Source organism: Lentzea terrae (assembly GCF_003265345.1).
In the GTDB taxonomy this organism is placed as follows: domain Bacteria; phylum Actinomycetota; class Actinomycetes; order Mycobacteriales; family Pseudonocardiaceae; genus Lentzea; species Lentzea terrae.
This window is the reverse complement of sequence record NZ_QFWW01000019.1, coordinates 293-54,429: the sequence shown is the minus strand read 5'-3', so window position 1 is coordinate 54,429 and position 54,137 is coordinate 293. Positions and strand designations below refer to the sequence as shown.

General features: G+C 68.0%; 56 protein-coding genes, 3 tRNA genes, 1 other RNA gene and 1 pseudogene. 21 read left to right on the top strand and 40 right to left on the bottom strand.

What is annotated here, in order from left to right; genetic code table 11:
* Together DI276_RS52255 and DI276_RS50135 are read left to right on the top strand one after the other, a co-directional pair.
* A pseudogene (locus DI276_RS52255) lies at window positions 1–556 on the top strand (hypothetical protein); the annotation flags it as partial.
* Entirely contained in the window at window positions 442–990 is a 549-nt protein-coding gene (locus DI276_RS50135; protein ID WP_232836821.1) for a tyrosine-type recombinase/integrase, read from the top strand. The pseudogene DI276_RS52255 and the gene DI276_RS50135, both read left to right, overlap by 115 nt.
* Window positions 991–1,195: 205 nt before the next feature.
* On the opposite strand, the gene DI276_RS22130 is transcribed toward DI276_RS50135, so the two are convergent.
* A tRNA-Ala gene (locus DI276_RS22130) sits at window positions 1,196–1,268 on the bottom strand.
* 123 nt (window positions 1,269–1,391) lie between these two features.
* Here DI276_RS22130 and DI276_RS22125 point away from each other — a divergent pair.
* Window positions 1,392–2,630 carry a phenylacetate--CoA ligase family protein gene (locus DI276_RS22125; protein ID WP_232836820.1) on the top strand — a complete coding sequence of 413 codons (1,239 nt, stop codon included), beginning with the start codon at window positions 1,392–1,394 and terminating at the stop codon, window positions 2,628–2,630.
* Here DI276_RS22125 and DI276_RS22120 read toward each other — a convergent pair.
* The 5 genes from DI276_RS22120 to DI276_RS22100 are packed head-to-tail and all read right to left on the bottom strand — an operon-like array spanning window position 2,623 to window position 6,297.
* The gene (locus tag DI276_RS22120; protein WP_112266316.1) at window positions 2,623–3,408 is read right to left on the bottom strand and encodes a DsbA family protein; all 786 of its coding nucleotides are present in this window, start codon (window positions 3,406–3,408) and stop codon (window positions 2,623–2,625) included. The two genes, DI276_RS22125 and DI276_RS22120, sit on opposite strands and share 8 nt — an antisense overlap.
* Window positions 3,409–3,454: 46 nt before the next feature.
* Window positions 3,455–4,741 carry an MFS transporter gene (locus tag DI276_RS22115; RefSeq protein ID WP_112266314.1) on the bottom strand — a complete coding sequence of 429 codons (1,287 nt, stop codon included), beginning with the start codon at window positions 4,739–4,741 and terminating at the stop codon, window positions 3,455–3,457.
* Between the two features lie 53 nt (window positions 4,742–4,794).
* A complete protein-coding gene (locus DI276_RS22110) occupies window positions 4,795–5,592 on the bottom strand; it encodes a GNAT family N-acetyltransferase (RefSeq protein WP_232836819.1) in 798 nt (265 codons plus the stop codon).
* Window positions 5,593–5,596: 4 nt separating this feature from the next.
* A complete protein-coding gene (locus tag DI276_RS22105; protein WP_112266310.1) occupies window positions 5,597–5,974 on the bottom strand; it encodes a hypothetical protein in 378 nt (125 codons plus the stop codon).
* On the bottom strand, window positions 5,971–6,297 hold the full coding sequence (locus DI276_RS22100; protein WP_157984865.1) for a glycosyltransferase family 2 protein: 327 nt from the start codon (window positions 6,295–6,297) through the stop codon (window positions 5,971–5,973). Before DI276_RS22100 ends, DI276_RS22105 begins: the two co-directional genes overlap by 4 nt.
* 101 nt (window positions 6,298–6,398) lie before the next feature.
* On the opposite strand from DI276_RS22100, the gene hrpB reads away from it, so the two are divergent.
* Genes hrpB through DI276_RS22085 form a run of 3 tightly spaced genes read left to right on the top strand, consistent with a single transcriptional unit; the run spans window position 6,399 to window position 10,431 of the window.
* Window positions 6,399–8,678, top strand: coding sequence for an ATP-dependent helicase HrpB (gene hrpB / locus DI276_RS22095; RefSeq protein ID WP_112266306.1), 2,280 nt, complete (start codon window positions 6,399–6,401; stop codon window positions 8,676–8,678).
* A 57-nt stretch (window positions 8,679–8,735) separates the two neighbouring features.
* Window positions 8,736–9,818, top strand: a complete 1,083-nt coding sequence (locus tag DI276_RS22090) for a macrolide family glycosyltransferase (protein WP_112266304.1) — start codon at window positions 8,736–8,738, stop codon at window positions 9,816–9,818.
* Between the two features lie 10 nt (window positions 9,819–9,828).
* Window positions 9,829–10,431 (top strand): HD domain-containing protein, encoded by a 603-nt coding sequence (locus DI276_RS22085; RefSeq protein ID WP_112266302.1) that lies wholly within the window; start codon window positions 9,829–9,831, stop codon window positions 10,429–10,431.
* On the opposite strand, the gene menC is transcribed toward DI276_RS22085, so the two are convergent.
* Genes menC through DI276_RS22065 form a run of 4 tightly spaced genes read right to left on the bottom strand, consistent with a single transcriptional unit; the run spans window position 10,416 to window position 14,598 of the window.
* The gene (menC, locus tag DI276_RS22080; protein WP_112266300.1) at window positions 10,416–11,519 is read right to left on the bottom strand and encodes an o-succinylbenzoate synthase; all 1,104 of its coding nucleotides are present in this window, start codon (window positions 11,517–11,519) and stop codon (window positions 10,416–10,418) included. The two genes, DI276_RS22085 and menC, sit on opposite strands and share 16 nt — an antisense overlap.
* Window positions 11,516–12,223: a hypothetical protein gene (locus DI276_RS22075; RefSeq protein ID WP_198680815.1), complete on the bottom strand. Its 708-nt coding sequence runs from the start codon at window positions 12,221–12,223 to the stop codon at window positions 11,516–11,518. The genes menC and DI276_RS22075 overlap by 4 nt, the downstream gene beginning before the upstream one ends.
* Window positions 12,213–13,625 carry an amino acid permease gene (locus DI276_RS22070; protein ID WP_112266298.1) on the bottom strand — a complete coding sequence of 471 codons (1,413 nt, stop codon included), beginning with the start codon at window positions 13,623–13,625 and terminating at the stop codon, window positions 12,213–12,215. Before DI276_RS22070 ends, DI276_RS22075 begins: the two co-directional genes overlap by 11 nt.
* A gap of 25 nt (window positions 13,626–13,650) precedes the next feature.
* Window positions 13,651–14,598 carry a GlxA family transcriptional regulator gene (locus DI276_RS22065; protein ID WP_112266296.1) on the bottom strand — a complete coding sequence of 316 codons (948 nt, stop codon included), beginning with the start codon at window positions 14,596–14,598 and terminating at the stop codon, window positions 13,651–13,653.
* 53 nt (window positions 14,599–14,651) lie between these two features.
* On the opposite strand from DI276_RS22065, the gene DI276_RS22060 reads away from it, so the two are divergent.
* Window positions 14,652–15,569 carry a saccharopine dehydrogenase family protein gene (locus DI276_RS22060; RefSeq protein WP_112266294.1) on the top strand — a complete coding sequence of 306 codons (918 nt, stop codon included), beginning with the start codon at window positions 14,652–14,654 and terminating at the stop codon, window positions 15,567–15,569.
* Here DI276_RS22060 and DI276_RS22055 read toward each other — a convergent pair.
* Both DI276_RS22055 and ssrA read right to left on the bottom strand, forming a co-directional pair.
* Entirely contained in the window at window positions 15,553–16,359 is an 807-nt protein-coding gene (locus tag DI276_RS22055; RefSeq protein ID WP_112266292.1) for an NADP-dependent oxidoreductase, read from the bottom strand. The two genes, DI276_RS22060 and DI276_RS22055, sit on opposite strands and share 17 nt — an antisense overlap.
* 195 nt (window positions 16,360–16,554) lie before the next feature.
* Window positions 16,555–16,927: a transfer-messenger RNA gene (gene ssrA, locus DI276_RS22050) on the bottom strand.
* A 121-nt stretch (window positions 16,928–17,048) separates the two neighbouring features.
* Here ssrA and DI276_RS22045 point away from each other — a divergent pair.
* Window positions 17,049–18,287, top strand: a complete 1,239-nt coding sequence (locus DI276_RS22045) for a sensor histidine kinase (protein ID WP_408610568.1) — start codon at window positions 17,049–17,051, stop codon at window positions 18,285–18,287.
* Window positions 18,275–18,916: a response regulator transcription factor gene (locus DI276_RS22040; protein ID WP_030470389.1), complete on the top strand. Its 642-nt coding sequence runs from the start codon at window positions 18,275–18,277 to the stop codon at window positions 18,914–18,916. The genes DI276_RS22045 and DI276_RS22040 overlap by 13 nt, the downstream gene beginning before the upstream one ends.
* Here DI276_RS22040 and DI276_RS22035 read toward each other — a convergent pair.
* The 6 genes from DI276_RS22035 to DI276_RS22010 all read right to left on the bottom strand — a co-directional run bounded on the left by DI276_RS22035 (window position 18,901) and on the right by DI276_RS22010 (window position 23,790).
* Entirely contained in the window at window positions 18,901–19,728 is an 828-nt protein-coding gene (locus tag DI276_RS22035; RefSeq protein WP_112266290.1) for an amidohydrolase family protein, read from the bottom strand. The genes DI276_RS22040 and DI276_RS22035 overlap by 16 nt on opposite strands.
* Window positions 19,728–20,204, bottom strand: a complete 477-nt coding sequence (gene smpB / locus DI276_RS22030; protein ID WP_112266288.1) for an SsrA-binding protein SmpB — start codon at window positions 20,202–20,204, stop codon at window positions 19,728–19,730. Before smpB ends, DI276_RS22035 begins: the two co-directional genes overlap by 1 nt.
* Before the next feature lie 30 nt (window positions 20,205–20,234).
* A complete protein-coding gene (gene ftsX / locus DI276_RS22025; protein WP_112266285.1) occupies window positions 20,235–21,137 on the bottom strand; it encodes a permease-like cell division protein FtsX in 903 nt (300 codons plus the stop codon).
* 39 nt (window positions 21,138–21,176) lie between these two features.
* Window positions 21,177–21,866 (bottom strand): cell division ATP-binding protein FtsE, encoded by a 690-nt coding sequence (gene ftsE, locus DI276_RS22020; RefSeq protein ID WP_030470385.1) that lies wholly within the window; start codon window positions 21,864–21,866, stop codon window positions 21,177–21,179.
* 262 nt (window positions 21,867–22,128) lie between these two features.
* Window positions 22,129–23,229, bottom strand: coding sequence for a peptide chain release factor 2 (gene prfB / locus DI276_RS22015; protein WP_112266283.1), 1,101 nt, complete (start codon window positions 23,227–23,229; stop codon window positions 22,129–22,131).
* Window positions 23,230–23,289: 60 nt separating this feature from the next.
* Window positions 23,290–23,790, bottom strand: a complete 501-nt coding sequence (locus DI276_RS22010; protein WP_030470382.1) for a PadR family transcriptional regulator — start codon at window positions 23,788–23,790, stop codon at window positions 23,290–23,292.
* A 389-nt stretch (window positions 23,791–24,179) separates the two neighbouring features.
* Here DI276_RS22010 and DI276_RS22005 point away from each other — a divergent pair, with 389 nt between their 5' ends.
* On the top strand, window positions 24,180–24,380 hold the full coding sequence (locus tag DI276_RS22005) for a hypothetical protein (protein ID WP_112266281.1): 201 nt from the start codon (window positions 24,180–24,182) through the stop codon (window positions 24,378–24,380).
* A 78-nt stretch (window positions 24,381–24,458) separates the two neighbouring features.
* Here the strand turns inward: DI276_RS22005 and DI276_RS22000 are convergent.
* The 3 genes from DI276_RS22000 to DI276_RS21990 all read right to left on the bottom strand — a co-directional run bounded on the left by DI276_RS22000 (window position 24,459) and on the right by DI276_RS21990 (window position 27,927).
* A tRNA-Met gene (locus DI276_RS22000) sits at window positions 24,459–24,532 on the bottom strand.
* A gap of 268 nt (window positions 24,533–24,800) precedes the next feature.
* A tRNA-Met gene (locus tag DI276_RS21995) sits at window positions 24,801–24,874 on the bottom strand.
* Window positions 24,875–24,927: 53 nt separating this feature from the next.
* Window positions 24,928–27,927, bottom strand: a complete 3,000-nt coding sequence (locus DI276_RS21990; RefSeq protein WP_269814287.1) for a UPF0182 family protein — start codon at window positions 27,925–27,927, stop codon at window positions 24,928–24,930.
* Between the two features lie 94 nt (window positions 27,928–28,021).
* Between DI276_RS21990 and DI276_RS21985 the strand changes: the two genes are divergently transcribed.
* Window positions 28,022–28,561 (top strand): PPA1309 family protein, encoded by a 540-nt coding sequence (locus DI276_RS21985; protein WP_112266279.1) that lies wholly within the window; start codon window positions 28,022–28,024, stop codon window positions 28,559–28,561.
* A gap of 87 nt (window positions 28,562–28,648) precedes the next feature.
* On the opposite strand, the gene DI276_RS21980 is transcribed toward DI276_RS21985, so the two are convergent.
* A complete protein-coding gene (locus DI276_RS21980; protein WP_232836818.1) occupies window positions 28,649–29,728 on the bottom strand; it encodes a YlbL family protein in 1,080 nt (359 codons plus the stop codon).
* Window positions 29,729–29,772: 44 nt separating this feature from the next.
* On the opposite strand from DI276_RS21980, the gene DI276_RS21975 reads away from it, so the two are divergent.
* A complete protein-coding gene (locus tag DI276_RS21975; RefSeq protein WP_112266275.1) occupies window positions 29,773–31,080 on the top strand; it encodes a zinc-dependent metalloprotease in 1,308 nt (435 codons plus the stop codon).
* Window positions 31,081–31,224: 144 nt separating this feature from the next.
* Here the strand turns inward: DI276_RS21975 and DI276_RS21970 are convergent, their stop codons facing one another.
* Window positions 31,225–31,752 (bottom strand): M48 family metallopeptidase, encoded by a 528-nt coding sequence (locus DI276_RS21970; protein ID WP_112266273.1) that lies wholly within the window; start codon window positions 31,750–31,752, stop codon window positions 31,225–31,227.
* Between the two features lie 194 nt (window positions 31,753–31,946).
* Here DI276_RS21970 and DI276_RS51145 point away from each other — a divergent pair, with 194 nt between their 5' ends.
* The 4 genes from DI276_RS51145 to DI276_RS21955 all read left to right on the top strand — a co-directional run bounded on the left by DI276_RS51145 (window position 31,947) and on the right by DI276_RS21955 (window position 34,908).
* Window positions 31,947–32,102 (top strand): DUF5679 domain-containing protein, encoded by a 156-nt coding sequence (locus tag DI276_RS51145; protein WP_167979751.1) that lies wholly within the window; start codon window positions 31,947–31,949, stop codon window positions 32,100–32,102.
* A gap of 63 nt (window positions 32,103–32,165) precedes the next feature.
* Complete coding sequence (locus DI276_RS21965; protein ID WP_232836817.1) at window positions 32,166–32,948, top strand: hypothetical protein; 783 nt, start codon at window positions 32,166–32,168, stop codon at window positions 32,946–32,948.
* Window positions 32,945–34,255 carry an ABC1 kinase family protein gene (locus DI276_RS21960; RefSeq protein WP_112266269.1) on the top strand — a complete coding sequence of 437 codons (1,311 nt, stop codon included), beginning with the start codon at window positions 32,945–32,947 and terminating at the stop codon, window positions 34,253–34,255. Before DI276_RS21965 ends, DI276_RS21960 begins: the two co-directional genes overlap by 4 nt.
* 86 nt (window positions 34,256–34,341) lie before the next feature.
* Complete coding sequence (locus DI276_RS21955; protein ID WP_157984864.1) at window positions 34,342–34,908, top strand: hypothetical protein; 567 nt, start codon at window positions 34,342–34,344, stop codon at window positions 34,906–34,908.
* Window positions 34,909–35,714: 806 nt separating this feature from the next.
* On the opposite strand, the gene DI276_RS21950 is transcribed toward DI276_RS21955, so the two are convergent.
* The 4 genes from DI276_RS21950 to DI276_RS21935 form a co-directional block, all read right to left on the bottom strand.
* Window positions 35,715–36,587: a class I SAM-dependent methyltransferase gene (locus tag DI276_RS21950; RefSeq protein WP_112266265.1), complete on the bottom strand. Its 873-nt coding sequence runs from the start codon at window positions 36,585–36,587 to the stop codon at window positions 35,715–35,717.
* Window positions 36,588–36,870: 283 nt separating this feature from the next.
* Window positions 36,871–37,194, bottom strand: a complete 324-nt coding sequence (locus DI276_RS21945) for a WhiB family transcriptional regulator (RefSeq protein ID WP_112266263.1) — start codon at window positions 37,192–37,194, stop codon at window positions 36,871–36,873.
* A 99-nt stretch (window positions 37,195–37,293) separates the two neighbouring features.
* Window positions 37,294–37,539 carry a hypothetical protein gene (locus DI276_RS21940; protein WP_112266261.1) on the bottom strand — a complete coding sequence of 82 codons (246 nt, stop codon included), beginning with the start codon at window positions 37,537–37,539 and terminating at the stop codon, window positions 37,294–37,296.
* Window positions 37,540–37,676: 137 nt separating this feature from the next.
* On the bottom strand, window positions 37,677–39,746 hold the full coding sequence (locus DI276_RS21935; RefSeq protein ID WP_112266259.1) for an ATP-dependent DNA helicase UvrD2: 2,070 nt from the start codon (window positions 39,744–39,746) through the stop codon (window positions 37,677–37,679).
* A gap of 62 nt (window positions 39,747–39,808) precedes the next feature.
* On the opposite strand from DI276_RS21935, the gene DI276_RS21930 reads away from it, so the two are divergent.
* Window positions 39,809–40,540 carry a DUF4191 domain-containing protein gene (locus tag DI276_RS21930; protein WP_112266257.1) on the top strand — a complete coding sequence of 244 codons (732 nt, stop codon included), beginning with the start codon at window positions 39,809–39,811 and terminating at the stop codon, window positions 40,538–40,540.
* 66 nt (window positions 40,541–40,606) lie between these two features.
* On the opposite strand, the gene DI276_RS21925 is transcribed toward DI276_RS21930, so the two are convergent.
* Window positions 40,607–41,038: an RDD family protein gene (locus DI276_RS21925; RefSeq protein ID WP_332874705.1), complete on the bottom strand. Its 432-nt coding sequence runs from the start codon at window positions 41,036–41,038 to the stop codon at window positions 40,607–40,609.
* A 211-nt stretch (window positions 41,039–41,249) separates the two neighbouring features.
* Here DI276_RS21925 and glnA point away from each other — a divergent pair, with 211 nt between their 5' ends.
* On the top strand, window positions 41,250–42,674 hold the full coding sequence (glnA, locus tag DI276_RS21920) for a type I glutamate--ammonia ligase (protein ID WP_112266253.1): 1,425 nt from the start codon (window positions 41,250–41,252) through the stop codon (window positions 42,672–42,674).
* Between the two features lie 42 nt (window positions 42,675–42,716).
* Here the strand turns inward: glnA and DI276_RS21915 are convergent, their stop codons facing one another.
* Window positions 42,717–43,037: a hypothetical protein gene (locus tag DI276_RS21915; RefSeq protein WP_157984863.1), complete on the bottom strand. Its 321-nt coding sequence runs from the start codon at window positions 43,035–43,037 to the stop codon at window positions 42,717–42,719.
* Window positions 43,038–43,054: 17 nt separating this feature from the next.
* On the opposite strand from DI276_RS21915, the gene DI276_RS21910 reads away from it, so the two are divergent.
* The gene (locus DI276_RS21910) at window positions 43,055–43,582 is read left to right on the top strand and encodes an NUDIX hydrolase (protein ID WP_112266249.1); all 528 of its coding nucleotides are present in this window, start codon (window positions 43,055–43,057) and stop codon (window positions 43,580–43,582) included.
* Here the strand turns inward: DI276_RS21910 and DI276_RS21905 are convergent.
* Genes DI276_RS21905 through DI276_RS21900 form a run of 3 tightly spaced genes read right to left on the bottom strand, consistent with a single transcriptional unit; the run spans window position 43,563 to window position 44,814 of the window.
* Window positions 43,563–44,063 carry an NADAR family protein gene (locus DI276_RS21905; RefSeq protein WP_112266246.1) on the bottom strand — a complete coding sequence of 167 codons (501 nt, stop codon included), beginning with the start codon at window positions 44,061–44,063 and terminating at the stop codon, window positions 43,563–43,565. The genes DI276_RS21910 and DI276_RS21905 overlap by 20 nt on opposite strands.
* 18 nt (window positions 44,064–44,081) lie before the next feature.
* A complete protein-coding gene (locus tag DI276_RS51140; protein ID WP_198680814.1) occupies window positions 44,082–44,243 on the bottom strand; it encodes a hypothetical protein in 162 nt (53 codons plus the stop codon).
* A gap of 31 nt (window positions 44,244–44,274) precedes the next feature.
* On the bottom strand, window positions 44,275–44,814 hold the full coding sequence (locus tag DI276_RS21900) for a hypothetical protein (RefSeq protein ID WP_157984862.1): 540 nt from the start codon (window positions 44,812–44,814) through the stop codon (window positions 44,275–44,277).
* Between the two features lie 134 nt (window positions 44,815–44,948).
* Between DI276_RS21900 and DI276_RS21895 the strand changes: the two genes are divergently transcribed.
* Window positions 44,949–45,182, top strand: coding sequence for a hypothetical protein (locus DI276_RS21895; protein WP_112266242.1), 234 nt, complete (start codon window positions 44,949–44,951; stop codon window positions 45,180–45,182).
* 66 nt (window positions 45,183–45,248) lie between these two features.
* On the opposite strand, the gene DI276_RS21890 is transcribed toward DI276_RS21895, so the two are convergent.
* From DI276_RS21890 to DI276_RS21865, 6 genes are all read right to left on the bottom strand, one after another.
* Window positions 45,249–46,181, bottom strand: coding sequence for an NADP-dependent oxidoreductase (locus DI276_RS21890; RefSeq protein WP_112266240.1), 933 nt, complete (start codon window positions 46,179–46,181; stop codon window positions 45,249–45,251).
* Entirely contained in the window at window positions 46,178–49,078 is a 2,901-nt protein-coding gene (locus tag DI276_RS21885) for a bifunctional [glutamine synthetase] adenylyltransferase/[glutamine synthetase]-adenylyl-L-tyrosine phosphorylase (protein WP_112266238.1), read from the bottom strand. The genes DI276_RS21890 and DI276_RS21885 overlap by 4 nt, the downstream gene beginning before the upstream one ends.
* A 173-nt stretch (window positions 49,079–49,251) precedes the next feature.
* Window positions 49,252–49,437 (bottom strand): hypothetical protein, encoded by a 186-nt coding sequence (locus DI276_RS21880; RefSeq protein WP_112266236.1) that lies wholly within the window; start codon window positions 49,435–49,437, stop codon window positions 49,252–49,254.
* The gene (locus DI276_RS21875; protein WP_112266234.1) at window positions 49,434–50,567 is read right to left on the bottom strand and encodes an inorganic phosphate transporter; all 1,134 of its coding nucleotides are present in this window, start codon (window positions 50,565–50,567) and stop codon (window positions 49,434–49,436) included. The genes DI276_RS21880 and DI276_RS21875 overlap by 4 nt, the downstream gene beginning before the upstream one ends.
* An 86-nt stretch (window positions 50,568–50,653) precedes the next feature.
* Window positions 50,654–51,409 (bottom strand): type 1 glutamine amidotransferase, encoded by a 756-nt coding sequence (locus tag DI276_RS21870; protein ID WP_112266232.1) that lies wholly within the window; start codon window positions 51,407–51,409, stop codon window positions 50,654–50,656.
* 25 nt (window positions 51,410–51,434) lie between these two features.
* Complete coding sequence (locus DI276_RS21865; protein ID WP_112266230.1) at window positions 51,435–51,866, bottom strand: rhodanese-like domain-containing protein; 432 nt, start codon at window positions 51,864–51,866, stop codon at window positions 51,435–51,437.
* Between the two features lie 80 nt (window positions 51,867–51,946).
* On the opposite strand from DI276_RS21865, the gene DI276_RS21860 reads away from it, so the two are divergent.
* Window positions 51,947–52,396, top strand: coding sequence for an Lrp/AsnC family transcriptional regulator (locus DI276_RS21860; protein ID WP_112266228.1), 450 nt, complete (start codon window positions 51,947–51,949; stop codon window positions 52,394–52,396).
* Here DI276_RS21860 and DI276_RS21855 read toward each other — a convergent pair.
* Window positions 52,393–53,205 carry a GNAT family N-acetyltransferase gene (locus DI276_RS21855; RefSeq protein WP_112266226.1) on the bottom strand — a complete coding sequence of 271 codons (813 nt, stop codon included), beginning with the start codon at window positions 53,203–53,205 and terminating at the stop codon, window positions 52,393–52,395. The two genes, DI276_RS21860 and DI276_RS21855, sit on opposite strands and share 4 nt — an antisense overlap.
* Entirely contained in the window at window positions 53,193–54,017 is an 825-nt protein-coding gene (locus DI276_RS21850; RefSeq protein WP_112266224.1) for a GNAT family N-acetyltransferase, read from the bottom strand. Before DI276_RS21850 ends, DI276_RS21855 begins: the two co-directional genes overlap by 13 nt.
* Window positions 54,018–54,137: the final 120 nt, after the last annotated feature.

Sequence of the window (54,137 nt, the reverse complement as noted above, 5' to 3'; positions counted from 1 at the left end):
AATCGACAACTACCGCAGCATGCTCCGCCGCCACATCCTCCTGCGCTGGGGCAGCACACCCGTCAACGCGATCACCGCGCTCGGCGTCAACAAGTGGATCGCCGACCTCCACGCGCTCGGCTACGCCAACTCCACCATCGCCGGCATCGTCAAACTCCTGTCAATGATCCTCACCGACGCCGCCGACGAAGGCCTCATCCCAGCCAACCCCGTCCACCGACGCAGACGCCGCGGACGACGCAGCCACCGCGGACGACGCAGCCACCGCATCCAACGCGAACGCGTCTGGGCCACACCAGACGAAGTACTCCGCATCGCCGACCAAGCCCAAGCACTCGGCGGCGACACCGCCAAACTGCTGATCATCACCGCCGCCTGGACCGGGTGCCGCTGGGGCGAGCTCACGGACTACACCGCGACAACCTCGACCTCAACCGCGGCATCCTCGTCATCGACCCACGCGTCGGCGCCCTGCACGAGAGCGCCCACAAACAATGGCTTGGCAACCCCAAGACCACATCCTCAGCCCGCGTCATCACGCTGCCACCCTTCCTGATCAAGCTGTTGCGCGACTACCTCAAACAGCACGACAACGAGTTCGTGTTCACCGCGGACGGCGGAAACTGGTTGTGGCGCAGCACCTTCACCCAACGGATCCTCAAACCAGCCGTCAACGGCAACGAAGACCGGCCTCATAAGGGAATCCGCACCGTGCCTGTCCGACCCGGCCTGACATTCCACGGGCTACGGCACAGCCACAAGACCTGGCTCATCGCCGATGGCGCACCCGAGATCGCCCAAGCACGACGCCTCGGACACCATCTACCCAACCGTGTCACCGAGGTCTACTCCCACGTCGCACCCGAAGTCGAACAACGACTCCTCAACAACCTGCAACGGCGCTGGCACAGAGCCAAAGCAGCCGTCAAAGCACACCCCATAGCGCCAGAACCGGCCACACGGCGACTCTCCGGCCCCGTTGCCGCATAACCAACACGGCGACCCTCACCCCGTTAGCAAGAGGGACACCACATCTACGCAGGCCACCGCCCCAGAAACCGATCTTCCTGGAGAAAACTGCTCCAGAACCTCTCCACCAGAGCAGCACAAAACGATCAAGAGGTGCTCACCCGTGAACAGCAAAGAACCCGCCTGAACTGCGGTAACCGCTAGATCAGACGGGTTCTACAACTTGTGGAGCTGAGGGGACTCGAACCCCTGACCCTCACACTGCCAGTGTGATGCGCTACCAGCTGCGCCACAGCCCCTTGAAGGTCCACGTTCCCGGCAGGTTTCCCTGTCGTTCTCGTGTGGCAATACCGTACATCAAGAGGTCCAGGAGATAAAAATCGGGGGTATCCAAACCGCATTCGGGCTGGTAGGACCGGGTAATGACCGCCGGAGCGCCGTTCGACCCCAAGATCGAGTGCATGGACCCCGAGGCCCGTCGCGAGCTGCAGGAACAGCGGCTGCGGGGCCTTGTCGACAGGCTGCTCAGCACCGACAACTTCCAGGGCGAGAGGCTCAGGGAAGTTGGAGTGACGCGCGGCACAGATGTCACGCTCGACGAGATCCACTTGTTGCCGACGATCAGCAAGCAGGACCTGTGGGACCACTACCCGTTCGGGCTGCAGATCGCCCCACAGGAAGACGTCGTGTGCGTGCACGGGAGTTCGGGGACCGGTGGCCGGCCGACGCTCGTTCCGTACACCGCCAACGACGTCGAGATCTGGGCCGAGGTCATGGCCAGGGCGCTCAAGGGTGCTGGGGCCACGGAGCGGTCGGTCATCCACAACGCTTACGGCTACGGGCTTTTCACGGGTGGGCTCGGGGTGCACCACGGCGGGCTGAGGTTGAAGGCCACGGTCGTTCCCATGTCCGGTGGTATGACCGAGCGGCAGATCAGGCTCATCGAGGACCTGAAGCCGGACGTCCTGTGCTGCACGCCGTCGTATGCGCTGCGGCTTGCGGAAGACCTCGGAGAGAACAGCATCGAGGTCGGCATCTTCGGCGCCGAGCCGTGGACCGAGGAGATGCGCGAGGAGATCCAGCAGCGGCTTCAGATCAAGGCATTGGACATCTACGGACTGTCCGAAGTGATCGGTCCCGGTGTGGCGTGTGAATCCCTTGACTCGGAAGGGCTTCTCAACATCGCCGAGGACCACTTCTACCCGGAGACCGAAGACCAAGAGCTGATCTTCACCACGCTCACCAAGACGGGTATGCCGCTGTTGAGGTACCGCACGGGCGACGTGGCGAGCCTGCACGGACCAGCAGGCCGGCGGACGCTCACACGGATGAGCAAGCTCAAGGGCCGCAAGGACGACATGCTCGTCATCCGCGGGGTGAACGTGTTCCCGACGGAGATCGAGGCGGTCGTGCTGGAGCTCGCGAGCCCGCACTACCTGATCGTCGAAGACCGCCGGGCCTCCACCGCACAGCTGCACGTGGCCGTTGAGTCCACACAGGACATCAAGGACACGCTGACCAACAAGCTCAAGGAACGACTCGGCATCACGTGCCAGGTCCACGTCCTGGAGCCCGGAAAGCTGCCGCGCACGGAACAAGGAAAAGCACAGCGCCTGGCCCGATGGACTCAGGGCCAGGCGCCGATCGACGGACTCACTTAGTCAGGTCGGAGAGCCAGTTCTTGTTGTCCAGGTCGACGAGCTTGCCACCGGAGGCGACGCTGGGCGTGCCGCGGAAACGGCCCGTTTCGGGGTCGCGCACCACCGGGTCGTTGCTGGTCTTGGACATCAGCTCGTCCAGCTGCGTCTTGTAGGTCTGGTTCTGCACGCAGGACTCGAAAGTCGACGACGTGACGCCGACGTCCTTGCCCAGCTTGATGAGCTGGTCCTTGGTGTAGCCCGCGTCGCCTTCTTCCGGCTGCTTGGCGAACAGCGCCGCGTGGAAGGCGTTGAACTTGCCGTCGTCGGCGACGCACAGGGCCGCGTTGGCCGAGTCGGTCGAGTAGCCCGGCGGGTCCGACTTGCTGTTCAGCATCGGCAGGATGTGGTAGCGGACCTTGACCTTGCCGTCGTCCACGGCCTGCTTGATCGAAGCACCGTAGGTCTTCTCGAACGTGCCGCAGATCGGGCACAGGAAGTCCTCGTACACGTCCACGGTCACCGAGGCGGTGTCCTTGCCCACCAGCACGGTGTTGCCGTCGCGGACCGCGGGCGCCGAGATCGTGTGGTCGGCCGGGGCCAGCGGAATCGCCTCGTTGCCGGACGACGAAGGCTTCATCTGCTGGAACACGACGTAGCCGATGACCGCGACGGCCAAAACCGCTACGACGGCGATACCGGCGAGCACCTTCGTTCGATCGGAACCCGACGACGTACGAGCCTGGGCCACCGCACGCGCGGCCTGCTTCTTCTTCCGCGCACTGCGCTCTGCACCACCCACGGCGACGAGGGTAGCGACACAAACTAAAAGAAAGCTGAGCGGACGATCACGCTTCCGGGTGGCGCGGCTTGCCGCCCACGCGCTCGCCGGTCGGGATCTCGGCGCTCTCGTCGAGACAGCCGCACTCCGGCGCAACAGAAGAAGCAGTGTGCTCTTCCTCATGTGTGGGCAGGGTCTCGGGGGCGACGAACCAGAAGCCGACGGCCAGCAACAGCGAGGCGCCGGTGATCGCGAACGAGGCTTCGAAGCCGAACGAGTCGGCCAGCAGGCCCGCGCACATCGGGCCGATGATCGCGCCCAGGTCGGTCACCATCTGGAAACCCGCGAGCACCGGGCCACCCTTGCCCTTGGCCCCGATCACGTCGGCCACGACGGCGTTCTGCGGCGGGTTCAGCAGACCGGCGCCCATGCCCGCGACCAGCGACGCGGCCATGAACGTCCACATGTCACCGGTGAAGCCCATCCAGATCGTCGCGAGACCGCTCACGATCAGGCCGGCCACGGCGACGGGCTTGCGGCCGCGGGTGTCTGCGATCTTGCCGGACAGGAACAGCAACGCCGCGTTGCCGGCCGCGAACACCGACATCGAGATGCCCGCCACGGCCGCGCTGTGGTTCAACGCCTCGATGACGAACACCGGCACCAACGAGATCCGCACGCCGAACACGGCCCAGCCGTTCGCGAACCCGGACGCCAGCGCAGCCCGGTAGGCACGGTGCCGAAAGGCCTCACGAACCGTCATCGGCACGTCGGTGTTGGTCCTGTCCAACGCAGCGAGAGTCGAGCGACGCAGGAAGAACCAGACCACGAACGCCGCGATGCACAGCAGCACGCCGTACGACACGAACGGCACCCACACGCCGAACGGCACGAGGCCGGCACCGACGATCGGTCCGCACACGTTGCCGACGAGGAAGCCCGCCGCCCACATCCCGGACGCCCGCCCGCGCATCGGCGCCGGGGTGATGCGGATCAACAGGCCCAGCGCGGCCACCGTGAACATCGTCGACCCGATGCCGGCCAACGCGCGCCACCCCAGCATCTCGGGGTAGCTCGACGAGAAGCCGGACATCGCGGTGCCGGCGGCCACGATGAGGATGCCGACGATGTAGACGTGCGGCTCGCCGAACTTGTTGACGAGCTTGCCGCTCATCGGCGCGAACGCCAGCCGCACGAACGCAAAGGTGCTGATCAGAGCCGCGACAGCGGTGTGGCCGACACCGAACGACGCCGCGTACACCGGCAGCACCGGCGCCACGATCCCGAACCCGATGGCGATGATGAAGCTCGCCGCGACCAGAACCCAAACCTCGACCGGTAACCGCTCGCGCACCCCGAAGCCTCCCTTAGCCCTGCTAAGGATATGTCACGCGGCAACTAAATAACTCAGTCGAGTAGCTCATCAACTCTGCGTACATATGCCGTCACCGGATATGCGGCAGAGAACCCGCACGCCTCGGCGAACCGCTCCCCCGGACCCTCGTCCACCTGCGAAGCGACCAACATCGCCCCGGCAGATCGCAGGGCCGCAGCAGCAGACACCACCAACGACCGCCCAACGCCCCGACGACGCCGCGCCGGACGTACGACGCACTGCTCGACCAATCCCACACCGCGCTCGGCGAACCCCGACACGAATCCGCCGATCCGGTCGCCGTCGTCCACCACCATCAACAAACAACGCGGATCGTCCAGTCGATGCCCGAGCCACCGAGCCAACCGCGCCCGGTTGCCGACCAACTCGTCGGACAGCAGGTCGACGATGCCCTCCAAATCAAGATCGCCGGCCCGCCGGACACCCTCCGACACAACAGCAGACTCGCGATGAACCACGGTCAACAGCTCCTCGACCGCGTACCAGCCGGAGTCGTCGGCGATCCCCTCGATCTCGTCCACGGTCGTCGGCGACGCGTACACCACGGCCTCGGCCCGCCCGACGTCCGCGAACGTCTGCTCGAGCTGCAGCAACGTCGACGCGACCTCGACCGACGACCCGTCCAGCGCACAGCCGAAGTTCCCGGACGGCAGCGGGTTCTCGCGGTTGATCACCACCGCCGCACAGCCGACCCGCCCGACCTTGCCGTACCGCACCGCCCCGGACGCGAGCCGCGCGCCCTCGACCAGAATGGCCAGGTCACGCGCCTGGTACGGGTCCAGCAACTCCGGGTCGTCCGGATCGCGCAACGGGTCAACCAACTCGACGGCCCTTCCACGAGGCACCTGGACGCAGCGCGCAGTCCAGCAGGAACACCCCGATCGTCGCCCACGACAGCGGCGCCAGCACAGCCGAGATCTCCGGCTGCCCGACTCGGCGCACGAACTCGCGATGCGAAACGGCCTGCGCGAACCACGCCAGCCACGACCACGGCGACCGCCACCGCAGCACCGGAATCAGCCCGTACGCGAGATGCAGCAGCCCCGCGACCACCAACAACACGCGCCCCCACGGCCCGAACATCTCCCGCATCGACGGTTGGATGCTCTTGCGCAACGACCGCCACGTATCACCAAACGAATCCAGTCCCGAGGTGGTCAGCAGCGCCGAAGCGTCGACGAACCGCGTCACCCCGCCAGGTCGGGCGTGCAGGTCACGTCCGCGTCCATGAACAGCAGCCACTCCTCGTCCTGAGCGGCATGCACCCCCAGGTGCATCGCGTGCGTCTTCCCGGCCCACCCAAAATCGGGACCGGACGACTCGATCACCTCGGCTCCACCGGAACGGGCGACAAGAGCAGTCGCGTCCGCAGAACTGTCGTCCACCACCACGACACGAACACCGGGCTGACCGACCAACCCGGACAGCAACGACGGCAAGGTCGCTTCCTCGTTCCGCGCAGGCACGACAGCCAGCACGGAAGCCGTCTTCGACGAAGCAGACAAGTCAGCCACGTGCTGCCACTGCGTCACGGTCCGTGCGGATCGCAACACCGACACGGCCCCAGATAGCACGCCAAGCATCCCCATATCTCCACCCTGACACACTCAACGGTGTGCACCTGCCCGATCTCCCGGTGAAGTCCGTTCTCCCGGAACTTCTCAAGACCCTCGACGACCACGGATCAGCCGTGCTCGTCGCCCCGCCGGGCACCGGCAAGACGACCCTCGTCCCGCTGGCCCTCAACGGCAAACTCAACGGCACAGTCGTCGTCGCCGAGCCACGCAGGATCGCCGCCAGAGCAGCCGCCGCACGCATGGCGAGCCTCCTCGGCGAACCCGTGGGCCACACGGTCGGCTACTCGGTCCGCGGCGACCGCAAGACGAGCAGGCACACCCGCATCGAGGTCGTGACCAGCGGCCTCCTGGTGCGCAGGCTCCAGCACGACCAGGAGCTGAAGGGCGTCGGCACGGTGCTGCTCGACGAGTGCCACGAACGCCACCTCGACGCCGACCTGCTGCTCACGCTCCTGCTGGACGCCAAAGCAGGCCTGCGCCCGGACCTCAAACTCCTCGCAACTAGTGCAACCGTTGCCGCACAACGACTCTCCGACCTGCTCAACGCCCCGGTCCTGCACACCGAGTCGCGCATGTACCCGACGGAGATCACCTACGTCCCACCCGTGCGCAACGAGCACATCGAGAACACCGTCGCCAGGGCGATCAACAGGGCGTTGTCCGAAGTGGACGGCGACGTGCTCGCGTTCCTGCCCGGCGTCAAGGAGATCAACCGCACCGCGAGCCTCCTCAACGCGGAAACCGTGATCCTGCACGGCCAGCTGAACGCCCAGACCCAGGACGCGGCCCTCAAACCCGGTCAGCACCAACGCGTCGTGCTCGCCACCAGCATCGCCGAGTCCAGCCTGACCGTGCCGGGCGTCCGCGCGGTCGTCGACGCAGGCCTGGCCCGAGTACCGCGCGTGGACCACAGAAGAGGACTCGCCGGTCTCACGACGATCCGCGTCTCCCAGGCCGTGGCGGAGCAACGCGCCGGACGAGCCGGCCGCGAAGCCCCCGGCCGCGTCTACCGCTGCTGGCCGGAACACGAGCACTCGACGCTCCCCCGCTACCCGGAACCCGAGATCAGAACGGCCGACCTGACCAGGCTCGCCCTCGAGCTCGCGGTCTGGGGCACCCCGGACGGCAGCGGCCTGAACTGGTGGGACGCCCCGCCGGAGGGCGCGCTCAAAGCCGCCAGGGAAACCCTCAACGCCATCGGCGCGCTCGACGAGGACCGCCGCGACCGCATCGCGAACGTCGGCCTGCACCCCAGGCTCGGCCGCGCCCTCATCGACGGCAGCGAACGAGCAGGCAACCGCACGGCAGCCGAAGTCGTGGCACTGCTCGACGACAGCTCACACCCCGCCACCAACGACCTCGCGACCGCGCTGAAGTCGCCAGGCAAGTGGCGCAAGGAAGCCAAGAAGCTGGAGAAGCTCGGCAGCAACCCGGACGGCAACGGCGACGCGGCGCTCGTCGTCGCGCTCGCCTATCCGGAACGGCTGGCGAAACGCCGGTCCAAGAACAGCAACGTCTACCTGATGGCCAACGGCACGGCCGTCGAGCACACCGACTCGCAGGCCAAGTGGCTGGCGGTCGCGATCGCCGACCGCGAGCCGGGCAGCAAGCACGGCCGCATCCGCCTCGCCGCCCCTGCCGACGAAGAGCTCGCCGTCACCGCCGCCGCGGCCCTCGTGCACACCGAAGACGACATCCGCTGGAACGGCGACGTCATCGCGAACAGCGTCCGCAAGCTCGGCGCGATCACGCTCGACGAACGCCCGCTCAACGACCTCGCCAAGTCGCAGCAGGCACTCCGGATGGGCCTGGAAGCCGAAGGCCTCGGTCTGCTCAAGTGGACCGACGCTGCCAAACGCTTGCGCGAACGCATGGCGTTCCTGCACCGGACCCGCGACTGGCCGAGCGTCGACGACGAGAACCTGATCCGATCAATCGACCTCGGCAAAGCCAAGAAGCGCTCCGACCTGGCCAAGATCGACACAACGACACTGCTGCGAAACCTGCTGCCGTGGCCAGAGGCAGCGGAGTTCGACAAGCTCGCTCCGGAACGCATCGGCCAGGGCAAGGTCGACTACACCCAGGACCAGCCGGCCCTCTACGTCCGCATCCAGGACGCCATGAAGTGGGCCGACACGCCGCAGATCGCCGGAGTTCCGGTGGTGGTGCACCTGCTCTCCCCCGCGGGCCGTCCCACCGCCGTGACCAGCGATCTCCGGTCCTTCTGGCGCAACGGGTACCTGCGCGTGCGCAGTGAGCTGAAGGGCAGGTACCCCAAGCACCACTGGCCCGAACGGCCGTACAGCAAGGGAACTTGAGTCCATTCGTTGCCGCCGGCTTGAACCATTAGGAATCGAACAACGTTAATCTCAGCTATGGCGCACATCGCGATCTTCCTCATGCCCGAGCGCGGACACGTCCTGCCGGCGCTCGGGCTGATCGCTGAGCTCGTGCGCCGCGGCCACCGGGTGACCTGCCCGGTGCCCGCCCCGTTCACCGCGGCCGTGACCGACTGCGGCGCGACCGCGATCCGGTACCGGACAACGCTTCCCGCCCGGCTGCCGGAGTCGCTCTACGAGGCGGCGCAGCTCGCGCTCACCGAGGCCGAGTCGACGTTGCCGCAGGTCGAGGACGCGTTTCGGCAGGACCCGCCGGACCTCGTGCTGTGGGACATCGCGGCCTGGGCCGGCGGGGTGATCGCACGCCGGCTCGACGTGCCGAACCTGCTGCTGGATAGCCTGTTGACCAGCAACTCGCACTGGTCGCTCGGCGCGGCCGTCGTGCCCGCGCGGACGTTCGACGTCGAGGCCATCCGGTTCTTCACCAGGGTGCAGGGGTTCGTCGGCTGCTCGCTGCCGGAGTTCGTCGCGGGTGCGCGGCGCAGGATCGCCCTGTTCGCCAGGGAGTTCCAGCCGGAGGGCGACACGTTCGACGAGCGGTTCGCCTTCACCGGCCCGTGCCTGACCGACCGCGAGTTCCAGGGCACGTGGACGCCGCCGGGTGACAAACCCGTGGTGCTCGCGACGATCGACGCGCAAACGTGCGCCGACGCGGCCCGCGGAATGCCCTGGCACCTTGTCACAACGGGCAAAGTCAAAAAGCCGGCACCGAACGTCGAGGTGCACGACAACGTCCCCCAGCTCGCCGTTCTCCAGCACGCCGGCGTTTTCATCACGCACGGCGGCCTGGCCGGCGTGATGGAGGCGCTGCACCACGGCGTTCCCATGATCGTCGTGCCGCGCATGACCGACCAGCGCCTCAACGGCCAGCGCGTCGAGGAGCTCGGGCTCGGCGTCCTGCTCGACACCGTGACCGAGGAGGGTGTGCGCTCGTTGGTCAGTCAGCTGATGTCGGATTCCGCGATCTCCGCGCGGGTCAAGGACATGCAGCGGATGATTCACCGGGCGGGCGGCAGCGCGTTCGCCGCGGACGTCGTCGAGGAGGAGCTGGCCCGATGAATGAGACACGGTGAGACGGATCTGGGACGACGCGGTCCGCACACTGGGCGGCGCTCCGGACGCGGGTGATCTCGTCGAGCGCTACGCCGAGCCCCACCGCACCTATCACAACACCTTCCACGTGGCGTCCGTCGTCCGCGACTCGTGGGCACTCGCCGACGAGTTCGCCTTCACACCGGAGGAACGCGCGATTCTCACGTTGGCCGCCTGCGCGCACGACGTGATCTACGACGGCAACCCCGGCGACGACGAACGCGCATCGGCCGCCTGGGCGCGGGAACGCCTGGCCGGGCTGGACGAAGAGCACATCGCACGGGTGGAGTCGTTGGTGCTGGCCACGATCAAGCACTCGTCCGACGACCCGCTCGCGCACGTGCTGCTCGACGCCGACCTCGCCATCCTCGGCGCGGAACCGGCGCACTACGACCGCTACAGCCAGGCCGTGCGCCAGGAGTACGCGCGCTACGACGACGAACTCTGGCGGGCCGGCCGGGCCGGGGTGCTGAAGACCCTGCTCGACCGCGAGGACCTGTTCGTGACCGAACCCGCGCGGCAGCGGTGGGACGCCGCCGCGCGGATCAACCTCGCGCGCGAGCTTCAGTCGTTGGTGTAGAGAACGCGGGTCGCGGTCGTGAAGCGCTTGAGCGTCTCCGGGATCGGCTCGACCCCGATGCCGGGCCCGGTCGGCACGGCGATGGAGCCGTTGTCGAGCTCGAACGGCTCGGTGATGTCCTCCGCGAACCACCGCCGCGACGCCGAGGTGTCGCCGGGCAGCACGAAACCGGGCAGCGCCGCGAGCGCCAGGTTCGGCCCGCGGCCGATCCCGGTCTCGAGCATTCCCCCGCACCACACCGGAATCCCGTGCGCGACGGCGACGTCGTGGATCCGGCGCGCCTCCAGGTAGCCGCCGACGCGGGCGGGCTTGATGTTGATCACCCGGCACGCGTCCATCGCGATGGCCGTCGCCGCGTCCCTGGCCGACTCGATCGACTCGTCGAGGCAGATCGGCGTGCGGACCCGCTGGGCGAGCAACGCGTGCCCGCGCAGGTCGTCCTCCTCGAGCGGCTGTTCGATCAGCAGCAGCTCGAACTCGTCGAGCTTGCGCAGCTGGTCGGCGTCGGCCAGCGTGTACGCGGTGTTGGCGTCCACCTGCAGCGGGATGTCGCCGAAGCGGTCCCGCACCGCCCGCACCGGTTCGACGTCCCAACCCGGCTCGATCTTGAGCTTGATCCGGACGTAGCCGTCGGCGAGGTGCTGCTCGACGTCGTGCAGCAACTGCGGGATCGAGTCCTTGATCCCGACCGAGATCCCGGACGGCACGCGCTCGGCCGTGGCGCCCAGGAACGTCCCGATGGGCATCCCGTACGACCGCAGCTCGGCGTCCAGGACCGCGGTCTCCAGCGCGGCCTTGGCGAGCCGGTGCCCCTTGATCGCGTGCGTCCTCGGCCGCACCTCGGCGGCGGTGACCTCCGGCGTCACCCGCGGCACCAGGTGGTCGGCCAGCACGAGCTCCGCGGCGGCGACGAACTCCGAGCAGTACTGCGGGTCCGGGTCGGCCGCGAACTCCGACCAGCCCTCCGCCACGTCCGTCACGACCCGCAGCAGGAACGTGTCCTTCGTCGTCATCGTCCCGAACGACGTGCGGAACGACTGCACCAGCGGAATGGCGACGTGCAACAGCTCTACGCGTTCGATCTTCACTTGTGCTCCAACTCGTACCAGCCCTCACGGGACATCGACGTCGCCACGTAACCCTGCTCGAACGCGTCGACGAACACACCCCGCACGGCCTCTCGCCACTGCTTCGCGACCGCAGCGGACTCCTTGCGCACCTGCACGATGTCGCGCGGCACCCGGCACCAGATCCGCTCGCCGTCGGTGCGCGCCAACGGTTCCCCGTCCGGCGCGGTCCGGGTGACGTCACCCGCGGGCACCGACTCGTGCGGTTCGCGAGCCTGTGTGAGGTCCCACTGCACGGTCAGCCGATCGCTCTCATCGCCATCGTTCACGCCGTCGCGCATCGGCCCGTAGAAGTCCACCGTGTACTCGGTGACCACCGCGCCGAGCTTGACCAGGTTGAACCGGGCGTTGCGCGACACCAGCGGGTCGTAGGTCCAGCGCATCGACTTGGCACCGAGGCCGACCGCCCAGTTCTTCTGCGCGAGCTTCAACGGATGTCCCACGCCGGGCCGCGCCGCCGCGATCATCGAGTACACCGAGCCGTCCGGGCAGAACAGGCCGGTCGTGGCACCGACCAGCTCGTCGCCGTCGTACGCCCCGATGGTCGCGCCGCCCGCGTGCCGGATGCAGTGCAACGTCTCCGTGGACAGCACGTCCACGGTCGTCTCCCAGACCTCGGCGTAGTACTCGGCGACGCGGGCGATGCCGGGAACGTCAGAGATCACTTGGAACCGCAAGGCGGGCCTTCCGGACGCTGTAACCGAAGTAGACGACGAACCCGAGCACCATCCAGGCGAGGAACGCGATCCACGTGTCGAGTCCGAGGCTGAACATCATGTAGACGCAGAACGCCAGCCCCAGCAACGGCGTGACCGGCGAGAACGGCACCCGGAAGCTGCGCCGGCGGTCGGGTTCGGTGCGCCGCAGGATGATCACCGCGATGTTGACCAGCGCGAACGCGAAGAGCGTGCCGATGCTGGTCGCGTCGGCCAGCGACCCCAACGGCACCAGCGCGGCGAGCACCGCGATGAACAGGCCGACGACGATCGTGTTCACGAACGGCACACCGGTCTTCGGGCTGAGCTTCGCGAAGATCGACGGCACCAGCCCGTCGCGCGACATGGCGTACAGGATGCGCGTCTGTCCGTAGAGGACGGTCAGCACGACGGACGTGGTGGCCACGACCGCGCCGATCGACAGCAGGATCGGCCAGATCGAGCCGCTGACGTTGTCGGTGAGCACCCGGCTCAGCGCGGCTTCCGTGCCCGCGAACGACTGCCACGGCATCGCACCCACCGCGGCCAGCGCGACCGCGCAGTACAGCGCGGTGATCACCACCAGCGACAGGATGATCGCGCGCGGCAGGTCGCGCTGCGGGTTCTTGGCCTCCTCGCCGGCGGTCGACGCGGCGTCGAAGCCGATGTAGGAGAAGAACAACGTGGCCGCACCGGCGCTCATGCCCGCAAGGCCCAACGGGAACAACGGCGCCAGGTTGCCCGCCTTGAACGCGGTGAACGCAACCGCGCAGAACATCAGCAACGCGCCGACCTTCACCCACACCAGGATCGTGTTCGTGCGCGCACTGCCCCTGGCACCGCCCAGCAACACCAGCATCGAGATGACCACGACCAGCACGGCCGGGATGTTGACGATCCCACCCGCACCCGGCGGCTGGCTCAGCACGTCCGGAATCCGCAAGCCGGTGACCAGGTGCAGCAGCTCGTTGACGTACTGCCCCCACCCGACCGCGACCGCCGCGACCGAGACCCCGTACTCCAGCACGAGACACCAGCCGCACACCCACGCGACGATCTCGCCGAGCGTGGCGTAGGTGTAGGAGTACGACGAGCCGGACGCGGGGATGAGGCCGGCGAGCTCGGCGTACGACAGCGCGGAGAACAACGCGGTGATGCCGGCGAGCACGAACGACACCACGATGGCGGGACCGGCGAGCGGCACCGCCTCGCCCAGCACGACGAAGATGCCGGTGCCGAGCGTGGCACCGATGCTGATCATCGTGAGGTGGCCGACGCCCAGGGTGCGTTTCATCTCGCTGCCAGGGTGAGTCAGCTGGTCGATCGGCTTGCGCCGCAACACCCGCGCCCCGATGCGCTGTTCGTTGCTCATCGGGCCAACCTAACCGGTGAGTCAGTTATTGGCGGCCACCAACCGGGCGGAACGTGCGGCGGTATGTGTCCGGTGGCACACCGACCGTTCGGTGGAAGTGCCGGCGCAACGTCGTGGCGGTGCCCATGCCGGACGCCTCGGCGATCAAATCCACGCTGTCGTCGGTCATCTCCAGCAGTTCCTGAGCCCGCCTGATCCGTTGGGTGTGCAGCCACTGCAGCGGCGTGGTGCCCGTCACGGCTTTGAACAGCCGGGCGAGGTGACGCGAGCTCAGGTTCGCCTGGCGCGCCAGGTCTTCGACCGTCAACGGCTGGTCGAGCCGCTTGCTCGCCCAGGCGAACAGCTCGGTCAGCGGATGACCTTCCTCGGACGGCACGGGCGCGAGCACGAACTGCGCCTGCCCGCCGTCCCGATGCGGCGGCACGACGAGCCGGCGCGCCGCGGTGTTGGCGGTCGCGGTGCCGTGGTCGCTGCGAATGAGGTGCAGGCTCAGGTCGATCGCCGCCGCCTTGCCGGCGCTCGTCAGCACCTGGCCGTTGTCGACGTACAGCACGTCCGGGTCGACCTGAATTTTCGGATACCGCTCGGCCAGCACGTCGGTGTGCGCCCAGTGCGTGGTCGCCCTCAGCCCGTCGAGCAGCCCGGCTTCCGCCAGCACGAACGCGCCCGTGCACAACGACACGATCCGCGCGCCTCTCTTGTGAGCTGCTTTGACGGCTTGTACGAGTTCCTCGTCGATCGGCTGGTCCACGTCCGCGATGGCCGGAACGATGACGGTGTCAGCGCGTTCGAGCTGGTCCAGGGCCAGATCCGGCTCCAGCGTGAACCGGCCGACTCGCACCGGCCTCTCACCGCAGACCTTGACCTCGTAGTCGAGTTGCGGGGCGGTGAAGATCTCGTAGGTCGCGGTCAGCTCGAAGTGGAGCATCCCGTCGGTCACGACGAAGGCGAGCATGTCCGAAACTGTACGCATCGTGTCGTTCCAGACACTAGTTCGTTTTCGGGTTCGCGGCTTTGATGGTCCACATGGGATACCAGATCGCGGTGTACGGAGCTTCGGGAACCACGGGCCGATTCGTCTTGGCAGAGCTGGAAAAGCGCGGCTTCTCAGGGCTGCCGTTCGGCCGCGCCCAGGCAACGGCGGACGACCCGGCCGCACTGGACCGGGCACTCGCCGCCGCCGCCGCGGTGATCAACACCGCCGGCCCGTTCGCGGTCACCGCGCTGCCGCTGATCGCCGCCGCAGAACGCGCCGGCATCCCGTACGTCGACGTGGCCGCGGAGATCGAGGCGAACGCCGACACCTTCGCCCGCGGCGCCTCGATCCCGGTGGTGCCCGCGATGGCGTTCTTCGGCGGCCTGGCCGACCTGCTGGTCACCGCCGCGATGGACGACTGGACCTCGGCCGATTCGGCCCACATCGCGTACGGCCTGTCCGGCTGGCAGCCCACGGCGGGCACGCTCACCGCCGGCACGGTCTCCCGCGAGCGCCGTGGTGGCCAGCGCGTCCGGTTCCGCGACGGCGCGCTGCAGTACCACTCCGACGCTTTGCCTTCGTCGGAGTGGGAGTTCCCGAGCGGTCCGCGTGAGGTCATCGGCGAGTTCTCGATGGCGGACATCGTCACGATCCCCAGCCACCTGCAGATCCCGTCGGTGACCTCCTACATGTCGGCCACGGCCGCTCAAGGCCTGAGCGAAGCCGCCGAACGCGCGGAGCCGGAAACGTTCGAGGTGGACGTCCGCGTGCGCCGAGGCAGCGAAGAACGCCGTCTGACCGTCACCGGCCGCGACATCTACGCCGTGAGCGCGCCCCTGGCCGTCGAGGCGGTGGAACGCCTGCTCACGAGCCGTTTCAACGTCACCGGCGTCGCCTCCGCAGGCGCGATGTTCGACGCCCGCGACTTCCTGGGGGCACTGGCCGAGCACCTCAAAACAGCAGCGTGACCTTGCCGTTCAGGCCGCCGCGCCGAAACCTCTCGTGAGCGGCCTGAACGTCCCGAACCGCAAACGTCGAGTCGACCCGCACCTGCAGCACGCCGTCGTCGACGAGCTTCACCAACTCCCGCAGCCCCTCGCCGTCCTCGCGAACCTCGATGTTCGTGGTCCGCACACCGGCCCTCTCCGGCACCGGCCCGGCTTGCGACGCGATCGAGGCGTACCTGCCGCCATTGCGCACGGAGTCGACGACGAACGCGCCGTACGTGTCGAACACGGCGTCGTACTCACGCCCAATGTCCTGGTTTTCCCTCGTCAACGTGTCGACCTGCACGCCCCGTGCCCTCGCCAGCTGCGTCGCCAGGTCACCGACCGCCCCGGCGGCGCCCGCGACGAGGAGCCGTTGTCCCGCTTCGAGCTGGAGCCACTCCAACGTCTGCAGCGCGGTCAGCCCGGCCAACGGCAAGGTCGCCGCCTCCACAAAACTGCACGCCTTCGGCGCCGGCGCGACCAGGTCCGCAGGCAGTGTCACCAGCTCCGCCCAGGTCCCGCGACCACTGGCGAGCTGGTTGGACATCGCCACCACCCGGTCGCCGGGTGTGAACTCCCCCGCACCTTCGACGACGACCCCGGCAAGATCCCAGCCGAGTTCTGCGACCTCACCGAAGATGCCCTGCCTGGTCTTGTCGTCGACCGGGTTGATGCTGGACGCAACCGTCCTGACCAGCACCTCCCCCGGCCCGGCCACAACCTCGGGCACGTCCACAACCAGCAACTCCGCCGTACGCACAGCCCGCATCAAGTCCCCCAAGACTCACAACGTCCGCCTCCAACGAAAACGGCGAGCGCTCCGCAGAGCACTCGCCGTCCAAACCCACTAGTGAGGGCGCCCCGCGCCCGAACCCGCGGGGGTCTGGGGGTCGCCCCCCAGATGAACACCCGGAACGAGCTGGCAAAAGTGGCCCCCGAGGGGGCCACTGAGCACAGTTCACCCGAGTGGAGGTGCCGGGAATCGAACCCGGGTCCTATGGCGGCTCATCAGGGCTTCTCCGTGCGCAGTCCGCTATGCCTTTGCTTGACCCCACCAGTCACGCGGACGAGCTGGTGTGACGGGCCCAGCCACTGTGATTGTCCCGAACAACTCCCGTGGCCGGAGCTGCTGGTAAGCCCTCTAGCTGATGCCGGAAACTAGGCCGAAGGCACTCCTAGGCCGACAGCGTTGCTACTCGCCTCAGGCGGCGAGAGCGAACGCGCGCTTGTCGTTAGACTCGGCGCTTATTGGTTTGCGATGACGCTTGCGGTGGTCTCTCGCCTGCACCGGCACGCTTCCCCTGAATCAACGTCCACAGTCGAAACCGTTCACCCCCTTGTAGTGGTACGCATAGCATAACGATGGCGGCCACCGAGTTCTTCCCGAGGCAGGTAGGGCTGTCCCCACCCCGGACCGCATAGCTAGCCAGATGGTCCCTGACCAGCGAGAACGACACGATGGACGGCATGAGGAAACCGAACGCGCTCGCAGCCGGGTTCTACCTGCTGACCCACCTGGTGACCGGCATCTTCTGGTTCACCCTCACCTTCGTTCTCACCGTGGTCGGGCTCGCGACCTCCATCCTCTGGATCGGCTTCCCGATCCTGTGGCTCGCGATGAACACCGGGCGTGTGGGCGCGTCGCTGGAGCGGGCGTGGGTGCGCGTGGCGTTGCGCACGGACATCCCCAGGCCGTACCGCCCGAAGATCGACGGCACGCCGCTGCAGAAGTGGAAGCACCAGTTCACCGACCCCGCCACCTGGCGTGACCTCGGCTACCTGGCGCTGCTCGTGCCGCTGGGCGCGTTGGAGTTCGCGTCGTTCATCGCCATGTGGTCGGTCGTGGCGGCGCTCGTGGCCGTGCCGTTCTGGATCGACGACGCACCGTTCGCGGTCATCGTGGGCGAGTTCTGGACGATCAACTCCTTCTACTCGGCGCTGCCGGTCGCGGTGATCGGGCTGGCGCTGATCCCGTTCGCGGTCATGGGCACGAAGTGGATGGGCGCGCTGCACGGCAGGTTCGCCCGCGCCATGCTCGGGCCGACGCGTGCCGACGAGCTCGCGATCGAGGCGGAGCGCCTGCAGTCCAGTCGCGCCCGCGGGGTCGAGGCGGCCGAGGCCGAGCGCCGGCGGATCGAACGCGACCTGCACGACGGCGCGCAGCAGCGACTTGTCGCGGTGGCCATGGGGCTGGGCCGGGCGAAGTCCAAAATGGACACGGATCCGGAAGGCGCCGCGCTGCTCATCGCCGAGGCGCACGCGGACGCGAAGGAAGCCATCCGGGAGCTGCGCGACCTGGCGCGGGGCATCTACCCGTCCGTGCTCGGCGACAGGGGCCTGGACGCGGCACTGAGTGCGTTGGCCGCACGCGTGCCGATCGAGGTCGAGCTGAACGTCGACGTTGACCCGCGGCCGCCGACAGCAGTGGAGAGCGCCGCGTACTTCACCGTCGGCGAGGCGCTCACGAACATCACCAAGCACTCCAACGCCACCAGGGCGACCGTGAAGGTCAACCGGGTCGAGACGGGCGTGCTGGTCGAGGTCACCGACAACGGTCAGGGCGGCGCCGAGCTGAAGCCGGGCGGCGGGCTCGCCGGGCTGGCCGACCGCGCTGCCACGATCGACGGTGTGGTTGTCGTCGTCAGCCCCACTGGTGGGCCGACCGTTATTCGAGCGGAGTTGCCGTGCGCGTGGTGATCGCCGAGGACTCGGTGCTGCTGAGGGAGGGCGTGCAGCGGTTGCTCGCCGACGAGGGCATCGAAACCGTCGCGGCCGTGGAGAACGGCGACGGGCTGCTCGACGCCGTGACCGAGCACAAGCCGGACCTGTGCGTCGTGGACGTGCGGATGCCACCGACGTTCACCGACGAGGGACTGCGGGCCGCCATCGAGTGCCGCCGCCGCTATCCGGGGCTGCCGGTGCTGGTGCTCTCGCAGTACGTCGAGGAGCGCTACGCCGTGGAGCTCCTCGCGGGCGGCGCCAGCGGGGTCGGCTATCTGCTCAAGGAGCGGGTCGCGGACGTGAAGGAGTTCGTCGACGCGGTGCGGAGGGTCGCCGACGGCGGCACGAGCATCGACCACGAGGTGATCACGCAGCTCATGGTGCGCAGCAAGAAGAGCCCCGTCGACTCGTTGACGCCCCGCGAACGCGAGGTGCTCGGGCTGATGGCGCAGGGACTGTCCAACACCGCCATCGCCGCCACGCTCGTGGTGTCCGACGGCGCCGTGGAGAAGCACGTCGGCAACATCTTCGCCAAGCTCGGCCTGGAGCCGTCGAACTCCGAGCACCGCCGGGTGCGGGCCGTGCTGGCTTACCTCGACAGCTGAAGCAGACGAGCGCCGTTGTCGTGCAGGATCGCCTGCTCGGCGGCGGCGCCGAGATCCCACGAGCGGATGGCGTCGAGCTGCACCTCGTAGGGGTACGGGATGTTCGGGAAGTCGGTGCCCAGCACGACCCGGTCCGCGAGGCCGGCGATCCTGGACGTCCAGCCGGCGGGCAGCGCCACCATCTGCTCGGTGAACGGAACCCCGACCATCGTGGTGTCGACGTGCACGTTCGAATACCGCTCCACCAGGTCCAACGCGCCTGAGTAGTCGGGCATCCCCGCGTGCGCGATCACCGCGGTCAACGTCGGGTGCTTCTGCAGCACCCCGGCGAAAACGCCGAGACCGGTGAACTCGCCAGGGATCGGCCCGTCGCCGCAGTGCACGACGACCGGCACACGGGCCTCCGCGAGCTGCCCCCACACGCCGTCCAGCAGCTCGTCACGCGGGTCGTAGCCACCGACCTGGACGTGCGACTTGAAACACCGCGCACCGGCCTCCAGCGCCTTGCGCACGTACGCCTCGGCACCCGGTTCCGCGTAGAAGGTGCCGGTCGGCACGGCCTCCGGGACACGGACCGCGAAGTCGGCTGCCCACTCGTTCAGCCACTCCGCCATGCCGGGCCGGTGCGGGTAGACGAGCGGTGCGAACGCCGAAACGCCCAGCTCCCGCAGTGCGGTGAGCCGGGCGTTCTCGTCAGTGCGGTACTGGATGAACCAGTCGACACCGGATTCGCGCACGCGGTCGAAGTACGCCCAGACCTTGTCCAGGACGTTCTGCGGCATGAAGTGGACGTGGACGTCCACCAACGCCATCAGTAACGGCCCTTCAACGCCCGTCCGTGCGCCTTGGCGATCTCGCGGTTGGCGTCGCGCTTCGCGATGTCCTGACGCTTGTCGTAGGCCTTCTTGCCCTTCGCGAGGGCGATCTCGACCTTGACGTAGCCGTCCTTGAAGTACATCTGCAGCGGGATGAGCGACAGACCGGACTCCTTGGTCTTGCCGATCAACCGCTCGATCTCCGCCTTGTGCAGCAAGAGCTTCCGCTTGCGCCGGACGTCGTGGTTCGTCCACGTCCCCGCGACGTACTCCGGGATGTGCAGCGCGTGCAACCAGATCTCGCCGTCGTCGACCTGGGCGAAGGCGTCCACGAGGGACGCCCGTCCCATGCGCAGGCTCTTCACCTCGGTGCCGACGAGCTGAATGCCCGCCTCGTAGGTGTCCAGAATGGCCCAGTCGTGCCGAGCCTTGCGGTTCGACGCGATGACCTTCTGCCCGCGTTCCTTGACCATGGCGACAACTTTACGTGGTCACGCCAATCGTTAAAGCCGCACGTAGAGACGCAGTGTGACGTAGCCCGTCGTGGCCGAGATGACGATCGCGACGAGGAACAGCCACGGCGACACGAGCAGGATGTCCAGGTACCCGATCGGCGGGATGATGCCCGACTCGGTGAGGTTCCTGGTGATCCGGTCGAGGAAGAACGCCTTGAACAGCACCAGGCCGGCGACCGCGGAGACCGCGCCGATGATGCCCGCGACGACCGCCTCGATGAGGAACGGCAGCTGCGTGTACCACCGGGTCGCACCGACCAGGCGCATGATGCCGACCTCGACGCGGCGGGTGAACGCCGACACCTGGATGGTGTTCGAGATCAGCAGCAGTGCGGCGAACGCCTGGATGAGCGCGAGGATCAGGGCGACGTCGCGCAGGCCGTTGAGGCCCTCGAAGAACCGCTCGAGGAACTTGCCCTGGTCGTCGACGCCCTTGACGCCCGGCTTGCCCTCGAAGGCCTGCTTGATGACGTCGGTGCGGTCCGAGTCCTCCAGGCTGACGCGGAACGTCGCCGGGATCGCCTCGGGGCGCGCGAGCTTGAGCAGCTCGGGCTGCGCCTCGAAGATCCGCTTGAAGCGCTCGAAACCCTCGTCGCGGTTCTGGAACACCACGGTCTTGACGCCGGAGGTCTGGTCGAGCTGGGAACGCAGACCCGCGCAGGGCTGCTGGGTGCAGTCCTTGTCGTTGGCGCTGACGTCGTTGGTCAGCAGCACGGAGACCTCGAGCTTGCCCGCGTAGTTGGCCTGCATCTTGTCGACCATGCGGACGACGAGCAGGCCACCGCCGAGCAGCCCGAGCGAGATGGCGGTCGTGAGGATCATCGCGATCGTCATCGTGACGTTCCGGCGAAGTCCGGTGACGACCTCGCTGAACACGAAGCTGGTACGCATCGGGGGCGGGGTTCCTTGGGGGTCGGGGGTTAGGAGCGCTTAGCGGCCAACGCCGTAAACGCCGCGCGCGTCATCACGGACGACCTTGCCGTACGACAGCTCCACGACGCGGCGGCGCATCGAGTCGACGATGCCGTGGTCGTGGGTGGCCATGATGACGGTCGTGCCGGTGCGGTTGATCCGCTCCAGCAGCAACATGATGTCCTGGCTCGTGTCGGGGTCCAGGTTTCCGGTCGGCTCGTCGGCGATCAGCACCAGCGGCCGGTTCACGAACGCACGAGCGATCGCGACGCGCTGCTGCTCACCACCGGACAGCTCGGTCGGGAACCGGTCCTCCTTGCCGTCGAGGCCCACCAGCTGCAGCACCTCCGGCACCACCTTGACGATGGTGTTGCGGGGCTTGCCGATGACCTCGAGCGCGAAGGCGACGTTCTCCGCCACCGTCTTCGTGGGCAGAAGACGGAAGTCCTGGAACACGCAGCCGATGGACTGACGCAGGCGGGGGACCCTGCGCCGCGACATCTTGGCGACGTCGAAGTTGGACACGTAGACGCGTCCCCTGGTCGGCACCTCTTCGCGCAGCAGCAGGCGCAGGAACGTCGACTTGCCGGAGCCCGACGGCCCGATCAGGAAGACGAACTCGCCCTTCTCCATCTCGACGGACACGTCGTCGAGCGCAGGACGCGTGGAGGTCTTGTAGACCTTGGAAACGTGTTCGAGACGAATCACGAGGCGCGAGTCTACCCATGGCCGGGGTAAAGCCCCCGTTCCGGTTAACTTCAGACCCCGGAAAGGCGGCGCAAACCATCCACACGGCGTGGTCAGAGCGGCACAGTCGGCTGACGAAAAGAGCACGTTCGGACCATCAGACGGCCGAACGTGCTCTTCGCCTCAGATCAAACCCGGGGTCGTGGGGTGTCCCCGGAAGACACGCGGCACGAGGAATGGCCGGCGCAGTCGGCCGGCACACCTCTCCCCGAGTGCAGCCGCGCTACGCCTGGGACTGCTTGCGCCACCGGATGCCGGCCTCCAGGAAGTCGTCGATCTCCCCGTCCAGCACGGCGGACGGGTTGCCGACCTCGTGCTCGGTCCGGAGGTCCTTGACCATCTGGTACGGGTGCAGCACGTAGGAGCGCATCTGGTTGCCCCAGCTGGAGCCGGAGTCCTTCAGCGCGTCCATCTTGGCCTGCTCCTCCTGCCTGCGGCGCTCGAGCAGCTTGGCCTGCAGGACGTTCATGGCCGTGGCCTTGTTCTGCAGCTGCGAACGTTCGTTCTGGCAGGACACCACGATGCCGGTCGGGATGTGCGTGAGGCGCACCGCCGAGTCGGTCGTGTTGACGCCCTGGCCACCGGGGCCGGACGAGCGGTAGACGTCGACGCGCAGGTCCTTCTCGTCGATCTCGACGTGGTCGGTCTGCTCGACGACGGGCACGACCTCGACGCCGGCGAACGACGTCTGGCGGCGGCCCTGGTTGTCGAACGGCGAGATGCGCACGAGACGGTGCGTGCCCTGCTCGACGCTCAGCGTGCCGTAGGCGTAGGGCGCGGTGACGCGGAACGTCGCGGACTTGATGCCCGCCTCTTCCGCGTAGGAGGTGTCGAAGACCTCGACGCCGTAGTTGTGCCGCTCGGCCCAGCGCGAGTACATGCGCAGCAGCATCTCGGCGAAGTCCGCGGCGTCGACGCCACCGGCCTCGGCGCGGATGGTGACCAGCGCGTTGCGCTCGTCGTACTCGCCGGACAGCAGCGTGCGGACCTCGAGCGACGCGATCTCCTCGCGCAGCTTCGCCCGGTCGTTGTCGGCGTCGGCCTGGGCGTCCGCGTCCTCGGCCTCTTCCGCGAGCTCGTAGAGCAGGGGGAGGTCGTCGAGGCGTTCCCGCAGGCCGGTGACGCGACGCAGCTCGCCCTGCTTGTGGGAGAGCTGGCTGGTGACCTTCTGCGCCTTCTCCTGGTCGTCCCAGAGGTCAGGGCGCGCGGCCTGCTCCTCCAGGTCCGCGACCGCGGCGCGCAGGCCATCGAGGTCCATCACCGCCTCGATGCTGGAAAGGGTGGCGGAGAGGTCCTTGATGTCTGCTTCGACGTCCGGGTTCACGCAAAAAGATTACGCCAGCACCGGTCGCAGTTCGCGACCGGTGCTCGCTGGCGTGCTCTTCTAGGCCGTGGGAATGGCGTCGAGCAGCTTGAGAACGGCCTTCGCATGGGCCAGGCCGAACTCGGCCACCGCCTTCGCGTAGGGGTCCTCCGCCGTCTTGGCCGCGCTCTTCGCGCTCTCCTGCTCCTGACCGTACGTCGAACGCGCGGTCGTGATCAGGGATTCGCGCTGCTTCGCGGTCAGCGAGCCGGCGTGCACCAGGCGCAGGATGAGCGGGCTGCGCAGGTGGTCCGGGCCGGGCTCGGACAGCAGCCAGTTCTTGAAGGCCTTCTTGCCCGCCGCGGTGAGCACGTACTGCTGGCTTGACCGCGGTCCTTGCTTGCCGAGGCGCAGCAGGCCCTGATCGGCCAGCGCGGGCAGCTCGCGGTACACCTGGCTGCGGGTCACGCTGAAGAACGCGCCGAAGCGGTCTCCGGCCTCCGCCACCAACTGGCCACCGGTCTTGGGTCCGTCGTGCAGCAGCCCGAGCAGGGCGGCTGCGGTCGCATTCAGGTCTGACACAACGACAACGTTCCCACGTCTGGGGGAAGCTGTCCACAATGGTCAGCCGTTCTGTCCACAGTGGCTGATCACCGGGCTAGTCTGATGGGCCATGCGGAGCAACGAAAAGTCTCGCTGAGTAAGCGGCAGTTTTCACACCTCACGCGTTTGGCCGCTTGACCGTCCGTGTCCATCCCGGATGGAAAAAGCCTTTCGCAGAAACGAAAGCCACCCGATCTCACTCGATCGGCGGTACGACTCTCACCGGCCGGAGCCACCCGTATGGGACGGACGTGAGCCTCCGTCGCACGACCTGGTGATGTCCGCGCACAGCTCTTTCCCACGCCTGCACAACCGGGAAAATGATCATTGCCAGGCAGGCCGAGCGAGACCCACGGAGGTCGGGGACGATGAACATCAAGTGGCTGGATCACAAGAAGGTCGCGGCGCACACGGTGGCGTGGATGACCGGAGGCATCCCGGCGCAGGCCGGCAAGGACGAGTGCATGGTGTGCGGCAAGCAGATCCGCAAGCACCGCACGGTCAACGGCGAGGGACGCATCTGCTCCAGCATGCTGTGCGCCCAGTACTGGGCGGAGAACATGACCTGAAACACACCAGCCGCGAAGTTCGCGTTGATCGGGAATAAGCAGAAGGCCGGAGCCTGTAGGCTCCGGCCTTCTGTCTAGTAGCGGGGACAGGATTTGAACCTGCGACCTCTGGGTTATGAGCCCAGCGAGCTACCGAGCTGCTCCACCCCGCGCCGCTTCTAGCTTGTCTTGCTGTTGTAAGTAGAACTATACACCCTCTGGAAACCACTTTTTACCACCCCCCTCCAACCGCGATTTCCGCAGGTGAGGGGCCACGCAAGCCCGCCTGGTATCCGAGATGATCGCTCGCGACGCCGATGGCGAGCCGAGCGCGGGGTCTGGGGGCTTGCCCCCAGGGTGGGGTTTGGGGGGCTCCGCCCCCAATGCAAATGCGAAAAAGCCCTGTTCGCGTTTTCCGCGAACAGGGCTTCCCCAACTTTGTAGCGGGGACAGGATTTGAACCTGCGACCTCTGGGTTATGAGCCCAGCGAGCTACCGAGCTGCTCCACCCCGCGTCGGTATGAATAGAACCTTACGCGGGGCGGAGCACTAAATGCAAATCGGGTGGTCAGCCCGACGGAGTGGGGCTGGGAGTCACCGACGACTGGCTCGTCGCCGGCGGCGCCGCAGCACCGGTGTTGTACTGCTTGAACCGCTTCATCGCGTCGTCCAGCTTCTGGTACGCCTGGCCGATCTCGGTGAAGTTGTTGCTCGACTGAGCCCTCTTGATGTCGGCCAGCGCCGCGTCGATGTCGTTGATCGCCTTCTGCAGGTCAGGGGTCAACGACCCGTTGGTCGGCGGCGGGGTCGTGGGCGTCGAGGTCTGGCCGTTGCCGTTGTTGTTGCTCGGCGGAGGCACGACCGAACCCGTTCCGCTCAGCACCTGTTCCAACGCCTCGCCCAGCGTGGACGCGTACCCGACCCGGTCGCCGTACCAGACGAGCACCTTGGACAGCTGCGGGAACGAGGTGTTGTTGGACGCGCGCTCGATGTAGACGGGTTCGACGTAGAGCAACGCGCCGCCCACCGGGAGTGTGAGCAGGTTGCCGTAGACGACTGTCGTCTTCTGCTGCGCCAGCAGGTTGAGCTCGCGGCTGACGTTGTCCGACGTGAGGAACTGCGTCTGGATCTGCTGCGGACCCTTGGCGTCGGTGTTGAGCTGCAGCACGTTGATCTTGCCGTAGTTGTCCGGGTCGGACCCCACTGACACGTAGGCCGCCATGAACTCCCGGTTCTCCCGGACGAGCGGGCTGGTCAGCTGGAAGCGGACCTTGCTCGAGTCGTTCGGGTCACCGGCGAGGACGTAGAACGGCGGCTGGGCGTCCTTGCGCTTGCTCGCCGCATCCTGCTGGGCCTGCGCCGTGGTCACGTTGTCGATCGTCGGGTCCTGCGGCGCCGCCCAGTAGGAGACACCGGAGTAGAAGTCCGACGGGGACTGGACGTGGTACTTCGACAGGATCTGCCGCTGAACCTTGAACAGGTCCTCCGGGTAGCGGAAGTGCTGGCGCAGCTCGGCGGAGATGTCGCTGGACGGCTTCACCGTGCCGGGGAAGACGCCCTGCCACGCCTTGAGGACCGGGTCCTTCTCGTCGATCGCGTACAGGCTCACGGTGCCGTCGTAGGCGTCCACAGTGGCCTTGACCGAGTTGCGGATGTAGTTGACGGGCTTGTTGACCTGCGAGACGACCACGCCGTCCGCGGTGAGCGAGTCGTTCGTCGCGTCACTCAGCGGGGTGCGCTGCGCGTACGGGTAGTTGTCGAGCGTGGTGTAGCCGTCGACGATCCACGTGATGCGGCCGTTCACGACGGCCGGGTACGGGTCGCTGTCCACGGTGAGCCACGGTGCGACGGCCTGCACGCGTTCGCGCGGCGTGCGCTTGAACAGGATCTTCGAGTCGTCCGCGATCGACTGGTTGAAGAGGATGTTCCGTTCGCCGTAGTAGGCCGCGAACGCCAGCTTGTCGAGCAGGCCGCCGATCGGGACACCACCGGAACCGGTGTACGTGTAGGACTTGGCGTCCGTGTCGTACTCCGCGGCCGAACCCGCCGGCCGGCCGCCGACGATCGAGTAGTCGTTGGGACCGAACAGCTCGCCGTAGTAGGTGCGCGGCTGGTCGACCTTGATGCCCTTCTCGGCGTTGCGGACCGTGCCGTCCGGCGCGACCTCACCGGTCTTGAAGTCCGGGTACCCGCCGTTGGTCTGGTCGGCGGTCGCGTTCACCCTGTTCGCCTCGGCGTAGACGAAGCCGTTGCCGTGCGTGTAGATGAGGTGCTGGTTGATCCAGTCGCGCTGGCCCTGCGGCAGGCTGTCGAGCTTCAGCTCGCGGGCCGCGACGATGTAGTCGCTCAGCTTTCCGTCCACTGTGTACCGGTCGACGTCGAGCTTGGTCGGGAACCCGTAGAACGGCCGCAGCTGGGTGAACTGCGTGAAGGTCCGCGACAGCACGGCCGGGTCGAGCAGGCGGATGTTGCCCAGGGTGGCCGCGTCGTTGGTCTTGATCTGGTCGTTGGTGACGGTCTGCTTGCCCTCGTAGGGCTTCGTCGTGACCTTGTCGTCGGTCAACCCGAACGCCTGCCGTGTCGCCGCGATGTTGCGGGTGATCGACTCGGCTTCCTTCTGGATGGCGTTCGGCTTGACCGAGAACTGCTCCAGCACCGCGGGCCAGGCCGCACCGACGAGCACGCTCGACAGCACCAGCAGGACGGTCGCGATGGCGGGCAGCTGCACGTTGCGCATGAACGCGCCGGCGAAGAACGCGACCGCGCAGAACACCGCGATGCACAGCAGGATCAGCTTGGCCGGCATCACCGCGTTGAGGTCGGTGTAGCTCGCGCCGACGAACTTCTCGTTCTCGTGCAGCAGCAGCTCGTACCGGTCGAAGAAGTACGCGACGGCCTTCAGCAGCACGAACGTGCCGGCTACGAGCGCCAGGTGCAGCCGCGCGGGCCCGGAGAGCTGACCGCCGCGACCGGCCAGCCGGATGCCGCCGAAGAGGTAGTGGGCGATCACCGCGCCGATGAACGACACCGCCACCGTGATGAACAACCACGACAGCACCCACTCGTAGAACGGCAGCTGGAACGCGTAGAAGCCGATGTCGTGCCCGAACTGCGGGTCCGTCACGCCGAACGGCTGGGCGTTGAGGAAGAGCTGGAACGGCTGCCAGTCCGCCTGCGCCGACGCACCGGCGATCAACCCGACGAACACGGGGATGCCGATGGAGAACAACCGCATCCGCCGCATCACGACCGTGCGGTAGCGGGCCACCGGGTCATCAGGCCCGGACACCGGCACGAACACCGGCCGAGCCCGGTACGCGAGGTACAGGTTGAGCCCGACGATGCCGCCGACCACGACCCCGGCGGCCACGAACAGCCCCAGCCGGGTGAGCAGCACTGTGCTGTAGACGTCGCGGAAATTCACCTCGCCGAACCACAGCCAGTTCACGTAGGTGTCGAGCAGCCGCGATCCCGTGATGAGACCGAACAGGAGCACAACACCGACGATGAGCAGGATTCGGCTGCGTCGGGACAGTTTCGGCAGTCCGACTGGAGGCCGTGTGGCCACGAGGCACGCTCCTGGATCGCGGAATTTCAATACGTACGTTTAGTCCAACTCTACGGACGACGCCCTGGGTTCCCGTTTAGCCCGCAGTCTTACGATGACACGCGTGTCAGCGAGTGAAACGCCAGCGGTCATCCTCCCGACGGTCGCCCGCGAGGTGGAGCAGTTCGTAGGGGCAGGCGGCTGGGAGCAGCCTCCGCAGCTCTTCGCCCTCGTGGCCACCTCAGACCTGATCGCCCAGCAACCGGAGCTGGCCGGCCAGCTAGACGCCGAGTCGTCTCCGCTGACCCCGATCGCCCAGGACCCCCTGGACGGCGACCTGGGTGAGGCGCTGGCGGGCATCGAGTGGCCGCCGGCCGTGACCGGCTGCGCACTGGCCCAGGAGATCGTGGTCCTCCCCCCGGAGGCGGAAACCGAGCTCCACCACGGCGAACTGGACGACGAGGCGGCCCGCAGGTTCGCCGCAGAGCACCCGGCCCGCCGCGAGGCCCGCCTGGTGGCGGCGGTGCTGCGCGACGGTTCGGTCTCCTGCGTGCTGCGGCTGCGCGGAACGGTCGAGGTGCCGGAGGAGGTCGTCGAGCACCCGGAGCTCGCGCCCAACCTCACCGACGCCCTGCTCGCCACGCTGCGGCCCTAGTCGTCACGCCTCCAGGCTGACACAACCCCGGCACGTGTCTGCGCCGGGGTTGTGGTGTCGCGTGTTCGCGGGTAGCGGACAGCCGGGTCAGCAGCTCGGCGTGTCCTGCCCCTTGTTCAGGGACTCCAGCGACGACACCGCGTCCTTCAGGTTCTCGACCTTGATCAGCTTGAGGCCGTCTGGGGCCTGCTGCTTCGCGTCCGTGCAGTTGGCCGCCGGCACGAGGAACGCCGTCGCGCCCGCTTCCTTCGCCGCGACCATCTTGAACGCGATGCCGCCGATCGGCTTGACCGTGCCGTCGCCGGTGATCTCGCCGGTGCCCGCGATGGCCTTGCCGCCGTTGAGCTCGCCCGGCGTCAGCTTGTCGACGATCGCCAGCGCGAAGATCAGACCGGCGGACGGGCCGCCGACGTCCGACAGGCTGATCTTGATTTTGAACGGCACGTCGGCGCGGTCGACCGGGGAGATGCCGATGAAGCCCGCCGGGCGGCCGTCCTCGCGGGTGCCGAGGGTGAGCTGGGTCGACTTGGAGGTGCCGTCCTTCTCGAAGGCCACCTCGATGCGGTCACCTGGCTTGGTGTTCTCCAGGGCGGCGCTGACGTCGGCGGCGCTCTGCACCTGCTTGCCGTTGACCGAGATGATGCGGGCGCCGAGCGGGATGACGTTGTCCGCGGGGCTGCCCTTCGTCACCTGGTTCGCGATGACCTTGCCCGGATAGCCGAGGTAGTGCAGTGCGGCGACCTCCGCGGAGGTCTGCGACTCGCTGAACGCGAGCTCGTTGTTCTTCTGCACCTCCTCTTCCGACTCGCCGGGCTTGAAGAACTCCTCGCGCGGTGCCAGGGCGTAGCGGCCGGACAGCCACAGGCCGAGGGCGCCGAAGAGCGACACGTCGTCGGTGAGCGAAACCGTCGTCATGCGCAGGGTTCCGTTGGTGGGGAAGGTGTTCTGCCCGTCCACCGAAACCACGTCGGCGTCCTTGACCTTGCCTAGCACGTCGTAGGTCGGGCCGGGGCCCAGCGCGACGTACGGGACTCTGGCGAAACCGCCGAGCAGTCCGAGTGCCGCCACCACGAGGAAGCTGACGATCAGCGTCCACGTCCGGCGGGTCAGTCCGCGCTCCCTCGGCGGGGGCGCGGGCGGGGGTGCGGTCGTGACGGTTTCACTCACGGCTGAACAGCGTACGACCATGTGGATCCGCGTACGGTAGAGGCATGAGTGACGTGCCGTTCGGGTTCGGCCCGCAAGACCCCGACGACAAGGGCGGGAAGCCGGGAGACAACCCGTTCGACTTCAGCCAGCTGGGCAACATGTTGAGCCAGCTGGGCGCGATGCTGAGCAGCGCAGGGACGTCGAGCGGGCCGGTCAACTACGACCTCGCCAAGCAGATCGCGTTCCAGCAGTTGTCGTCGTCGACGACCACCATCGGGTTCGCCCCCGACCAGTCGAGCGCCGTCACCGACGCCGTGCACCTGGCCGAGATGTGGCTGGACCCGGTCACCTCGCTGCCCGCAGGCACCCGCACGACGCAGGCCTGGACCGCGCGCGACTGGATCGAGCGCACCATCCCCACCTGGCAGCGCCTGTGCGACCCGGTCGCCCAGCGCATGTCCGGCGCGTGGGTCGAGGCGATGCCCGCCGAGGCGAAGCAGGCGGCCGGACCGCTGCTGTCGATGCTGGGGCAGATGGGCGGCATGGCGTTCGGCTCGCAGCTCGGCAACGCCCTGGCGCAGCTCGGCTCCGAAGTCCTCACCTCGACCGACGTCGGCCTGCCGCTCGGCCCCGAGGGCACGGCGGCGCTGCTGCCCGCGAACATCGAGAAGTTCACCGAGGGCCTGGAGCGCCCCGCCTCCGAGGTGATGGTGTTCCTCGCCGCGCGCGAGGCCGCTCACCAGCGCCTGTTCACGCACGTGCCGTGGCTGCGGCAGCGGCTGCTCGACACCGTCGAGGAGTTCGCCAAGGGCATCAAGGTCGACACCTCTGCCCTCGAACAGCTCGCCGGCCAGATCGACCCGTCGAACCCCGCCTCCATCGAGGAGGCCATGGGCTCCGGCCTGCTCGAACCGCAGACCACGCCGGAGCAGCAGGCCGCGCTGACCCGCCTGGAGACCCTCCTGGCCCTGGTCGAGGGCTGGGTGGACGTGGTGGTCGACGCGGCCGTGTCCGACCGCCTGCCCGGTGCTGCAGCCCTGCGCGAGACGCTGCGCCGCCGCCGTGCGTCCGGTGGCCCGGCCGAGCAGACCTTCGCGACGCTGGTCGGCCTCGAGCTGCGCCCGCGCCGCCTGCGGGCCGCGTCGGCGCTGTGGAAGCTCGTCGGCGACCAGCACGGCGTCGAGGTGCGCGACAGCGTGTGGGACCACGCCGAGCTCATCCCGACCGCGGAGGACCTGGACGACCCGCTGGAGTTCGCGGAGCGGCTGGCCAACACGCGCAAGGCGCTGGAGGACCCGATCGCCGAGCTCGAGCGCACGATGCGCGAGACGGAGGGCAAGCCGGAAGAGGGCAAGCCCGACGAGAGCTGATCAGCTCCTGAACACGCCCTGGGGTCTGGGCTCGCCCAGAAGACACTTGAGCGAGAAGTGGCGTGCGCTCTCCGCGAACACACCCCACCCTTTGAGCGAAACGCCCGGCGAGCACACCCTCGCCGGGCGTTTTTCGAGTTCGTTCTAGTCCTCCGTGATGCCCCAGCCTGCGGCGGCCGAGAGACCTTCCAGGTAACCCATGGCCCGATCGGTCTTCGGGTAGCGGTGGACCCACTCCCAGAAGTCCTTGCCGTGCCCTGGCACGAGCAGGTGCGCGAGCTCGTGCACCAGCACGTAGTCGAGCACCCACGGCGGCACGTCACGCAGACGCTCGGACACCCTGATGGTGCCCTCGGTCGGCGTGCAGGACGCCCAACGCGTGCGCATGGGCGGCACCCAACGCACGCTGACGGGGTCGGCGAGCGCGTCCAGGTACCGCACCGACAGCTCGGCACAGCGCGCCATGAGCGCCTCGTCCGACGTTCGCGCAGGAGATTTCCTGCGCGTCTCGCTGCGCTGGAGGCGGCTCAACATCTCCGCCACCCAGTGCTTCTCTTCCCCCTTGGTCATCCGTGCCGGCAGAAGGACGACGACGGTGTCGCCCTCCCGGTACGCGCTGACCATGCGGCGGCGCCGGGGGCTCCGCCGCACCTCCACCCGCGGTTCGGCCATGCAGTCACCGTAAACGTCGGCACCGACAATTTTCGGCCCCCAACCGGCCGCAGGCGCGCACCCGGCGGGTGAAGTTCCACCGAACGGCGGCTGGACACGCGCGGATGAACCTGCGCGGATTCGCCGCCTCGCCCAGGTACCGTCGCGCCAAGGTCCCCGAGTGTGTCCGCACTCACAACTGCAAGGGAGGGGCTGTGGCCGAGACCTACAACGGCTACTGCGTCAAGTGCCGCGAGAAGCGCGACTTCGAAGGCAAGGTCGAGGAGACGAACGGCCGGCGCATGGCGAAGGGCACCTGCCCTGTCTGCGGTACGAAGATGACGCGGATCCTCGGCAAGGCCAAGGTCTGACGTTTCCGCTGGCAGGGGGCCACGCCCCCTGCCAGTCTTTCTCATGTGGACACAAGACCTCGCGTGCGAAGAGGACTGGCCGTGGTGCGCCGCGGACCAGGCGTCGTGCAGGTCGGCACCGACCCGAAGCACGCCGTGGTGATCGACTCGCTGCCCGAGGCGCTCATCGACGAGCTGCTCATCCTCGACGGCCGCCACACCGTCGCTGAACTGGGTGAAAGACTGAAAGAACGCGGGGAGAACCCGGACCAGCTGACGGACGTTCTCGCCTCGCTCGAAGAGGCCGGTCTGCTCGACACCGGCTCCCCCGCGAAGGGCGCGACGGTCGCCGTGCACGGTGCCGGACACCTTGCACTCTCAATTACTTCGCTTCTAGCTGAATCAAGCGTGCGACTAGCGCACAACGCGGAGCTAGCAGTGCTAGCGGCCACGCTCGTCCCCGATCCGAACCTCGTTAACGTGCTCATGGCGTCCCGAACGCCGCATCTGGCCGTGCGCGTACGTGAGGGCGTGGGCATCGTCGGGCCGTTGGTCCTGCCCGGCCGCACTTCTTGTCTGAACTGCGCCGACCTGCACCGAGCCGACCAAGATCCGGCGTGGCCCGTCATCGCGACGCAGCTGGCGGGCAAACCGGCATCGACGGACGTGCTGTTCGCGTCGGGCACGGCAGCGCTGGCCGTGGTGCAGGTCCTGGAGTCGTTGATCTACCTCAAGGGCCGCGACCTGCCCCCGCCGCCAGTGCTCAACGCCACTCTCGAGCTCGACCTGGTGGCAGGTGTTGCTGAGAGGCGAAGCTGGTATCCGCACCCTGACTGTCAGTGCTCCGCACATAACATGGCCGAGTGACCGAGATTCCGCGCAAGGCCGTGCAGCGCACCGCCAAGCTGGCGAGCCTCCCGCTCGGGGTGGCAGGCCGGGTGGTGGGCGGCTGGGGGAAGCGACTGACCGGACGCGCGGCCGACGAGGTCAACGCCGAGGTGACGGCCAAGACGGCGGAACAGGTCTTCGCGGTGCTCGGTCAGCTCAAGGGCGGCGCGATGAAGTTCGGCCAGGCGCTGAGCGTCTTCGAGGCGGCGGTGCCCGACGAGCTCGCGGCCCCGTACCGCGAGGCGCTGACCAAGCTGCAGACCGCGGCCCCGCCCATGCCGGCCCGCACCACCCACCGCGTGCTCGCCGAACAGCTCGGTGCGTCCTGGGCGAAGCGCTTCCAGTCGTTCGACGACGACCCGGCCGCCTCGGCGTCCATCGGCCAGGTGCACCGCGCGGTGTGGCACGACGGCCGCGACGTGGCGGTGAAGGTCCAGTACCCCGGCGCCGACGAGGCCCTGCGCGCCGACCTGAAGCAGCTGCTGCGTTTTTCGAGGTTGCTGCAGGCGATCATGCCCGGCACCGACGTGCGCCCGCTGCTGGAGGAGCTGCGCGACCGGTACCTGGAGGAGCTCGACTACCGCGACGAGGCCGCCAACCAGCGCGCCTTCGCGAAGGCCTTCGAGGACGACCCGCACGTGCTGGTCCCGCGCGTCGTGGCCTCGTCGCCCAAGGTGATGGTCACCGAGTGGACTTCCGGTACGCCGTTGTCGACGATCATCCGCTCCGGCTCGGTCGAGGAACGCGACCAGGCCGGCCAGCTGCTCGCCGAGTTCCACTTCTCGGCCCCGTCGCGCTCCGGCCTGCTGCACGCCGACCCGCACCCCGGCAACTTCATGCTGGGCGACGACGGCCGCCTGCGCGTGATCGACTTCGGCGCCGTGGCCCGCCTCCCCGACGGCCTGCCCAAGACCCTCGGCCTGATGACCCGGCTCGCACTGGACGGCCGCTCCGCGGACCTGGTCGAACTGCTGCGCACCGAGAACTTCATCCGCGAGGGCATGTCCCTGCACGGCGACGACGTCCTCGGTTACCTGGCCCCGTTCGTCGAACCGCTGCGCACCGAGTCGTTCCACTTCACCCGCCGCTGGTTGCAGTCCCAGGCCGAACGCGTGGGCGACCTCCGCAGCCCGGACTCACAAACGGGCCGCTCCCTGAACCTGCCGCCGCAGTACCTCTTGATTCACCGCGTGACATTGGGCGCGACCGGCATTCTCTGTCAGCTCGACGCCCACGTGAACGCACGCGAAATCGTCGCGCGCTGGCAGCCGGGATTCGACGACTAACTCGTCCGAGTGAACGTTCGCTGAGTTATCCACAGGTTGGCTTCCAGCCCGATTTGACGGTGTCGCCGTGGTCCACGATGAACCACATGGCACCCATCTTCCTCTCCGCTGACCTGCTCAAATCCGGCCTCCCACTGCGCGACGTCCTGCGCCACTGCCTGGCCTCCGGCCCCTGGCAACAGGTGCTTCCGGGCGTTGTTCTGCAGAAGCCTTCCCCGCCGACCCGGCTGGATCGGCTGCGAGCCGTGCTGTTCTTCGTCGGCCCGGATTCCGTCATCACAGGTGCGGATGCGCTGTCCCGCCAAGGCGCTCAACTCCCGCTCCCTAGGCACATTCACGTGCTGGCGGGAAAGAACATGCGCCGATCCCATCCGTGGATTCTGCTGGAACGCACAAACCGTCTGCCGACCGTCGTCGAGCGCAACGGGCTGCGACTCGCTCCGCCGGCCCGAGCGGCGCTGGACCTGGCTCGCCGCTCGACCAACCCGCGTGCCGTCGTGGAGATCCTCGACGCGGTGACCGATGCGCGGCTGTGCTCGCCGGGCGATCTGCACGAGGAGCTGGAGCGAAGTTGCCGACGCGGAACAGCGCTGGTCAGGCAGGCCTTACGCCACCTCTACCCGGTCGCGGTGCCACCGGTCGCGCCTGCGTGAACTGAGGCCGCGAGACCTCGCCGACCCGCCCGTGCGCGCCCTGGGCTCGGTACCGCACCCCGCCTTTAACCCGGCCCGACCCGACGTGCGCGCGACGTCACCCAACCGCACCGAGGACACAACCAGCGCACTGATCCACGCACAAGTCACCGAGCCCGAGCTCCGGCGCGAATCTCGCCGCCCAACCATGCGGCGTCACCAACCGGACCGAACGCACCACCCCAGCCCTCGGTCCACGCACACGCCACCGAACCCGAGCCCCAGCGCGAATCTCGCCACCCGACCATGCGACACCAGCCAGACCAAGCACACGTCACCGAACCCGAGCCCTGGCACAAATTTCGCCGACCGATTTCGCCGCGTCACCAGCCCGACCGAGTACACCAACCCAGCCCTCGGTTCACCCACAGGTCACCGAGCCGAGCACCGGCGCGAATCTCGCCGCCCACCATGCGGCGTCATTAACCGGACCGAGCGCACCACCCCAGCCCTCGATCCGCACACACGCCACCGAACCCGAGTCCCAGCGCGAATCTCGCCGCCCAACCACGCGACACCAGCCAGACCAAGCGCACCAACCCAGCGCTCGATCCACGCACAACTAACCAAGCCCTGAACCCAGGACCCAACCGCGCGACGTCAACGCCAGTACTCGTCCGGCAACTTCCCCTCGATGTCCCGAACGTGCGTCTTCGCGCAAACGTGGCACAACCACCGGATCGACCCACCGGTCCGCTCCGACGACCAGGCCAGGAACTCCAGGTCAGAAACGGAGGCACGCAACCGCCCGCATCTGTGGCAGGCCGTCATCGCCGCCGTCCGAGATGGACGGTGTCCGTCTCCAGCAGGAACACGTCCTCCCGAGCCCCGACGTACTCGGAGTCGGAGGGATTGAGCAGTCGCCGCAGCGCGTCGCGGTCAGCCGGGTGCAGATAAGGCCCGGTGATCTCGGACAGCCAGGTCAGCCGGTCCACGGCCCATTCGCGGACGAGGTGCTTGGCGGGAGCCGGGTGGTCGACGACGAAGCTGAAGGCGCTGATCTCGCCGAGGCCCGCGTCGGCCAGGGCCACGTTCCAGCCGACGGGCAGCCGCACGGAGCCGGTCATGTTCTCGCGCATCGACCCGAACCACGAAGCGCGCGCGGCAGCCATGCGGTCCGCGAGGCCTGGGTCGCCTACGCCGAGGTCCCATGGCAGGAAGCGAGTTTCCAACCCGCCTTCGGCCAGGGCCAGCCAGCCGCCGGGAGCCAACGCGGAAACCAGGCGACGTACGCCGCGCAACTGATCAGGGAGGTGATGGATCACCCGTGAGCCCCAGATGAGCTCGACCGGGCCGGCGAACGACAGCGGGTCTTCGGAAGCGAGGTCCGCCAGCACCGGCTTCACCGACACGGCGCCGTCGGCCTCGGCACGCGCCGCGGTGCAGGCTGCGTCCAAGAGTTCTGGCGTGGCGTCGACCAGCACGAGGACGCCGCCGCCGTGTTCGCGCAGCGCCGAGACGAGCGGCACGCTCATGGAGCCGGCACCGCAGCCGACGTCCATGACGACTGGCGAGTCGGGCAGGAGCCCTACGAGTCTGCGCGCGACAGCGGAGAGCGCTTCTGACTGCAGCGAGCCGTAGCGCCTCATCGCGTGTAGCCGGGCGGACCAGTCGATTCCGTCGTGGGTGTGGTGCGGCACAAAAGGAACGCTACGGCGGAACGGCCGAGGCCGCCATCCACCTTCTCGTGGATGACGGCCTCAGCTCGAGACTGTCAGAGGTCGAAGCGAGCCGCTCTGCGACCGGCCCATCGCGCCAACCTGCGCCAACGTTGCGCTGACGCGAGGCGGTTCGCCAGGCGTTGCTCTTCTGCGAACCTCTGGGCTTCTTGTATTCGTATTCGCACGAGTTCTTCGTTCAGAGACATGGGAGTCAGGCCCTCGTTCAGGTAGGTGGGGATCGCGCTGTTGCTGGTCACGGTGTTCACGCTGCCGCCTCCGTCTTGTCAGCAGTGACGACAGCTGCCGCGTCCTTGCGCGGACGGCCACGCGGCCGCTTCCGCGCGATGACGACACCGCGCTCGAAGATCTCTCCACCCCAGACACCCCACGGCTCGTGACGAGCGAGCGCGCCGGCGAGGCACTCCGCGAGCACCGGGCAGGTCCCGCAGAAGGACTTCGCCTTCTCGAGGTCGGCAGGCGCGTCAGCGAACCAGAGGTCGGGGTTGTGGGTGCGGCAGGGCAGGTCGAGCCCGTCCGCGAGGTCCGGAAGTGTCTCGCCGGTGAGCGGGACAGTCGCGGTCAACATCAGGGTTTTCTCCTTGTGTGGGGTACTGCAAAAACACGAAAGCCGCGGACTCTGTACGAGTCCGCGGCTTTCGTGAGCCTGGTGGTCCTTCGACCCCCTCTATGGGGTCGGCAGGAGCCTTCTCACTTGATGCGCGGACAGCGCAGTCGTGTAGTTAGGAACGTCATCAGCGGTCGGGCGGACAATCGGCTGCTCGTTGAACAGTCCGGTGCCGCGCTCGCGACCCAGCAGTGCCACCGACTTCAGGGCAGACTTCTGCCAAACGGCCTGAGCGGAGGTGGGCATGCAGAGGTGCTCGGACATGGGGAGACCGAGTGCGGACTTGGCGATCAAGATCGTGTTCACAACCGGTGCACCTCCCTCAGAGGTCTCTGCGAGCTAGTAGTAGTTCTTCTTCCCCAGACGGGTCCTCCGGACCCGGCATGAGCAGGTTATGACCCCGTCCCACGGGCTCGCAACCTATTTAACGAAACTTGTCCCGATCAGGTGGCGGAGTACCCGATACCGCCCCGGACCAGGCCCAACACGTCGTCCCCGAACTTATCAAGCTTGGAGGCGCCGATGCCCGAGATCGCCACAAGTCCGGCCGAATCCGTGGGTCGCTGCTCCGCGATCGCCATCAGCGTCGCGTCGGTGAAGACGACGTACGCGGGCACCTTCAGCTCCCGCGCTCGCCCCGCACGCCACTGACGCAGCGACTCGAGCAGCTCTTCGTCCACATCGGACGGGCAGGACCTGCACCGACCGAGCTTGACGGCCTGTGCCTCGACCAACGTCGCGGCACACACCCGGCAAGTCGGCTTCTCCTTCTTCATAAGAGGAGGTCGAGCAGCAGCGCCAGATACTCGGGCAGCCGGGTGATTCTCCGGCACGAGGCTGTACAGGAACCGCGACCGGCGGCGGTATTTACGTCCACCAGCCGCACGCGACAGCGCCCACGACAGCCAGAGGTGCTCACGCGCGCGGGTGACGCCCACGTACAGAAGGCGGCGTTCTTCTTCGACCTTCGCCTCGTCACCGTCGGCGTACTGGATCGGCATCGTGCCCTCGACCAGTCCGACGAGGAACACGGCGTCCCACTCCAGGCCCTTCGACGCGTGCAGGGATGCCAGCGTCACGCCCTCGACGGTCGGCGGGTGCTGCGCCTCGGCCCGCACGTCCAGCTCCACGCAGAACCGCGGCAGATCGGACTCGGGCGCGGCAGCGACGAACTCCTCGGCGAGCTCCACCAAAGCGAGCAGCGACTCCCAGCGTTCGCGCGCGGATCCACCGGTCGGCGGTTCGTCGGTGAGCCCGACGCGTCCCAGCACCGAGCGAACGACCTCGGGCAGGCTGCCCTCGAGATCACCCGCCGCGCGCAACGCGATCATGGCCTGGCGCACCTCTGCGCGCTCGAAGAACCGTTCGCCTCCGCGCACCAGGTACGGGATGCCGTGCGACGCGAGCGCCTGCTCGTACACCTCGGACTGCGCGTTGACGCGGTAGAGGATCGCGATCTCGGAGGCCGCGACCCCCTCGTCGAGCAACGTCTTGATGCGCCGCGCGACCGAGTCGGCCTCGGCGGGCTCGTCGTCGAACTCGTGGAACCGCGGCATCGGCCCCTCCGGCCGCTGCCCGATCAGCTTCAGCCGCGAGCCGGCGGGACGTCCGCGCGCCCACTTGATGACGTCGTTGGCCAGCGCCACGACCTGGGGCGTCGACCGGTAGTCGCGCTCCAGCCGCACGACGACGGCCTCGGGGAACCGCCGCCCGAAGTTGAGCAGCGGCTGCGGCGAGGCGCCGGCGAACGAGTAGATGGTCTGGTTCGCGTCGCCGACCACGGTCAGGTCGTCGCGGTCGCCGAGCCACGCGTCGAGCACGCGCTGCTGCAGCGGCGTCACGTCCTGGTACTCGTCGACGACGAAGCAGCGGTAGCGGTCGCGGAACTCCTGCGCGACCTCCGCGTTGTCCTCGAGCGCGGCGGCGGTGTGCAGCAGCAGGTCGTCGAAGTCGAGCAGCTGCGCCTCGTTCTTGAGCTGCTCGTACATCGCGTAGAGCTTCATGATCTGCTCGGCGGGCGCTGGGATGTCGCGCGCGGCCCGCGAGGCGGCGGCCGGGTAGGCGTCCGGCGTCAGCAGCGACGACTTCGCCCACTCGATCTCGCCGGTGAGGTCGCGCAGCGCGTCGGCCTCCGTCGGCAGCCCCAGCCGGGACGCGGCGCGGCCGACGACGCGGATCTTCTGGTCGATCAGGTCCCAGCGCGGACCGCCGACGACCCGCGGCCAGAAGTAGCGCAGCTGGCGCGACGCGGCGGCGTGGAACGTCACGGCCTGTGCGCCGTGCACGTCCAGAGAGCGCAGACGGGTGCGCATCTCCCCCGCGGCGCGCTTGGTGAACGTGACGGCGAGGACCTGCGACGGAGCCACGTGGCCGCGTTGGCACAGGTAGGCGATGCGGTGTGTGATGGTCCGCGTCTTTCCGGTACCGGCTCCCGCGAGCACGCACACCGGGCCGCGCGGCGCTTCCACCGCTGCGCGCTGTTCCGGATCAAGACCCTCCAGCAACGCGTCCATGCCCGGCAGTCTCGCAGATGGCCGATGCAACACCGAGACCACCGCGCCGTATCCTGGTGGGTATGGCTGGTAAGCAGGACAAGGCGGCTGCCAAGGAAGCGGCGAAGGTTCGTCGCGCGGCTTCACGCGAACGGCGCAAGCAGATCTTCGAGGCGTTCAAGATGCAACGCCGCGAGGACAAGGCGCTGATCCCGCTGATGCTGGGAGCGCTGCTGGGCGTCACCGCGATCGCGGTCGCGGTCAGCCTTGTCTTCGACATCCAGTGGTTCATGGTCGTACCGCTCGGTGTCGCGATCGGCGCGCTGCTGGCCGTGATCATCTTCGGCCGCCGCGTGCAGAGCAACGTCTTCCGCAAGGCCGACGGCCAGCCGGGCGCCGGTGCGTGGGCGCTGGAGAACCTGCGCGGCCGCTGGCGCGTGACGCCGGCCGTCGCGGGCACCACGCAGCTCGACGCCGTGCACCGCGTGCTCGGCCGTCCGGGCGTCGTCCTGGTCGCCGAGGGCGCCCCGCAGCGGGTGAAGCCGCTGCTCGCGCAGGAGAAGAAGCGCATCGCGCGCGTCATCGGCGAGACCCCGATCTACGACTTCATCATCGGCTCCGAAGAGGGTCAGGTCCCGCTGAAGAAGCTGCAGTCGAAGCTGATGAAGCTGCCGCGCAACATCACGGCCGCCCAGGTCGACGCGCTGGAGACCCGCCTCGCCGCGCTGTCCAGCCGCGGTGCCGCACTGCCCAAGGGTCCAATGCCGCAGGGCGCCAAGATGCGCAACGTCCAGCGGGCCATGCGCCGCCGCTAGCCGCAGCTCCCACCACGCAAAAGGCCCGCCGCACTCGTTGCGGCGGGCCTTTCTGCACGTCAGACGCTATCGAACCTTGATGACGACGGTACCGGCCGCCTTGTCGTGCAGGCATCGTCCGTCCGCGTCCCAGACCAGCGCCGGGATCAGCGGGAAGATGAGGACGGTGCGCAGCAGCGCGCGGGGCAGGTGCACGAACGCCTTGCCGTCGATGCGCGCGACCCGCAGCCCGAACAACGCGTGCCCCGGCGTGAACCCGAAGAACGCCACCGCGACGACGGTGATGACGAACCAGGCCAGCAGGCTCCAGTTGCGCGGCAGTTCCGGTCGCGTGAACAGGCCCGCGACGCCGGCCGCGAGGAGGAAGTCGACGAGGATGGCGAACGTGCGCCGTCCGATCGAGGCGATGGAGCCCGGCCCCTTCTCCGGGAAGCCGTGACGCTCGCCACGCCAACGCTGCTGGGTGCCGTCGTTCGACCCGTCACCCGGAGACAGCACAGAGTTGGGTCCTGACAGCCACGAACCGGTCCACCTGCTCACTCCACCAGAGTAAGCCTGTGAACATCGGGTGAGGACCGGCAGGTCGTCTTGCCCCGTTGGGCGGCCCCGTTAACACTGGCGAAACATCCGAGTGACGGTTGGGCAACACCACGGACATACGGTCGCTCGCGATGACCAGCCGTATTCCATAGTCAAGGAGTCGACGAGGGTGTTCAAAAATTCCGACGAGGTGCTGAAGTTCATCTCCGACGAGGGCGTCAAGTTCGTCGACGTGCGGTTCAGCGACCTGCCGGGCGTGATGCAGCACTTCACTCTGCCCGCCAAGGCGTTCGATGCCGACGCGATCGAAGAGGGTCTCGCCTTCGACGGCTCCTCCGTGCGTGGCTTCCAGTCGATCCACGAGTCGGACATGCTGCTGCTGCCCGACCTGTACACCGCGCGTCTGGACCCGTTCCGCATCGAGAAGACGCTGATCGTCAACTTCTTCGTGCACGACCCGTTCACGCGTGAGGCGTACAGCCGCGACCCGCGCAACATCGCGCGCAAGGCCGAGCAGTACATCACCGACTCGGGCATCGCCGACACCGCGTACTTCGGTGCCGAGGCCGAGTTCTACATCTTCGACTCGATCCAGTTCGACACCACGGCGAACGGGTCGTTCCACAAGATCGACTCCGAGTCCGGCTGGTGGAACACGGGCCGCGACGAAGAGGGCGGCAACCTCGGCTACAAGGTGAAGTACAAGGGCGGCTACTTCCCCGTCACGCCGACCGACCACTACGCGGACCTCCGCGACCAGATGGTCCTCAACATGGAGGCGAACGGCTTCTCGGTCGAGCGCGCCCACCACGAGGTCGGCACCGCGGGTCAGGCGGAGATCAACTACCGCTTCAACACGCTGCTGCACGCCGCCGACGACCTGATGCTGTTCAAGTACATCATCAAGAACACCGCGTGGCAGGCCGGCAAGACCGTCACCTTCATGCCGAAGCCCCTCTTCGGCGACAACGGCTCGGGCATGCACACCCACCAGTCGCTGTGGAAGGACGGCGCGCCGCTGTTCCACGACGAGAGCGGCTACGCGGGCCTGTCCGACACCGCCCGCCACTACATCGGCGGCATCCTGCACCACGCCCCGTCGCTGCTGGCCTTCACCAACCCGACGGTGAACAGCTACCACCGCCTGGTCCCGGGCTACGAGGCCCCGGTCTCGCTGGTCTACTCCCAGCGCAACCGCTCGGCGTGCGTCCGCATCCCGATCACGGGCAACAACCCGAAGGCCAAGCGCATCGAGTTCCGCTGCCCCGACTCGTCCGGCAACCCGTACCTCGCCTTCTCGGCGATGGTCATGGCGGGCCTCGACGGCGTGAAGAACAAGATCGAGCCGCCGGCCCCGATCGACAAGGACCTCTACGAGCTCCCGCCCGAGGAGGCCCGCGACGTCAAGCAGGTCCCGGCCACGCTGGACGCCGTGCTCGACAACCTCGAGGCCGACCACGAGTTCCTGCTCGAGGGCGGCGTGTTCACGCCGGACGTGATCGACACCTGGATCTCGTACAAGCGTGAGCAGGAGATCGACCCGCTGCGTCTGCGCCCGAACCCCTACGAGTTCGCGCTGTACTACGACGTGTGATCGGCTGATCTGCCTGATTTGGCCGAGGGCCGGGTGACTGCTTCAGTCACCCGGCCCTCGGTCTGTCTGGTTCCCGAGCAACGTCACGCTGGACGACACGCCTCGCGCACCCGTGCTCACCCGGACGTTGGTGACCAGGACATCCGCCTCGCCGCCGGTGGGCAGCTTGATCCGGGCCTCGCCGTCGCTGAGCGCCTCCGCGGCCGTGCCGGCACCGGACAGCTGCCAGAATCCGTCGTCCACCGTCTCGATCAGGTTCACGCGTTCCATCTCGGCCGCTGTGCCGTCCGCGTAGACGAGCCGGGCCGGTCCTGAGTAGCTGAACACGTCTGAGTACACGTGCGGCGCGTGCGCTGGGTTCACGTGGTACTGCTAGTCGCGTGACACAGTGGGCGGTGCACGGCACCCGCAGGATCTACGAGTCCGAGTGGATGAGCGTTGACCTCGACGACGTGGAAATCCCTGACGGCGCGCGGTTCGAGCACCACGTTGTGAGGCTGCCGTACCCGTCGACGGCTGTGGTCGCCGTCGAGGACGACCACGTGCTGCTGATGTGGCGCCACCGCTTCACCACCGGCAAGTGGGGCTGGGAGATCCCGGCAGGCCGTTGCGAAGCGAATGAGACGGCGGAGACCGCGGCGATCCGCGAGACCGAGGAAGAAACCGGTTACCGGGTCAAGGTCGAGCCGCTGGTCACGATCGACCCGTTGAACGGCATCAGCTCCCACTGCACGCACATCTTCGTGGGCACCGACCCGGTCAAGACCGGTGAGCCGGACCCCGCCGAGGCCGCGAAGGTGGAGTGGTTGCCGCTCAACGAGATCCCAGGGCTGATCCGAAAAGGACTCGTGCCGTGCGGGATCACGTTGGCGGGCCTCACCACCTACCTCACGCTGCGGACAACGTAGCGCGGACCTCCATCAGGGCCTCGCCGAGCAGGTTGAGGCCCTGCCACGACGACGGGTCCGACGCGCGCGGGTCGGAAGCTTCCAAACCGATGCCCCACACGCGGTCCAGCGGGCTGGCCTCGACCAGCACGCGAGAACCCGTGCCCAGCAGGTAGGAGCGCAACGAAGGATTCTGCGAGAACTTCGCCAGGTTGCCGGCGACCACGATCTCCAGCCGCGCGGCCACCCAGGCCGGGTCCTCGAAGCCGGAGACCTGACGCCCCAACGACTTGGCCGCGGCCGGTGACGAAGCAGCCAGCACCCGCGCGGCCACAGCTGTGTCGTCGAACAGCAAAGCCTTGCGCCACATCATGTAGTGCTCGGCGGAGGCGAAGGACTGGCCGTCGACGACGAACGTGCACGGCCACCACTGCGAGAGGCAGCCCTTGCCGATGCTGCCGTCGCGTTCGGGCTGGTGGCCCCAGAAGAACAGGTACTTCACGCGGCCACAGTAGGTCGCCTAGCGCCGTTCGCCCTCATCGATTTCGTCTGTGGTCGGCAGTTCGGGCTCGCGCCACTCCTGGGAGCGCGTCGGGCCGCCCGCGCGCAGCTCGTTCTTCAGCTCCTTCTTCAGCTGGTCGTCCTTCGCGAAGCCGTGCTGATCACTTCCGCGTTGAGTCATGCACGAGGCGTACCCACCCGAGCGGACTGAATCACTTCGGGATCGGGATGCCCGTCACGGTGATCGCGGCGCCGGTCGGGGCGAACTGGCCGGAGATCGAGTTGAACGTCAGCGTGAGCGAGTTCACACCCGAACCGAGCTTCTCGTCGAGGACGACGGTGCCCGACCTCGTGGTGCCCTGCGTGACGAGGCTGTCCCACTTGCTGCTGGAGGCCGCGTAGGTGCGCTTCAGATCGTCCAGGACGGCGATGCCGTCCACGGGGAGGGTCATGCGGGCCTGGGAGGCGTTCGTGGCCGTCACGAAGAGCTTCACGCGCCCGTTCGCGACTTCTACGCGGGTCACCTCGACGGTGAGCATGCCGCGCTGCTGCTTGAAGGAGCCCGTCGTGACCTTGACTTCCGCTGACGGCTCGGTTGTTTCCAGTGCGCCATCAGGGGTTTCGACGCCGTTCGACGTAGTCGTCGTGGTGGTGGTGTTGGGCTGGGCGGCGGAGTTGCCACCGCTCAGTGCATACTGGATCACTCCCAGTAACCCGAGCACACCGGCAGCCACGCCCACGATGGCGATCACGGTCTTACTGCGGCGCGTGACCCGACGATGCTGCATGACTTCCTCTGTTCGACCCCCGTGACAAACACAGCTCCCCCGAGCGGGCCCTAGTCTCATCTCGAATGGGTGAAACGTCAATGCGCTAGTGTCCGCCCGTGTCCCAAGAAGTCGCCGAATTCACGGCTCCGCAGCTGCTCACCACCCACATCGTCGACTCGGCAGCCGAGGCGCTCGAAGCGGTTCAGGCCGCTGACGTGCTCGATCTCGGTGTCCGCGTCTACAACCGCCTCGTGCCCGACTCCGACGACGCCGAGTCGTTGGAGGAGGAGTGGGTGGTCGAGGTCTACACCAGTGCTCCTGCTGTCGACCCCGACTCGGACGAGGACTGAGCAGCCCAGAAAGTTGGGGGCACCCCGCCAGGAGTGCCCCCAAACCTGAAGATATACATGAAGATTTCAGGCAGTTAGTACAACTTTTCCGCGCACGTGCCCGCCTTCGAGCAACCTGTGCGCCTTCACGGCTTCGGCCAACGGGAACGTCTGCTGCACCTCGACGCGGAACGTTCCGGCCGCGACCAGATCCACCAGCCACTGCGTCTGCTCGGCGTTGGGCCGTGCCCAGGTGTTGATCACGCCGTTCTCCAACGCGCGCGGCCCGTCCACAATGGACGTCATCCGCGCCCGGTCCCGCACCAGCTGCAACGACTGGTCGAACGCGAGCCCGCCGACGTTGTCGACCACCACGTCGACCTGGCCGTCCCCGCCGACGAGCTCCGCGACGGCGTCGACCAGCGCGTCGCCGTAGGAAACAGGTTCGGCCCCGAGCGACCGCACGAACTCGTGGTTGCGCGGCGAGGCCGTACCGATCACCCGCGCGGCGCCCAGCTCACGGGCGATCTGCACCTGGAGGTGGCCGACACCGCCGGCCGCGGCGTGCACCAGCACGACGTCACCAGCGCCCGTGCCGACGGCCTTCAACGCCTGCAACGCCGTCAGGCCGGTCAGCGGCAGCGCACCGGCGGTCACGAAGTCCACGTTGGACGGTTTGCGCGCGATGATCCGGTCCGACACCGAGATCAGCTCGGCGTAGGCACCGAACTGCACGTGGTCCTTGCGCGCGTAGGCGAGAATCTCGTCGCCCGGCTTCCAGTCCGTCACACCGATGCCGACCGCACGCACGACTCCGGCCACGTCCCAGCCGGGGATCAACGGGAAGTGGTGCGGCAGCAGCCCCTGCAGGTACCCGGCTCTGATCTTGAAGTCCACCGGGTTCACCCCGGCCGCACGCACCTCCACCAGGACTTGGTCCGGCCCCAGCAGTGGATCGGGCAGCTCCTGCCACGACATGACGTCGGCGTCGCCGAACTGGGTAAACGCGATCGCTTTCACAGTCCCTCACCGTAGAAGACTCGTTCCGCTACTGCACGTGCACGGCGGGTCGTGCGGCGATATTCCTCCAGGAACACTCCCGGATCGCCACCGGGCGGGTACCCCATCACGGAAGCGACCGCCACGAGGTCGCGCCCGGACGTCGGCAACTGGTCGGAGGCCTTGCCCCGCACCAGCGTCACGGCGTTGCGCGCGTGCGTCGCGAGGTTCCACGCGGCGGTCAGGGCCGCGGCGTCCTCAGCTGCCAGCAGACCTCCAGCGACGGCGGCCTCCATCGCGGCCATTGTGGACGGTGTGCGCAGGTCAGGCACCGCATCGGCGTGCTGCAGCTGCAACAGCTGCACGGTCCACTCGACGTCCGCCAGGCCACCGCGGCCCAGCTTGGTGTGCGTGCTCGGGTCGGCACCGCGCGGCAGCCGTTCCGCGTCGACCCGCGCCTTGATCCGCCTGATCTCCCGCACGGACGCCGCGTCCAGACCGTCAGCCGGATAACGCAACGGCTCGATCAACGTCTCGAACTCGGCACCCAGCGCGGCATCGCCCGCGATGAACCGAGCCCGCAGCAGCGCCTGCTTCTCCCAGATCTCGGCCCACTGCCGGTAGTACGCCCGATACGAGTCCAGCGTCCGCACCAACGGCCCCTGCCGCCCCTCGGGCCGCAGATCCGCGTCGACCTGCAGCGGCGGGTCCTGCGACGGCGCGCCGAGCAGCCGCCGGATGTTCTCGACGATGCCGCTCGCCCACTTCGCCGCCTCGGCGTCGGAAACGCCGTCGAACGGCTTGCACACGAACAGCACGTCCGCGTCCGAGCTGTACCCGAGCTCGTGCCCGCCGAGCCGTCCCATGCCGATCACGGCGAGCGCGGCAACCGGCTCCCCGGCCGCACGCACCGCGGCATCAAGAGCGCTCTGCAGCACCGCTCCCCACACCTCGGACAGCGACACGCACACCGTCTCCAACGGCATGAACCCCAACAGGTCCGCGGCGGCAACCCGCAGCATCTCGTGCCGCCGCAACGATCGCGCCGCGGCAACGGCGCGAGGCAGGTCGTCGTACCGGGAAACCGCGCTGCGCAACGGGTTTCCGATCGAGTGCGGATCACCGCCGGCCAACGCCTCGGTGTCCGCGAGCAGCCGCAACACCTCCGGGGCCCGCACCAGCAGGTCGGGGACGAAGCGGGACGTGCCCAGCAACACCGCGAGCCGTTCGACGACCGCGCCCTCGTCGCGCAAAAGCCGCAGGTACCAGGGTGTTTCGGCGAGCGCCTCCGACACCTTCCGGTACGCCAGCAGCCCGCCGTCCGCGTCAGGCGTCAAAGCGAACAAATCCAGCAGCACCGGCAGCAAAGCGCCCTGGATGCGAGCCCGCCGGGAAACGCCGTGCGTCAACGCCTGGATGTGCCGCAACGCCCCGTCCGGCGACGTGTAGCCCAACGCGGCGAGCCGTGCCACGGCTTCCTTGGTGGTGAGCCGCAACGCCTCGGTCGGCACGCCCGCCACGGACTGCAGCAGCGGCCGGTAGAACAGCTTCTCGTGCAGCCGCCGGACCTGGTTGGCGTGCTTGCGGAACTCCGCGAGCAGCACTTGCCCCTCCGACTTCCGCCCGTCCGCCGCCAGACCGACCGAGCGTGCCAGCCAGCGCAACGCCGTGGTGTCGTCGTCGGCCGGGAAGAGGTGCGTGCGCAGTAAACGCTGCAGCTGCAGCCGGTGCTCCAACGTGCGCAGGAACCGGTACGAGCGCCCGAAGTCCGCCGCGTCGTTGCGCCCGACGTACCCGCCCGTGCCCAGCGCGGCCAACGCGGCTGTCGTTGCCTGAATCCGCAGGCTCTCGTCCGAACGACCGTGCACGAGCTGCAGCAGCTGCACCGCGAACTCGACGTCGCGCAGACCGCCGCGGCCGAGCTTGAGTTCACGGTCGGCGAGCCCGGACGGCACGTGGTCCTCGACCCGGCGGCGCATCGCCTGGACGTCCTCGACGAAGTTCTCGCGCTCGGCCGCCGTCCACACGTAAGGCCGCACGACGTCGAGATACGCCTGCCCCAGCTCAGCGTCACCCGCGACCGGACGAGCCTTCAGCAGCGCCTGGAACTCCCAGGTCCGCGCCCACTTCTTGTAGTACGACGCGTGCCCGTCCAACGTCCGGACCAGCGCCCCCGCCTTGCCCTCCGGCCGCAGCGCCGCGTCGACCTCGAAGCACGACTGGCCCGCGATCTGCATCATCGTGCTGGCCAGCCGCGTCGCCACGCCGAGATCGCCCTCACCGACGAACACGACGTCGACGTCGCTCACGTAGTTCAGCTCGTTCGCACCGCACTTGCCCATCGCGATCACCGCGAGCCGGCACCGGTCCGCGCCGTTGACCCGCTCTGCGGCGAGCTGCAACGACGCCCGCAACGCCGACACGGCCAAATCGGACAGTTGCGCGGCCACCGTGTCGTACGGGACGTAGGGCAGCGTCGGCTCAACGACGTGCGCCAGGTCGTTGGCCGCCACGAGCAGCAGCTTCGCGCGGTACTCCGTGCGCAGGACGCCGCCGTCGGACAGATCCAGCGACACGTCGACCCCGTCGGTGAGCGATCGCCACCGCTCGGGGTTCGCGACGAGAAAGTCCGACAGCGCGGTCGACGACCCGAGGACGGCCAGCAGCCGCCCGCGCACGACCACGTCCTCGTGCAGCGCGGCCGACAGCGCGCCCCAGTCCGCAGCTGAGTGCAGGCGTTCCAGCCCGCGCAGCGCGAGGTCGGGATCGGGACAGCGGGAGAGCGCGGCGAGCACCGGCTCGGCGCCGTCCGCGGGACGACGGTCAGCCCACAGGCCGAGGCCGCGCAGCATCTCCTCGCTGCGCGGCTCGGTGAGTCCGAATCTTGCTGGTGAGGCGGCACGGCCGAGTTCGCTCATCGAGAGCCAAGCCTAGTGCCGCGATCGGCAGCCTTTGCCCCGTGTTCGGTGTTCAGACGGGTGCATCGCGGTGCCGGCCGCACGTCCTCATCCTGGTTGGCTGTGGACGTGCGGCCGGTGCCGCGAGGCGCCCTGCTGAGCGCCGAAGACGCGGCACTCGTGCCCGCACGGCGTTAGAAGACGATCAGAGAGAGCCCGTACAACACGACCGCGACGCAGCCGGCGAAGCTCGCCACCGCCGGCACCTTCTTGTCGCTCGACAACGCACGGATGCCGAGCACGAACAGCGTGACCACCAGCAACGTCACCAGCAGCGTTGCGCCGAAGACCTGCAGCAGCGCTTCCCACTTGATCGTCATGCCGCCACCTTGTGCAGCTCGGCCTGCGCGGCCACCTCGTCGACGATGTGCTCGGGCTTCACCGGTTCGCGCCGCGACAGGATCCAGATGCCGATCGAGACCACGCCACCGATCACGGCGACGCCGACGACCCCGCTGGTGCCGCTGGACGCCCACTTGCCCGCGATCGCACCGACGATGCCTGCGGCGGGCAGCGTGAGCAGCCACCCGGCGGCCATCTTGCCCATGGTTCCCCACTTCACGCCGTGCCGGTCGCGGCCCAGGCCGGAGCCCATGATGCCGCCGGACGCGACGTGCGTGGTCGACAGCGCGAACCCGAGGTGCGACGACGCGAGGATCGCGGTGGCGGTCGAGGTCTGCGCCGCGAAGCCCTGCGCGGGCTCGATGGTCGTCAGGCCGCGGCCCAGCGTGTGCGTGATGCGCCAGCCGCCGAGGTAGGTGCCGAGCGCGATCGCGACACCGGCGCTGACGATGACCCAGGTGGGCGGGGCCGAGCCGGGAGCCAACGAGCCGGACGTGATCAGCGCGAGCGTGATGATGCCCATGGTCTTCTGCGCGTCGTTCGTGCCGTGCGCGAGCGAGACCAGCGACGCCGACGCGACCTGACCGACCTTGAAGCCGGTGTGCGACACGCGCGGGTCAGCCGCCTTCTTGAGGCGGTAGACGACGATCGTGGCGAGGGCCGCGACCAGGCCGGCGACCAGCGGAGCGACGATCGCGGGCACCAGGACCTTGTCGACGACCTTGGCGAAGTGGATGGCGTCCACACCGGACGCGACCCAGGCCGCACCGATCAGGCCACCGAAGAGCGCGTGCGACGAGCTCGACGGCAGACCCACGTACCAGGTGACCAGGTTCCACATGATCGCGCCGACCAGCCCGCCGAAGATGATCGCGGGCGTGATCTGGGCGTCGTCGACGATGCCGCCGGAGATGGTCTTGGCCACCTCAACGGACAGGAACGCGCCGACCAGGTTGAGGACCGCCGACAGCGCGACCGCCGTGCGGGGCTTCAGGGCACCCGTGGCGATGGAGGTGGCCATGGCGTTGGCCGTGTCGTGGAACCCGTTGGTGAAGTCGAAGATGAGCGCAGTGACAACAACGATGATCACTACAAGTGCGGGATCCACACTGATCCTCCGGCTGGATCGAACAAGGTGTCCGAGAGATGACGTTACCGGGAACCCAGGATGCCCTATAACCTACGAAAGTAACGTCACACCAACGGAAGTTGTGTGCCCGAACACCCCGCGGGCGACAGTTCTCCCCGCACCAGCTTGGCGAATCTGGCCACGAACGGCTGCCACACCTCTTCGAAGTCGCGATGCGCCTCCACCAGGAAGTCCTGGTCGAAGTGCTGTGACCGCGCACACGCCGCCGAGTCGGGATCCTTCGCCGCCCAGTTCAAGACGATTTCCGGAGTGGTCTCGATGTGGAACTGCAGGCCGTAAGCACTCGTTCCGACCCGAAACGCCTGGTTCGGATATTTCGGGGACGCCGCGAGGTGTTCCGCGCCGGGCGGCAGCACGTGCACCTCGTCGCTGTGGAACTGCAGCACGTCCGGTGTGAACGGCAGATCCGCGAACAACGGGTCGTTGCCCGCGACGTCGCGCTTGGCCACCAGCAGCACCCCGACCTCCGGCCCTTGTGGACCCTTGCGGACCTGCCCGCCCGTGGCCGCGGCGAGCAGCTGCGCACCTAGACAGATCGCGAGGGTCGGAATCCGCTTCGCGACAGCGCTGCTCAGCAGACGGCGCGCGTCGGCGAGCCACGGGTGCTCGAGGTCGTCCAGCGCGCCCATCTCCCCACCGAGGCAGATCACGCCCTGGTAGCCGTCGAGGCTCGCCGGCGCCGGCTCGTCCTGCAGTGCCACGAGGTGAAGTTCGACGCCTTCCGCCTCCAGCCAGTCACCCAGCTTCGCCAGCGGGTCTGACTGCGAGGGCTGCAGGACGAGCAAACGCGGTGCGGTCACGCACGTGAGCCTATGTCGGGTTGACTCAGCAATGACACGCGACCTTAGAAACACCCGCCGCGGCGTGCCCGCCCTCCTCGACCGGGTAACCGGCCTCGCGCCACGCCGTGATGCCTCCGGCGAGCCTCTTCACCCTGTAGCCCCGTTGCGCGAGCGCGAGTGCGCCCTTGGTCGCGGCGTTGCACTGGAAGCTCTCGCAGTAACAGATGTAGACCAGGTCCGGATCGAGGTCGAGTTGTTCCGGCAGGTCGCGGTAGGGCAGGTTGATCGCGCCGGGAATGCGGGCCTGGGCGAACGCCTCCGGTGCGCGCGTTTCCACGAGGACGTACCCGCGCGTGTCGCCCGCCTGCATGTCGCGGTGCACGTCGTCCGGATCCGCTTCGAACGCGAGCTCGGCGGCGAAGAACGTCGCGGCCGTGGCGGGGTCGGCGGTGGGGAAGCGCAGTGCGTTGGTCATGTTCTAGATCTTGATCGGGCGCTTGTCGTTTTGACATGCGGAAGTCCAGGCGTGCACGGCCTTCTACCTATGATTTCCAGGTGGACCTCGACGCGGTTGACTGGAAGATCCTCGCGCTGCTGCAGACCGACGGACGGATGTCGTTCACCGCGCTCGGCCGCGAGGTGTCGCTGTCCGCGCCGGCCGTGACCGAACGGGTGCGCCGCCTGGAGTCGATCGGCGTGATCACGGGCTTCGCCGCGGTGGTCTCACCCGCGCGGATCGGGCTGCCGATCGAGTCGATCGTGCGCGTCCGGGTGCGGTCGCTCGACACGCCCCGGTTCCGGAGCCAGGTTCTGGAACTGCCGCAGATTCTGGACGCAGACCACGTGACTGGAGATGACTGCTGGCTGTTGCGCGTCGTCTGCCGGTCGATGGTCGAGCTCGAGGAACTGGTCGAGGTGATGCAGCGGTACGGCGACACGACGACCTCGCTGGTGTTCTCGTCGCACGTGCGGAACCGCCCGCTGTCGCCCGAGCTCTTTGACTAGTCCCACTTGTACTCGGACCAGTCCGAGACCTGCCGGAAGCCGATGCCCTGGTAGACGGAGTTCGAGGTCGCGTTGGCGAGGTCCGCGGTCAGCACGACCTGCTCCGCGCCGGCGTCGTAGGCCCACTGGCTGACCGCGGCGGTCACCGCGGCCGCGTAGCCGTTCCTGCGGTGCTCGGGCGGCGTGTAGACCGGGCCGACCCGCGACACCCCGCCCACCGGCGTGGTGCTCGCCGCCCAGGACACCGGCACGCCGTCGACCGTCCAGAGCACGTGCCCGGCCGACATCCACCGGCTGTCCATCGCGCGCTCCTCGGCTTCGGCCCGCGGGAGCCCGTCCAGTTCGGCCACGAAGGCGATCCACCAGTCGGTGATCAGGTCGTCGTCGGCAGGTGTCACCGGCCTGGCCTCGCCCGGCACGTCGGGCAGCACCAGGTCCTCCAGCCGGTAGAGGCGCAGCCGGTAGGTCTCGCGGCCGCCGTCGCGCCACAACGCGCGGATCGCCTCGACGCGGTCCAGCGGACCGGTGATCTCGGTGAAGCCCGGGCCGTTGCGCAGGGTGTCCACCACCAGCGGAGCCGCGGCGGGCGGCATGGCGGCTACGTGCAGTGGGCGACCCTCCATTCGGGTCACCGCGCCGACGACCGTCCCGTTCTCGTGCAACGAGATCAGCACGGCGGGCTGGCGGCGGCCCTCCAGCGCGGCGTCCACTGAGGTCAGATGCACGCTGTGGCTCACCGCGTCGGCTTCGAGGAACGCTCCTGCGGTGGCCACGAAGTCACGGATGTCGTTGTGGGTCAGCGCTTCCACCAGAACTCCGCCCAGTCGTCGAGGGGTTGGTAACCGATGCGTTGGTAGATCGAGTTCGAGATCGGATTGGTCAGGTCCGCGAAGAGGAGCACCTCGGTGGCTCCCTGGTCGAGCGCCCACTGGCTGACCATCGCGCTCACCGCGGCGCCGTAGCCGTGCCTGCGGTGTTCCGGCGGGGTGTAGACCGGGCCGACCCTGGTCATGCCGGCGTGCGGAATGCTGGCGGCGGCCCAGGCGACCGGGGTGCCGTCGACCTCCCAGAGCGCGTGGCCGTTGCCGAGGCGCAGGGAGCCGCGCACGACTTCGGTCGTGTTCTCGTCCGGGGCTTCCGGCACAGCTTCTCCGGTGAACGCCTTGCGCCAAGCGCCGAGGAGCTCGACGTCGTCCTCGGTGGCCATGCGACCGGTCCCGGGGACGGTGGGTGGGGCGAGGGTGCCCAGGCGGTACAGCCTGGTGGCCAGTGATTCCGTGTAGCCCTTGCCGGTCGCTGTGGCGAACGCCTCTGACCTGTCCCGCGGTCCGGTGACGCCGGGGGCGTCCGGATCGATCTCGTTGATGGTCTGCACCGCCAGGTCGACCGCTTCGAGCGGCAGATCGGCTGCTTGGAACGGCCAGGGCGGCGTGCGGACCAGGGAGCCGATCACCTCACCACCGTCGTGGAAGGTGACCAACGTCGGCTGGTGTTCGGCAGGCAGCCGGCGGATGCGGTCCAGTGAGGTGAGGGCCACCGTGTTCCGCACCGGATCGGCCGCGAGCCGATCGTGGGCGACGGCGTCGAACGACGCCAGATCTGGGTGCACGACCGCGTCCATGGGTTCATGAGATCAGGGCGGGCAAGCGAAATTCTTGAAACGAGCACAGTTGGGCATGCAGAAGACCCCTGCGGGGAGCACCGAAGTGCTCGACCCGCAGGGGTCTGCTGAAAGATTGTC

Excerpts from the sequence above, each read along its gene's own strand:
- DI276_RS21930 (WP_112266257.1), top strand. The coding sequence starts at position 39,809 with ATGGCTGGTAAGCAGGACAAGGCGGCTGCCAAGGAAGCGGCGAAGGTT.
- DI276_RS22070 (WP_112266298.1), bottom strand. The coding sequence starts at position 13,625 with ATGAGCAACGAACAGCGCATCGGGGCGCGGGTGTTGCGGCGCAAGCCG.
- DI276_RS21970 (WP_112266273.1), bottom strand. The coding sequence starts at position 31,752 with ATGGCCGAACCGCGGGTGGAGGTGCGGCGGAGCCCCCGGCGCCGCCGC.
- DI276_RS22035 (WP_112266290.1), bottom strand. The coding sequence starts at position 19,728 with ATGGCGTTGGTGGACGTCCACGTCCACTTCATGCCGCAGAACGTCCTG.
- DI276_RS21985 (WP_112266279.1), top strand. The coding sequence starts at position 28,022 with ATGACACGCGTGTCAGCGAGTGAAACGCCAGCGGTCATCCTCCCGACG.
- DI276_RS51140 (WP_198680814.1), bottom strand. The coding sequence starts at position 44,243 with ATGACTCAACGCGGAAGTGATCAGCACGGCTTCGCGAAGGACGACCAG.
- DI276_RS22125 (WP_232836820.1), top strand. The coding sequence starts at position 1,392 with ATGACCGCCGGAGCGCCGTTCGACCCCAAGATCGAGTGCATGGACCCC.
- DI276_RS21885 (WP_112266238.1), bottom strand. The coding sequence starts at position 49,078 with ATGAGCGAACTCGGCCGTGCCGCCTCACCAGCAAGATTCGGACTCACC.
- DI276_RS21880 (WP_112266236.1), bottom strand. The coding sequence starts at position 49,437 with ATGACGATCAAGTGGGAAGCGCTGCTGCAGGTCTTCGGCGCAACGCTG.
- DI276_RS22005 (WP_112266281.1), top strand. The coding sequence starts at position 24,180 with ATGAACATCAAGTGGCTGGATCACAAGAAGGTCGCGGCGCACACGGTG.
- DI276_RS21975 (WP_112266275.1), top strand. The coding sequence starts at position 29,773 with ATGAGTGACGTGCCGTTCGGGTTCGGCCCGCAAGACCCCGACGACAAG.
- DI276_RS21935 (WP_112266259.1), bottom strand. The coding sequence starts at position 39,746 with ATGGACGCGTTGCTGGAGGGTCTTGATCCGGAACAGCGCGCAGCGGTG.
- smpB (WP_112266288.1), bottom strand. The coding sequence starts at position 20,204 with ATGGTCAAGGAACGCGGGCAGAAGGTCATCGCGTCGAACCGCAAGGCT.
- DI276_RS22060 (WP_112266294.1), top strand. The coding sequence starts at position 14,652 with ATGGGATACCAGATCGCGGTGTACGGAGCTTCGGGAACCACGGGCCGA.
- DI276_RS22090 (WP_112266304.1), top strand. The coding sequence starts at position 8,736 with ATGGCGCACATCGCGATCTTCCTCATGCCCGAGCGCGGACACGTCCTG.
- DI276_RS21850 (WP_112266224.1), bottom strand. The coding sequence starts at position 54,017 with ATGGACGCGGTCGTGCACCCAGATCTGGCGTCGTTCGACGCCGTCGCC.
- DI276_RS21945 (WP_112266263.1), bottom strand. The coding sequence starts at position 37,194 with ATGTTGACCGCGACTGTCCCGCTCACCGGCGAGACACTTCCGGACCTC.
- DI276_RS21955 (WP_157984864.1), top strand. The coding sequence starts at position 34,342 with ATGGCACCCATCTTCCTCTCCGCTGACCTGCTCAAATCCGGCCTCCCA.
- DI276_RS22065 (WP_112266296.1), bottom strand. The coding sequence starts at position 14,598 with ATGCGTACAGTTTCGGACATGCTCGCCTTCGTCGTGACCGACGGGATG.
- ftsX (WP_112266285.1), bottom strand. The coding sequence starts at position 21,137 with ATGCGTACCAGCTTCGTGTTCAGCGAGGTCGTCACCGGACTTCGCCGG.
- DI276_RS22055 (WP_112266292.1), bottom strand. The coding sequence starts at position 16,359 with ATGCGGGCTGTGCGTACGGCGGAGTTGCTGGTTGTGGACGTGCCCGAG.
- DI276_RS22045 (WP_408610568.1), top strand. The coding sequence starts at position 17,049 with ATGGACGGCATGAGGAAACCGAACGCGCTCGCAGCCGGGTTCTACCTG.
- DI276_RS21865 (WP_112266230.1), bottom strand. The coding sequence starts at position 51,866 with ATGACCAACGCACTGCGCTTCCCCACCGCCGACCCCGCCACGGCCGCG.